Origin of the sequence: Rhodococcus sp. NPDC056960 (assembly GCF_042674125.1) — a bacterium.
Lineage (GTDB): Bacteria > Actinomycetota > Actinomycetes > Mycobacteriales > Mycobacteriaceae > Rhodococcus_F.
Genome location: NZ_JBHURF010000034.1, coordinates 1 through 55,229, shown reverse-complemented (window position 1 = coordinate 55,229; position 55,229 = coordinate 1). Strand labels below are relative to the sequence as shown.

The following is a 55,229-nucleotide window of genomic DNA, read 5'->3' as shown; positions in this document are numbered from 1 at the left end:
GATCTGTGCCCAGTCGGTGGTCGTGGCCGCGGGAGGGAACGGCGGCGGGACACTGGGGTCGGCCGGCAGCAGGTCCGACAGGGCGGTGACCGCGACGTGCCGCAACGCCGTCTGCTCGCGCACGGATTCGACCATGGCCGCGAAGGAGTCCTGGGTCAGCAGGATCTCTACGCCGGCGTCGCCGAGTTCGTACACGAGTTCGTGCTCCCGGAACAACGGGTTGATCGGGACGTGCACCGCGCCGATCTTGAGGATCCCCAGCATGGCGATGTGGAACTGCGGACAGTTGGCCAGGTGGACGCCGACGCGGTCGCCGGCCGACGCGCCCCGCTGACGGAGCCAGCCGGCGAAGCGATCCGACAACTCGTCGAGCTCGGCGTAGGTGATGTCGCGGCCGTAGAAGTCGATCGCGACGGTGCGGGGTCGTTCCGTCGCCCAGTGCCGCAGATAGTCGATGACGGTGCGGCCTTCGATCGGGTACTCGACGGTCCGAGGAACCTGCGGTGGCCATGCGGCGTCCTGCAGTCGTCGTATCTCGGCGAGGGCCGAGTCCAGTACGGTGGGGACGCTCGAAGGCGAAGTGGGCATACCGAACTCCCGATTCTGTGCGGATTGTTCCGGCTAGGCGAAGCCGATGAGTCTTTCGGAGATGGCCGTGAGGTCGGCGGTGTAGCGGCGCTGTTCCCGGGCGGTCGCGTCGACCAGCCGCGCCGCGCCCGCGAGCTGGGCGTCGGCCAGGGTCTGCGCGATCCGGGCCGGCGGCGCGCACGGCGTGACGTCGCAGGTGTCGTTGATGCGCTCGATGAACCGGGTGTAGCGGCGGATGAGCCGGGTCTGCACGGTGGTCCAGCTTCGGCCGACCTCGGGGTCGAGCCGGGCGCGATGCCTGATCAGTTCGAGGACGCGCCCGTTGGCGTACACCGCCTCGACGAAGGCTTTCGTGGTGGTGCGCAGCACCTCTCGCAGGTCTTCGGTTGCCGGTCCCTCCACGTGCTGGGACGCGAGGAACTCCTCGCAGACGTCGGCGGCGACGGCGTGGAACACCTCCTCCTTCGACGAGAAGTAGGCGTAGAACGTCGCCCGCGACACCTCGGCCTCGGTGGTGATCACCTCGACCGTGGTCCGGTCGTACCCGAGTTCGGCGAAGCAGGTATTCGCGGCGCGGAGCAGTTCGCGGCGGCGGGGGCCGTCGTTGTTCTTGCGCGCTGACCGCGCCCGTTCCTGCGCCTCGCTTGTGGTCACGGTCACAGTATGTGTTGATGTTGACGTTAATGTCAATGCACGGTGTTCGCCCGCCCGGGGTGGAGGGGGAGCGCACTGTGGCGGCGCACGAGAAGAACGGGGAGCCAGCGTGTCTCGGAGTCTTCGGCGAGAGAGAAGTGGTCGGTGCACGCGAGCGGTGCGGTGGTGGCAGCGAGCGCCTCCATGCGGGCGAGGGCCGATCCGACGCAGAAGTGGACGCCCTTGCCGAACGCTAGGTGGGAGCGGATGTGCGGCCGGTCGAGCACGATGTCGTCCGGATTCTCGAACGCGGCCGGATCCCGGTTGGCCGAGCCCCACAGCAGAAGCAGGTGGCTCGCCGCCGGCAGGTCGACGCCGCCGAGGGTGGTGTCGGTGACCACGTGACGGTGATGCCCCCGGAACGGGGATTCGAGACGCAGCGCCTCGTCGAGGAACGCGTCGACGATCCCGCCGAGCATCTCCGTGCTGTCGTAGGCCCAGCGGAGTAACCGCGGCACGTCCTGCCCGGGAAGGCCGATGAGATGCGCAACCACCGTCAGGGGCAGCCGGTCGGCCATCCGGACGCCCAGTCGATCGGCCCGTCGCGCACACCCTCTTCCCACCGGGCGTCGACGAGCGAATGCACGGTGGGGGTCAGCGCACGGACGCGGCGTCCGAGTGTGGGCAGGACGAGCCGGCGATGGTGCAGATGAGTCGGGTCGTCGGCGGTGGCCAGCACGTGCGCGGCCCGACCGCCACCGTCCGTGTCGAAGGTCGTGGGCGGTCCCGACTGCTGCTGCACCAGCACGCCGGTGAGGTGCGAGGAGAAGTCGTCGGTGCGGTTCGCGGCCTCGGTCACCAGGTCCCACGTGGACACCAGGAAGAAGTCGGTGCCGTCGACGCGATCGACGGGGGAGTGCTCGCGGAGAGTCCGGTAGAGCTCGTTCGGCTCGTCGAGGTGGGCTGGATCGAAGATGCCGATCCCCTGGATCGGCGAGTGGGTCATCGAGCGCTCCTTGTCACTCACCCGCATCGCGCCCGACGAGGAGGCCGCGGGATGGACCGTGCGGGTCGTCCTGGCGTCGTCGACCTGGCCGTTGCCCGACGCGGCCGCCGAGCGCCGCGCCGTCGAACGGTTCGTGGAGCCGGTGTTCAGGAGTCGCGGGTAGCCGATCGGACGGGCTCGAGGACGAAGAGCCGGAATTCGCGTCCGCCGGACCGCCGGTGCTCCATGACGTAACCGGGCCAGTAGTCGACGACGAACTTCCAGAGGTTGTCGCGCTCCTCGCCGGTGACCATCCGGACGCTCATCCGGGACTCGTGTGCCCCGGCCTTGACGGTGGCTTCGGCTGCGGCGCGAAGATTCGCCGACCAGGCCGGGTGCTCGCGGCGTCCCCAGTTGGAACCGGTGACGATGTACCCGTCGCCGTGCGGGATGCACAGCAGGGCCGTCGTCCGCGGGGTGCCGCTCTTGCGGCCCGGGACCGTCACCTGCACGGACTGGAGTCCGGCGATGCCGATGAGGCTGACCCGGTTCCCGGTCCACGCTCGCAGGTGCGATTCCAGCCAGATGATGACCGGCGCCATCCGCATCACCCACTCGCGGGTGCCGAGCCAGCGCGCGAGAAGGCGAAGGGGGTTGCGGAGCCGCCGCGATCGGGGAGGTGTCATGGGCGCAGCGTTCATGGTGGTCATCTTTCCTCAGGTCGCGGATCGGGGCCGACCGCGATGAGTTTTCCGCTCCCCTCGGGTCTACCTGTTCAGGTCTCGCCGAAAAGACCTCGATTTCACGCCTTGACCCGAATAATGGTTGAGGTTGCAGGATCGGTCAGTAGCACTGCGAAGTCCACTAGACAGGGAGCAACGAACATGTCCAGCACCGGAATCACGACCTCTGCAACCTCGACCTCCCGCTTCAATCCGGCGACACTCGAACTGAGCCGGCCGTGGGCGGTCGCCGCGACCGTCCTCGGCGCGCTCGTCCCGAACCTGGTCATCTGGCTGCTCGGGCTCGCCGCCGGCGGGTCGTTCGAGATGACGGATGCCGGCACGACCAGCAGTGTCGCCCCCGGAGGCGTCGTCATCCTGACGGTGGTTCCGACGTTGATCGGGATGACACTGGCCGCGCTCATCTCACTCAAATGGGTGGCCGTCATCCGGCCTGCCGAAGTGATCGGCGCGCTGTTGCCGCTGGCGACGATCGCGCTCACCGTGCGAGCGGACTTCGACACCGCCAGCACCATCGCCCTGGCCGCCATGCACGTGGTGATCGCCGTGGTGATCGTCATCGGCCTCGAAGCGATGCGGCGGCCGCTGGTCCGCGTCTAGGGCGTGCTGTTCACCGGCACGTGCGCCTCGATGGTGAGTGCGATGTGCTCGACGATCCGCTTCTGCGAGATCTTCGGGCTGCCGGTGAGCCAACGCTGATAGAGAAAGGCGATGGCCCCGAACAGGGCGATCGCATTGAGCTGGGTGTTGACGGCGTCGCGGGGTGCGTCGTCGGCACCCAGCATTTTCAATGCCGCGGAGATCGGGGTGGTGAACTCGGAAACCAGCTGTTCGCCGCGCTGAGCCAGTTCCGGCACGGACTGCGACTCGACGAACATGATGCGTCCACGCCGCCGGTCCTGCGCGATGTACCCGGTGAACGCTTTCACGACGTGGCGGACGAGTTCACCGGGATCTGACGGCGCCGCGTCGAGCGCGCCGAGCAGGGTGTCCCGCGCGCCCAGCACGACGTGGTCGAGGAGTGCGACGAGCAGCGCCTCCCGGTTGTCGAAACTCTCGTAGAAGTAGCGCTCCGTGAGGCCGGCCTGACGGCAGGTCGCCCGCATCGTCGTCGCTGCCGTTCCCTCGGTCCCCATGATCTGCAGGCCGGCCTCGATCAGTGCCGCACGCCTCGCCGCGCGGCGGTCGTCCGGTTGCCGGCCACGCCAGGTGCGGGGCGCACCACGAGTCTTCTCGCTGTCGGTCATCCGCCCATCGTCGCACTGAATCCGACACGGCTCGGGGAGCCGTCTCGGACCCACTGTTGACATCGTGTGATGTCAACAGTCATCCTGAATGCAACACGTTCCCGATCGAACCGCATCAGGAGATCGCCATGACCACCACCGAGATTCCGTCCCAACGCCATTCGGCTCTGCCGCCACTCGGGCCGGACTCGCTGACGTGGCACCGCTTCGGCGACTGGCGCACCGCGCTGCTCATCTCGTGGTCGGGCACGCTGCAGGTGATGCATCCCGTCATCGACACCGCCCTCGTGCAGCACTCGGCGGTCTTCGACAACGAGGTCGCCCGGCTGGCTCGTTCCGCGGGGCCCATCATCCGGGCGCTCTACGACCCGACCGGCGCCGAGGCCCGGATGATCCGGGACATGCACAGGGACATCAAGGGCACGACGGACGAGGGCCGCCGGTACCACGCGCTGAACCCGGGCCCGTACTTCTGGGCACACGCCACGTTCCTGGCCACCCAGTACGTGGTCGCCGAGTACTTCGGTGAACCGCTGAGCCAGGCCGAGAAGGAGCAGCTGTATCAGGAGTCGAAGCAGTGGTACGCGCTCTACGGGGTGTCGGCAGGCAACCTGCCCGAGACGTACGCCGATTTCGTCGACTACTGGAACGGCATGGTCGGCACCGTCCTCGAGAAGACCGAGACGGTGCGCCGGTCGCGGTTGCTGCGTGGGCTGCCGACGCCGCCACCCCACGACCGCATCCCCGCGGTGGTGTGGCGGGTCGTCGGCCCCGGGCTCGGGCGGTTGCTCGTGTGGATCGCCCGCGGAACACTGCCGCCCGTCGCCCGCGACACGCTCGGCTGGGAGTGGTCCGCGGCCGACGAGCGCAGGCTCCGCCGATTCGGTGCGGCCGTGCGGATCGGCTTCCGGCTCCTTCCCGAGCGGTGGCGACTCACGCCGATCGCCCGAAAAGCCTGCGAGGGAACGCTGTAGGGTTTCGCTGCGGTTACAGCGAGCGCCCGATGAGCACCTTCATGATCTCGTTGGTGCCGCCGTAGATCTTCTGCACCCGTGCCGCCGCGTACATCTGGGCGATGGGGTATTCCATCATGTAGCCGTAGCCACCGAAGATCTGCAGGCAGCGGTCGATGATCTCGACCTGCTTGTCGGTGCCCCACAGCTTCGCCATCGACGCGGTCGCCGCATCGAGTTTGCCGTCGAGATACTGCTGGATGCAGTGGTCCATCAGCGTCTTGCCGGCGAGCACGTCGGTCTTGCATTCGGCGAGAACGAACTGCGTGTTCTGGAAGTCGAGGACCGGCTTGCCGAACACCTGCCGCTGTTTGGCGAACTTGATCGTTTCGATGACCGCGGCCTCGGCCATCGCGACACCCCCGATGCCGATGATGAGGCGCTCGCGGGCCAGTTGGTCCATGAGCTGATAGAAGCCCTGACCTTCCACCCCGCCGAGAAGATTCTCGACCGGAACCCGCATGTCGGTGAAGGACAGTTCGCGGGTGTCCTGCCCGTGCTGGCCGATCTTGTGCAGCACCCGGCCACGCTCGAAGCCGTCGAGCCCGTCGGTTTCGGCGGCGAGCAGGGAGATGCCCTTGGCGCCGAGGGCGGGATCGGTCTTGGCGACGATCACGAGCAGGTCGCAGTGGGTTGCGTTGGAGATGAACGTCTTCGAGCCGTTGACGACGTAGTGGTCACCGTCGCGGACCGCGGTGGTGCGCACCGCCTGCAGATCGGAACCGGTGCCGGGTTCGGTCATGGCGATGCCGACGACCATCTCACCGCTCGCCATCTTCGGGACCCACCGCTTCTTCTGCTCGTCGGTGGCATAGGCCGAGATGTAGTGAGCGACGATCGTGGAGTGCACGTTGAAACCGAACGCGGTGTCGTGGGCGAGGGCGAGTTCCTGCTGAACGACGGCCTCGTGACCGAAATTGCCTCCGCCGCCGCCGTATTCTTCGGGCAGGCCGAGGCACAGCAGGCCCGCGCTGCCGGCCTTCGTCCAGAATTCGCGGTCGACGTGGTGTTGCTCGGCCCATCTCTCCTGGTGGGGTGTGGCCTCCCGGTGGAAGAACTCGGCGGCATGCTTGCGCAGCAGCGCCTGGTCGTCGGTCTCCCAGGGGGAGCGGTACTCGGGGAACAGTTCACTCATGATCTGGTCTACTTTCCGGTGAATTCGGGTGCACGCTTGGCGAGGAATGCGGCCTGGCCTTCGTGACTGTCGGCGGATCGGATGGACACGTCGAAGTTGCGTTTCTCGTGGTCGAGACCCTGCGACAGGGTCGTTTCGAACACACGCAGTGCGGCGTCCTTGGCCAGCGCCACGGCGAGCGGCGAATTGTTCGCGATGCGCCCGGCCATGGCGACCGCGTGGGCGAGGGCTTCGCCGTCGGGGACGACGTCGGCGACCATGCCGGCGACGGAGGCCCGCTGCGCGGACACGACATCGCCGGTCAGCAGCATCGCCAGGGCCGTGGACTTGCCGACTGCGCGGATGAGTCGCTGAGTGCCGCCACCGCCGGGGATCACCCCGAGTTTCACCTCGGGGACTCCGAATCTCGCGGATTCCCCGGCGATCACGATGTCGCATGCCAGCGCGAGTTCGCAACCGCCGCCGAGTGCCAGACCCTCCACGGCCGCGAGAACGGGCTTGGGGTAGGTGCCCAGATCGGCCCAGAGGGTGCCGCCCAGGGCCGGCCGGGCACCGAGTAGGGGCTGCGCGCGCAGCGCATCGAAGGCCGTGATGTCGGCGCCGGCGCAGAACACTCCCTCGGTGCCGGTGAGGACGACGGCGCGCACGGTGTCGTCGCCGCGCAGGTGTGCGAGTTCGGTGTTCAGTGCGGTGAGGAGTTCCTCGTTCAGGCTGTTCTTCGCGGCCGGCCGGCACAATTCGAGGATCGCCACTGCACCCTGGCGGGATGTCCGCAGGACCTGGTGATTCATCGCTTCTCCGTGTAGAGGTCGGCGTGCCGGGATCGCAGGACCTTCTTGTCGAGCTTGCCGACGCTCGTGCGCGGGAGGGCGTCGACGAAGAGCACCGTGTCGGGGAACTGCCACTTGGCGAACGTGCCGTCGAGCACGCCGTGGATTTCGGTGATGTCGACTTCGGTTCCGTCGACGGTGACGACGAGCGCAAGGGGACGTTCCTGCCATTTCGGGTGGGGGACCCCGACGACGGCGGCCTCCTTGATCTTCGGGTGCCCGACGAGCGCGTTTTCCATGTCGATCGAGGAGATCCATTCCCCGCCGCTCTTGACGACGTCCTTGAGTCGGTCGGTGAGCTTGAGGTAGCCGTTGGTATCGATCCGGCCGACGTCGCCGCTGCGCCAGTAGCCACCGGAGAACTTGTCGGCGTCGTCGTCGAGCTTGTGGTAGCGCTCGATGATCCACGGCCCCCGCAACAGGACTTCGCCCTGGCTGGTGCCGTCGTGCGGCAGGTCGTTGCCCTCGGCGTCGACGATGCGAATGTCGATGCCGTTGACCGGCATTCCCTGCGAGCGTTTGAGGTCCCACTTCTGCTCGTCGGTGATTCTGCCGCGCAGCGAGGGCTTGAGCGGTCCGTTGATCGCGACGAGCGGGGTGGTTTCGGTGGCGCCGTAGGCGTGGATGATGTCGGCGCCGGTGATCTCGTAGAAGTCGCGCATCAGCGACAGCGCCGGTTCGGTCGCGCCGGACAGCAGGCGGGTCCGGGAGAAGTCGGGGGCGACGTCCAGGGTCTTGATGTAGTCCATCATCGGCTGGAAGATCGCGGGCGCCCCGTTGGCGACGGTGACCTGCTCGGTGATCATCGCGTCCACCAGTACCGAGGTGTCCTCCGCGACGTAGCGGCCGGGCAGGACGACCTTCGCGGCGCTGTAGACCGCGGCCTGGGGCAGACCCCAGCTCTGTCCGTGGAACATGGGGGTGATGAGCATGACGGCGTCGTCGCTGCGCATCCCCAGCCCGGCGGCCTGGGCGAGCGTGTGCAGATAGATGCCGCGGTGCGAGTAGTAGATCCCCTTCGGGCGCCCGGTGGTGTAACACGCACTGTACGTCGAGGTTTCGTCGATGACGGGCCAGTCGATCTCCGAGTCGGCGGTTGCCAGGAGGTCCTCCCAGTGCACGACGCCGGGCAGGGAGGTGGCGATCTCCGACAGCGGTTTGTCGGTCATCACGATCCACGTCTTCACACCCGGCGCGTACGGTGCCAGGGCCTCGGCGACGGGCAGCAGCGATTCGTCGACCAGCACCACGGAGGCGTCGCTGTGGCCGGTGACGTAACCGAGGTCCTCGGGGGCCAGTCGCAGGTTCATCTGCAGCATCGCGGCGGCGAGACCGGGGATGGCCCAGTACAGCTCGAAGTGGCGCTTGCTGTTCCAGTCGAGGATGCCGACCACATCGGCCGGTCCGACGCCGATCGAACGCAAGGCGTTGGCGCTGCAAATGATCCGCGCGTACGCGTCGGCGTAGGTGTAGCGGTCCCAGCCGCCGTCGGCGGTGCGGTAGACGATCTCCTGCTCGGGGTAGGTGCGGGCGGAGTGCCTGATCAGGGTGGTGGTGTTGAGCTGGTAGTGATCGCCGTGCGTGGACGGCAGGCCCTGAACGATCTCGGTGGTCACGATGGCAGCCCTTTCAGAGTCGTTCGATGATGGTGGTGTTGGCGGTGCCGTGGGCCTCGCAGATGGTCTGCAACCCCACGCGGGTGTCGGAGCGTTCGAGCTCGCACAGCAGGTCGGTGAGCATCCGGGCCCCGGTGGACCCGAGCGGGTGCCCGATGGCGATGGATCCGCCGTTGACATTGAGCTTGCCGTCGGCGATGCCGAATTCCTGCGCGAACATCAGCGGCACGCCCGCGAACGCCTCATTGACCTCGAAGCGGTCTACGTCGTCGACGGACAAGCCGCTGCGCTGCAGTGCCTTACGGGTCGCGTCGAGCACCGCGGTGAACTGGATGATCGGGTCGGCCGCCGCGACGGACAGCGCCCGGAACCGGGCCCGCGGGATCAGACCGTGCCGCTCGGCGAAGTCGCTGTCGGCGATGAGCAGCGCCGCGGCGCCGTCGCTGAGCTGCGAAGAATTCGCGGCTGTGGTGCGACCGTCGGCTGCGAACGCCGCCTTCAGCGACCCGATCTTCGCCGGGTCGACATGCTCGCGGATGCCCTCGTCCGTCGTGATCGTCTCGCCCGACGGGGAGTGTGGATCGGCCGTGATCGGGACCAGTTGGTCGTGGAACCGGCCGTCGCGGGTGGCGGCGAGGGCGCGCTCGTGGCTGCGGATGCCGAACGCGTCGAGTGCTTCGCGGCCGATGCCGAACTTCTCGTTCATCAGCTCGGACGACGGGCCCTGGGCCATGAGTCCGCCGTCGTAGCGGGCGAGTTCGAGGGGCCCGTACTGGGGGCCCAGCGGCGCACCCGGCTGGAACGCCGACGGCATGCTGACCTGCGACATCGATTCGACACCGCACGCGATTGCCAGATCGTAGGTGCCGGCGACGACGCCCTGGGCCGCGAAGGTGACGGCCTGCTGACCGGAGCCGCACTGCCGGTCGACGGTGACCGCCGGTACGGACTCGGGTAGGCCGGCGGACAGCACGGCGTGGCGTCCGATGTTCGACGACTGCTGATCGTGCTGCAGCACGCATCCGGCGATGACGTCGTCGATCAGCATCGGGTCGATGCCGGTGCGGTCGACGAGGTGACGCAGCGTGTGGCCGAGCAGGTCGGCCGGGTGCCACGCGCTGAGGACACCGCCGCGTTTCCCGACGGGGGTGCGCACCGCACCGACGATGACTGCTTCACGACCGGTCATGATTGCCTTTCTCGAGCTGTGGTGGGGGCGGCCCCGACAAGGGGTTTCGGGGCCAGGACCGCGTTGAGGGGAATGTCGGCCTTCTGTGCGAGGGCTTCCCAGTGCGAGGTGGGGCGCTCGGCGAAGACGCGCGCGAGGTGCTCGTGCGTCGGCTCGACGCCGAGGCTTTCCTTCACGCGGGCGGCGAAGTGCGGTTCGAGTGCCCCGAGCGCGACGTGGCTGTCGGCGCAGGCGTAGATCCCGTAGGTGGCGACGGCGCCGCCGAGCGGGGCGCCCGGTCCCATGAGCCCGTGCCGCACGGCGGCGCCCGCGTCGGCGGCGGCCTCGTCGAGGACCACCCGGCGGTGCCCTGCGGAGCCGGTTCCTGCGCGGTCGAGCAGGGCCAGCGCCGCCGCGGTCACCACCCGTTCGGCGCCGATCATGTCGGCGACCGGGACGGTCGGCATCGCCGGGGGCGTCAGGGTTCCGTGCACGGCCTGGTAGTTCAGGTCGTGGCCGGGCGACTCCGCCTGCGCTCCGTCGTACCCGACGATCTCGATGTGCCCGAGCCGCGGGAACGTGGTGGTGACCTCGGCCAGACCCAGGCGATGCAGCGCGGACGGACGCATCGCGGTGATCAGCAGATCCGCCGTGGCCAACAGGACGTCGAGCCGGGACCGGCCGGCCGGATCCTTCAGATCCAGGACGGTGACCTCCTGGCCGGCGGTGAGGTGCGCATACCACCCGGGAGTCACCGCTTGCAGCGGGTCCCCGGTGGGGGATTCGACCTTGGTGACGCGCGCCCCCTGGTCGTGCAGGCGTGCGGCGGCCAGGGGGCCCGGGAGGTTGATGGCGAGGGAGACGACATGGATGCCGTCGAGGGGGCGAGTCATTCGATCCCTTTCGAAAAGGTGCTATACGACTGTATAGCGGATTGTATGGTCGTATAGCAAGGGTCGGATGGATATGATTCCGCGAGAAACGAGGAAACAGATGGAGCCAGGACACACACCGCCGATGAATCCGAACGATCTGACCGGTAAGGCGCGCATCCGCAACACCGCACTCGACCTCTACGCAGCCCACGGTGAAGACGGCACGTCGATGCGGGCAATCGCGAAGGCGGCGGGCGTCACCGTCGGCCTCCTGGTCCACCACTTCGGGACGAAGGACGGCATACGCGACGCCGTCGACGACCTCGTCGTCGACTACTTCGCGCAAGCGATCGCGCAGGTTCCCCACCAGGGCACGCCCCAGGCGATCGCGGTGGCCCGCAATGCGGCGGTGAGCGAGATGCTCGCGTCGCACCCCGAGGTCGTGAACTACATGCGCCGGGCACTGCTCGAACCCGGCGGCCACCGAAGCCCGCTGCTCGAGAAACTCACCACCCTCACCCACCAGGAGATCGCGGCGTTGCGCGACGCGGGTGTCGCGTCCAAGGGCCGGCAGGAATCCAGTCAGGTCATCGAGCTGATGGTCCGGCAGGTGGGGCAGCTGTTCCTGCAGCCGATGGTCGATGCCATGTGGGAACACTTCAACGGGCCGGATGCCGACGACAAAGACAAGCCCGTGCTCGCCGTCGGCATCCGGGAAGGCGACCGGCACCGGTCCTGATCGGCGATGGTGGGGCAGTTCCTCGTGCCGGCCCGGCCCGTACTGTGAGCCTCGATGAAATTCGGACTGACCCACCTGATCGACCCGCGTCTACTGCCTCTCGTCGACGAATCCCGCGCGTTCTACGCCCAGCGCGTGGCCGGCCGGGGTCCCGGCAGCTGGGAGGAATTGCGCGCAGTGCGAGCCGATGCCGTCGGCCCCGCCCAGTCGAACCCGCCGGCTGTCGAAGAGGTCGCCGTCATCGAGGGTCGTCGAGTCCCGCTGCGAATTCACACCCCCACGGGCGGAACGGCGACGGGTGTCGTCATGGAGATCCACGGCGGCGGCTTCTACATGGGATCGGCCGCCGGCAGCGACGTCCGCAACCGCCGACTCGCGAACGCACTCGGCGTTGCCGTCGTGAGCGTCGACTACCGGCTCGCGCCCGAACACCCGTGGCCGGCCGCACCCGATGACTGCGAAACCGCGGCGCTCTGGCTCGCCGAGCACGCCGAGGACCGCTTCGGAACGACGAAGATCTCCATCAGCGGCTTCTCGGCCGGCGCCACGCTCGCCATGACCACGCTTCTGCGCCTGCGCGATCGGGGGGTCGCCGCCGTCGATTCCGCTGTGCTGCAGTTCGGAACGTACGACCTCAGCACTCGGACACCGGCCGGACGCCTGATCGCCGCCGAGTACTTTCTCGACGCCTACGCGGGCACGGCGTCGGACCGCACTCATCCCGACTTTTCCCCGATCTATGCCGACCTCGCCGGCCTGCCTCCGGTCCTGATGGTGGTCGGAGACACCGACATCCTGCTGCAGGACAACCTCGCCATGGCCGCACGACTGTCGGCATCCGGTGTCGACGTCGATCTCCGCATCTACCCGGAGTCGCCCCACGGATTCACCGCCCACCCGACCCCGATGGCACGGGCGGCGCTCGACGACATCGAGTCGTGGCTCAACGGCCGGCCGAACCCCCTGCCCGCGAAAGGCCTCTCATGACCGTTCCCACCCTCAGCACAGGCGCCGGGAAGATCTCCGGTGCCCGCACCGACGGGGGTGCCCGCTTCCTCGGAGTGCCGTATGCCGCCGCTCCTGCGGGCGACCTACGCTTCGCACCCCCGCAACCCGCCGAGCGGTGGGAAGGCACCCGGGACGCCACCGAGTACGGTGCCACCGCACCGCAACCGGGATTGCACCCCGCCCATTCGCATCTGGCGCCCCTGACCGGGCCCGGATGGGTCGTCGGCGACGGCCACTACCTCAACCTCAACGTCTGGACGCCCGACCCCGGCACCAGTGGGCTGCCGGTGATGGTCTACCTCCACGGCGGTGGGTTCATGATCGGCTCGAGTAGTGCCCCCGCCTTCGACGGGGCCGCGTTCGCCCGCGACGGCGTCATCCTGGTCACCGTCAACTACCGACTCGGCGCGGAGGGCTTTCTCGCCCCGTCCGGTGGAAGCACGAACGTCGGGCTGCGCGACCAGATCGCAGCACTGCGGTGGGTCCAAGACAACATCGCGGGATTCGGCGGGAACCCCGACAACGTCACCGTCTTCGGAGAATCCGCCGGCGGCACCTCGGTCGCGTTCCTGCTGCACTCCCCGAAAGCCTCCGGCCTGTTCCGACGAGCCATCGTCCAGAGCGGGCACGACGAGATGGCGCGCCCGCTCGCGCTCACCGAGAAGCTCACGCAGGCACTCGCCCGGCGGCTCGCGATTCCCGCCACGGCAGAGGCGTTCCGGGCGATGCCGGAATCCGCGATGTTCCGGGCCCAGGCAGCCCTGCTCAGAACCGAGCCCCGCCCGGACCTGCGCGACGATAACGGTGTCGACCAGGGACACCGCCGCGCGCTGTTCCTCCCCACCACCGGCGACGACGTCCTGCCCGCCCCGATCGGAGTCCCGAGCACACACTCCCCGGACATCGCCCTGCTGATCGGCACCACACGCGAGGAAGCGAACCTCGGTCTCGGTGCCGAGGAGTTCGCCGGCTTCGACGCGCACCGTGCCGTCGCCGAGCTCGCTGCTACGTATCCCGGCGCCGAGGCGCTCCTCGACCGTCACGGTCTCCGCGACCCCGAGGTCACCGCCGCGGACGCCCTCACCTCCGCCTACACGGACCTGCTGTTCCGGTCGCCGAGCCGGCGCACCGCGCTGCGCCACCCGGGCACCAGCTACGTCTACGAATTCGCGTGGCAGGCACCCCACCACGGCGCCGCACACGGCCTCGACGTCCCCTTCGTCTTCGACACCACCGACGCCTGCCGCGGTCTCATCGGCGACGCCGCACCGGACACCCTCACCGACGCGATGCACAAGACCTGGATCGACTTCGCAACCCACGGCACTCCGGGCTGGCCCAGCTACGGCGACAGCAGGGAAGCCATGATGTTCGATGCCGATCCGCACCTTGGTGAGGACACCGCCCCCATCGACACCGGCGCCGAGAACCTCCCGAACACCGAACGTTCCACGGACGCCTAGCACCCGAATCCGTCTCTGGAGCTGTGACGAATGCGCGAGCACGGTTACGGTGACGGCGACACCGCGACACACACTGCTGGGAGGGTCATGGCTTCCGCCTCGACAGGAATAGCCGGCGCTTCGCCGCCGATGGCGCGACTCTGGGATCGCGGCGAGGTGATCGGCGCGGCGGTGCTGGCGCTTGCGGGGATCGCCTGGTTCGGCTGGGCCCAGGAGAACCCGCCGGCATCGTGGACCCCGTATCTGGTTGCCGGTCAGGTGATCTCGGCGGTCCTCCTGATCGCGCTGGTGATGGTGCTGGTGGTGCGCAGGCTGACGACTACCGGCTCGGCGATGGCGGACCCTCGGGTCCGCCGCCGCTACTGGGGCACGGTGGCGGTGGAGGTCGCGCTGATCGTGGGCGGCAACCTGCTCCTCGCCGCGGTCGGACATCAGGCCTACGACGCGGCCTGGACGCTGTTCGTCGTCGGTGTCCACTTCGTTCCGCTGGGCAAGGTATTTCACGCTCGGGCCCTTGCTCGTGCCGGTGTCGCGGTCGCGGTTGCGGCCGTTGCCGCCGCCGGTCTCGGGCTTGCCACCGACCTGGCGCCCAGCGCGGCGGCCGGTGCCTGTGGCGGGGTCGTGTTCATCGGTTACGCCGGCTGGGTGCTCGGCCGTGGACGCCGACCCGTTCGGAAAGCTGACGCTCGGACCACGGCGCCCGGAACCGCACACCGATAGGCCGTGCGCCATCGAGGCGATCGATGCCAGACCCGTCAGCTGGCGGGATCGTAGTGGAACGCACGCACCTCCTGCGCGCATCGGCAGGCAGCCGCGAACTTCGCGGCCCACGTCAACGCAGCCTCGCGGGAGGGCAACTCCAGCACCGCGTAACCACCCTCCAGTTGACTCGTCTGCGGGTACGTGCCCTCGGTCACGGCCCCGTCACCGTCGACCATGACAGGCGGAACGCTCTCGTCGATGCCGCCCCCGAACACCCACACGCCGGCGTCCTTCGCCTCTTGCACGACCGCGTGCGACGCATCCGATACCGCCTGCAAACCTTCTTCGGGAATGACCATGGCGCCACTCGGGAACGAAATCAGGTACTTCGTCATCGCGTCGACTCCTTCTCCGCGCCACAGCTTGTCCGCGCCGCAGCGATCGACCCATCCTCACCCATGCGCGCGCACCGCGCATCACCCACGACCGGTTGTGGTTGTCGCTACGCTCATGGGATGGAACGGATCGACCGCGTGAGCAGGACCGTCGCCGCCCCGCCCGCCGCTGTCTACGCCGCGCTCGTCGACGCCGAGGCGCTCGAGCAGTGGCTGCCACCGGAAGGCATGAGGGGGCGACTCGAACGCTTCGACCCGCGGCCGGGCGGCGGCTTCCGGATGGTGCTGACCTACCTCGATCCGACCGACTCACCAGGCAAGACCACCGATGCCGAGGATGTGGTCGAGGGCGAGTTCGCCGAGCTGACGCCCGGCGAGCGCGTGGTTCAACGAGCCGTGTTCGTGGCCGACGACGCCGCATTCGCCGGCACGATGACGATGACATGGGAGCTCACCCCGGTCCCTCGTGGCACCGAGGTCGTCGTGAGCGCGACCAACGTGCCGCCGGGCATCGAGCAATCCGCGCACGAGGCGGGGATCTCGTCCTCGCTGGCCAACCTGGCTGCATACGTCGAGCAATCGTCCTGATCTGATGGCAAGGGCAACCGCCGACCTCGGCCGTAACGCTGAGATCGGCGCCCCGGCGAGGGGACAATATGCGCATGCCGAAAGTGCGGTGGCGCGAGGCGCCCGAGGAACACGATTACCCGGCCGCTGCCGCGTACCTGGATCTACTCACGTCCCGGGAGACCGTCGAACGAATCGTCGCGGGACTGAGGACGGCTCCGGTCACGCTCCACAAGGCCAAGGACATCCTGCGCGCGTCGCGGCTGCGTCTGCTGCCTCCGGACAACGCGCATGTGGCCGCCGACCTGCGGAAGATCGAAGACGGCACACCCCTTTCGCCCATCCTGCTCGTGCGCGGCGATCTGGAGGCGGGCACGGCCCTCGAAGTGGCAGACGGCTATCACCGTGTGTGCGCGAGCTACCACACCGATGAGAACACACAGATCCCGTGTCGGCTGACGAGCTTGCCGCCGGCGAGCTGAGATCCACGGATGTCGTTCGAGACCCTCGCCCTGATCTCGGCAGCCGCCCTGGCCGGTCCCTTGCTGGCGCTTCGGCGGGAGTGGCACCTGCCGGTGATGCTCGGCGAGTTGCTCGTCGGGATTCTCGTGGGCACGACGGGTATCCGCTTGATCCACCCGGAAGATCCCACCTTCACCTTTCTTGCGGACATCGGATTCGCGTTGATCATGTTCGTCGCCGGCACCCATGTGCCCGTTCGCGACGCGACGATCCGGCCCGCTCTCGCGACGGGCGCCGCGCGGGCGGCAATCGTCGGGGTCCTCGCGGCGGCAGCCGGGTTCGGGATCGCCCGGGCATTCGGCACCGGCCATGCGGCCCTGTACGCGGTGCTCATCGCGTCGTCGTCGGCGGCGCTGGTGCTACCGCTGATCGACTCGTTGCGGCTGGAGGGCACACCGGTAGTCCAGACGATGGCGCAGGTCGCGGTCGCGGACACCGCGTGCATCATCGCTCTACCGCTCGTGATCAACCCTGCCCAGGCCCCACGCGCGGCGATCGGTGCTGTCGCGGTGGCGGCGTCGGCGGCACTGTTCTACGCGTTCCTGAAGTTTGCAGACGGCCGCGGCTGGCTGCTCAGTCTGCACCAGGAATCGAAGGACCGCCGCTTCGCGCTGGAACTGCGGATCAACCTCAGCGTGCTGTTCGCGCTCGCAGCGTTGGCCGTGCACACTCACGTCTCGATCATGCTTGCCGGCTTCGCGCTCGGGCTGGCCGTCGCGGGCGTGGGTGAGCCGCGGCGCCTGGCCAAACAGCTGTTCTCGATTACCGAAGGATTCCTCGGTCCACTGTTCTTCGTATGGCTGGGCGCCTCGCTGAACCTGCGTGACCTCCGTGCGCATCCTTCGCTGATCCTGCTCGGCATCGCGCTCGGACTCGCCGCCGTGGCCGTTCACTGCGCGATCCGGCTGCTCGGGCAGCCACTGGCCCTCGCTGCATTGGCGTCGGCTCAGCTGGGCGTCCCGATCGCGGCGGCGACCATCGGCGAGCAGTCGCACATCCTCCAGCCCGGTGAGCCCTCGGCGCTGATCCTCGGTGCCCTCGTCACCATCGGCAGCACCACATTCGCGGGCGCGATGGCGGCACGCCAAGGCTTCGCCGCGTCCTCCGCTGCAGGAGCGGTGGACGGACCGGAGCACCGGTGATCAGCGTGGCTGTGCGCTGGTCAGAAGCGAGGGGAGGCAGGCCGCCCCTCCGTCGGCGATGAGTCTTGGAGCGGTTCCCAGTCTGTACTCGTACCGATCGAAACTGCACTCGAGGAGAACGACATGACCGCGACCTACACCTTCGACGTCTTTTCCAGCCTCGACGGGTACGGCGCCGCCAGTGCCAACTGGACCGGCTACTGGGGTAAGCAGGGCCCCGAGTTGCTCGACCACCGCCTCGACTTGTACGGCCCGGACCAGCGGATGGTGTTCGGGGCCAAGACGTATCGGCTGTTTGCGGAGATGCTGGCCGCGAGCACCGAGGAATCCGAGGTGCGTGACCCATGGGTTACTCGGATGAGGAGTCTGCCGGCGACGGTCGTGTCGTCGACGCTGGAAGGACCCCTCGACTGGCCCGACGCGACCGTCGTGAGCGGTGACGCCGTCGACGTCGTCGCCCGGCTCAAGGAGGAGTCCGAGGTGCCGTTGCGCTCGCACGGCAGCCTGTCGATGAACCGGGCGCTGATGGCCGCCGGCCTCGTCGACCACGTGCAGGTGACGCTCTTCCCGGTCATCACCGGTCAGACCGGGCTGGACCCGATCTTCCGGGGTGCGGCCGACTTCGACCTGGAACTGGTCGATACCCGGACGCTCGACCACCACATCCAGGAGCTGATCTACCGGCCCACCCTCCATTGATCAGTTCGACGAGTGAACAAACCGTGACCACGTCTCCGAAAATTCTTCGGCGGCGATGTCGAGAACCCGTGTCCGGCTCCGTCCCCGAGGTGAATGCGACCACAATGGGTCGCACCAGCATCGAGGAGAACACGATGGCCAAGTACTTGCTGCTCAAGCACTACCGAGGCGCCCCGGCGGCGGTCAACGACGTGCCGATGGACCAGTGGACGCCGGAGGAGATCTCGGCGCACGTGCAGTACATGCAGGACTTCGCCACCCGGCTCGAGGGCACCGGCGAGTTCGTCGACGGGCAGGCGCTGTCCCCGGAGGGGACGTTCGTGCGGTCCGACGGCGAGGGACGCCCGCCGGTCACCGACGGCCCGTTCGCGGAGACCAAGGACCTGATCGCCGGCTGGATGGTGATCGACGTCGACAGCTACGAGCGGGCGCTCGAACTGGCCGGCGACCTCTCGGCCGCGCCGGGGGCGGGCGGCAAACCCATCCACGAGTGGCTCGAGGTGCGCCCGTTCCTGGCCGCAGACCGGTGCCACGACGACCACAGAAGCGATACCGCGACCGTCACGGAGTGACGGACATGGACGATGCCCTGCTGCGGTCCCTCACCCCGACCGTGATCGGGATCCTCGTCCGCCGCGGAGCCGATTTCGCGGCGGCCGAGGACGCCGTGCAGGACGCCCTGGTCGAGGCGGTGCGAGTGTGGCCGGACGACCCACCGAGGGACCCCAAGGGCTGGCTGGTCACGGTGGCCTGGCGCAGGTTCCTCGACGCCACCCGCGCCGATACCTCCCGCCGAAACCGCGAGGTGCTCGTCGACGCCGAGCCCCTGCCCGGCCAGGGCGAGGCGGCGGATGACACACTCCAGCTGTACTTCCTGTGTGCGCACCCGTCCCTGACCCCGGCCTCGGCGGTCGCGCTGACGCTGCGCGCCGTCGGCGGCCTGACCACGCGGCAGATCGCGCAGGCCTACCTCGTGCCGGAGGCGACGATGGCGCAGCGGATCAGCCGGGCCAAGCGGACCGTCTCGAGCGTCCGTTTCGACCAGCACGGCGACGTGGCCACCGTGCTGCGCGTGCTCTACCTCGTCTTCAATGAGGGCTACTCCGGTGATGTCGATCTGGCCGTCGAGGCGATCCGCCTCACCCGCCAATTGGCGGCCATGACCGAGCACGAGGAGGTGGCGGGTCTGCTCGCGCTGATGCTGCTCCACCACGCCCGGCGCCCGGCGCGAACCGGCTCCGACGGCAGGCTCGTGCCACTCGCCGAGCAGGACCGCGGCCTGTGGGATACCCGCCTGATCGCCGAGGGGGTCGACGTGCTCCAGGCAGCCCTCGCCCGGGACCGGCTGGGGGAATTCCAGGCCCAGGCGGCCATCGCCGCGCTCCACGCCGACGCCCAGAAGGCGGAGGAGACCGACTGGGTGCAGATCGTCGAGTGGTACGACGAGTTGGTGCGTCTCACCGACAGTCCGGTGGCCCGTCTCAACCGCGCCGTCGCGGTCGGCGAGGCCGACGGTCCTCGGGCCGGTCTCGCCGAACTCGCAGCGCTCGATTCCTCCCTGCCCCGCCACGCGGCCGTCGCGGCGTACCTCCATGAACGCGACGGCGACTTCGCAACGGCGGCAAGGCTGTACACCGAGGCGGCGCGTAAGGCACCCAACCTCCCCGAACGCGACCACCTCACCCGCCAAGCCGCCCGACTCAACACCCACCGGACGTAGTCGACCGTTACCCGTCTGCCCTCGTCTGAAGGCCGAGGCGTATGGGACGTCACCCCGAACTGGTCCGCCGATACTGACCCGGCAATGGCCGTACGATCGAGCTCAATGGTGAACTTCAGCGCGATTATCGTCCGTCGCTCCGGTGTGATGGGCTCGATGTCATGCTGATCTACTCGATGAGCGTCTCGGTGGACGGCTTCATCAACGACCGGGCGGGCGGGTTCGCGTGGACGGTCCCGGAAGACGAGCAGTTTCGTTTCCACGTCGCGCAGACCCGGGAGCTCGGCGGCTATCTGTGCGGCCGTAGGCTTTACGAGACCATGCTGCCGTGGGAGACGGATCCGTCGTTACGCGACAACGAGCTGGGGGACGCGTTCGCCGACGTCTGGTGCGCTATCCCGAAGGTCGTCTTCAGTCGCACGCTCGACCGCGTTCAGGGCAACGCCCGGCTCGCCGAGGCGTCGGTGGCAGAGGAGGTCGCGGCGGCGCTCGCCGCGACCGACAAGGACGTCTCGATCGGCGGCGCCGGCCTCGCCGCGGCAGCGATCGAGCTCGGCCTCGTCGATGAGCTGCGCATGTTTCGCAACCCGGTCGTCGTCGGCGGCGGCACGCCCTACCTGCCGCCGGTCACCGAGGACATTCGGCTTCACCTGCTCGAGACCAGGACCTTCGGCTCGCGCGTGATCTACGAGCGCTACCGGCGCGCCCGCCACCAGCCGGCCTGACCGGTCAGGTGCGGCGCAGTCCGTCGAATGTAAGCTCGACGACGGCGTCCGCGAGGTCGGCGACCGTCCCGCCGGTGCGGGGGCGGTACCACTCGATCAGCGAGTTGACGGTGCCGAACACGAGTCGGCTGGTGAGCGCGGGGTCGATTCCGGGCCGCAGGTCGCCCTCCTCCGCCGCCGCGACCACGAGGTCGCTGACGAAGGCGTCGAACTCGCGGCGGCGGGCGAGGGCGCGACGCTCCACGGCGGTGTTGCCGCGCACGCGCAGCAGCAGTGTGACGTAGGGGAGTTCGGCGGCCAGGACCTCGACACTCCGACGGACGAGGTATTCCAGACGGTCGATGTACCGGCCGCTGGTCGCCTTCTCCTCGGTGGTGACCGCGAACAGGGCGTTGAGTGCGCGCGACAGCGCCAGTTCCAGCAGTTCCGACTTCCCGGACACGTGGTGGTAGATCGACGACTTCGTGATCCCCAGTCGCTGGGCCAGCACCTCCATGCTGGTGCCGTCGTAACCCTTGTCGTTGAAGACCTTGACGGCGACCGCGAGCAGCGAGTCGAGGTCGTATCCGGGACGTCCGGGCGATCCGGTCTTCCGTGCGGGGCGTGCCGTAGTCATGCGCGCAATCCTTCCAGGTGCAGAACTTCACCCCATCGGTGCACCGTCTTCCACGGGAGCCGACCGAAGGTTCGGTTGAGGTGAGGATACCGCGACGAGGCTGTGACGACGGCGGCGTCGTCCGGATCAGCGGCCCAGGGCCTGGGCCCGGCCCTCTTTACGGGCCTTCGCCAACCCTCGCCGGGCCATGAACCCGTTGGCCAGCAGCATGATCGTCTTGTTCGGCGGCGCCGCGAAACCGGACTCGGTGTGTGGTGCGTACAGGGCCTCGGTGCCCGTCACCTCGATCCAGCCGGTGTTCTGACGCGACTCGAGTCCGATGAGCTTGGCGCGATAGGAGTGGGCCAGCAGGCCGGCGCGGCGGCCGCCCTGGGGCACCCCCACGGGAACGGTCAGACGCACGCCGTCGCTGCTCGCGGACTTCACCTCGACCGGCGCGATCGCCGGATAACCGTCCGCCTGGCGGTAGGCGACCAGCCGGTGCGGGAGCTTTCCGGCACGCTCACCGGCGTTCGTCGCATCCACCCGTGGGCCGGTGCCCTTCTTCGGGGGCTCCTGGGGAGGCGCCTCGACGCTCGGGAGCGGTGCGCCGAAGACCTCGGGCCTGCCTTTCATGCGCAGGTCGGGCCAGGCGACGATCCGTGTCACCGCGACCGTCACCGGTACCCGGTCGGTGTAGTAGGCGCTGAGCCAGCGGTCCCAGAACGGGCCCCGCCTCGGCTGTCCCATGTACGGGACCAGGCGCTCGCCGATGGCGTCGAGGACTTCCCGGTCGGGGGTCGGGTCGAACGTCGCGTCTCCCTGTACGAGCACGTAGTGCCGGTTGGTGCCGTCGCCGATGCCGTGCTCGCGCGCGTGATAGGCCAGCGCCACCCGGGGCTCGTCCTTGATGCGGTCGAGCTTGCGGCCGAAGCCGAGCGAGGTGGTGAAGCCGACCGTTCCCCGTTCGCGGTCGCGCAGCCCCAGCGGCGCGACCGCTGTCACCACGGCGCCGCCTGCGGGCGTGATGTACGCGAACCCGCAGGTCAGATCGTCGCGCAGGACCTCATCGACCTCGTCCGACCAGGTGACCGGCATGTGTCGAGCGTACTCAGGGACGGCGCACCGGGCGAGTGCCCGAGCGGATCGAGGGTTGACGCCTTCACCAGAGTGAATATAACTTCACTCTGAGTGAGGTATCGCTCACAAATGGTGATTGAACATTCATCGCGGCATCGAGGAGCAACCATGGACCTGGCACTGACCGAGGAGCAGAAGGAGTTCCGGCAGCTTGCCCGCGACTTCCTGAACAAGGAGGTCGTCCCGCACCGCGCCGCGTGGGACCGCGCCGAATCGGTGGACACGTCGATCGTCCCGAAACTCGCCGACATCGGGTTCTTCGGAATGACCATCCCGGAGGAGTACGGCGGACTCGGCGGCGACTACATCACGTACTGCCTCGGAATGGAGGAACTCGGCCGGGCCGACTCTGCCGTCCGGGGCATCGTGTCGGTGTCGATGGGTCTCGTGGGCAAGGTGATCCTTTCGCACGGCACCGAGGATCAGAAACACGAATGGCTTCCGCGCATCGCGTCCGGGGAGGCGCTCGCCTGCTTCGGGCTCACCGAGCCGGACAACGGGTCCGACCCCGGCAACCTGAAAACGAAGGCGGTGCGCAGCGGCGACGACTACGTCATCAACGGGTCCAAGATCTTCATCACCAACGGCACGTGGGCGAAGGTGTGCCTGGTGTTCGCGCGCACCGGAGGTCCGGGGCCCAAGGGGGTTTCGGCGTTCCTGGTGCCGACGGACACGCCCGGCTTCGAATCCCGGGAGATCCACGGGAAGCTGGGGCTCCGCGGGCAGGCGACCGCCGAGTTGTCGTTCACCGACGTGCGCGTGCCGGCGAGTTGCCTGCTCGGATCCGAGGGGCAGGGCTTCTCGATCGCGATGCACTCGCTGGACAAGGGGCGCGTCTCGGTGGGTGCCGGATGTGTGGGGATCATCCAGGGCTGCCTCGAGGCGGCCGTGGACTACGCCCGCGAACGCACGCAGTTCGACCGTCCGCTCGCATCGTTCCAGCTCGTGCAGGACATGATCGCCGACATGTCGGTCGACGCCGACGCCGGTCGGCTCCTCACCTGGCGGGCGGCCGACCTGATCGAGCGCGGTGAGCCCTTCGGCACGGCCGCGTCGAAGGCGAAGTACTTCTGCAGCGAGGCCGCGGTCCGCGCGGCAAACAATGCGATCCAGCTGTTCGGCGGGTACGGCTACGTGGACGAGTACCCCGTGGCCAAGTACATGCGCGACGCCCGTGTCATGACGCTGTACGAGGGCACGAGCCAGATCCAGAAGCTGCTGATCGGCCGCGCCGAGACCGGAATCAGCGCCTTCCTGTAGCCGCCGCGGGCGGGGTGACTCTTGACACACCCCGTCGGGTGAATGTACGTTCATTCGTACCGAATAGAAGTTCATAAGTTTTGAACTGACCCTCATTTCCGGCTTTCGAGAAAGGAATCACCGTGACCGTTTACGAAGACATCACCTACGAGGTCGACGGCCCGGCAGCGGTCGTCACGATCAACCGCCCGGCGCGCTACAACGCCTTCCGCGGCAAGACGGTCGAGGAGTTGATCAAAGCCTTCCGCTCGGCGTGGGCCGACGACGCGGTGCAGGCGATCATCCTCACCGGGGCGGGAGAGAAGGCCTTCTGCACCGGCGGCGACGTGAAGCAGCGCGCGGAGACCGGCGACTACGGGCCCACCGAGAGCGGAATGTTCGAGATCGGCAACCTGCACAAGCTGATCCGCGACGTCCCCAAGCCCGTCATCGCGGCGGTGAACGGTATCGCCGTCGGCGGCGGCCACGTCCTCCACGTTCTCTGCGACCTCACCATCGCGTCCGAGACGGCTAAGTTCGGCCAGGCCGGTCCCCGGGTGGGCTCCTTCGACGCCGGATTCGGCTCCGCGTTCCTGGCGCGCGTCGTCGGCGAGAAGCGCGCCCGCGAGATCTGGTACCTCTGCCGTCAGTACGACGCCGTCACCGCCGAACGCTGGGGCCTGGTCAACTGGGTGGTTCCCGCCGACCGCCTGCTCGACGAGGCGAAGGCCGTCGCCGCGGAGATCGCGGAGAAGAGCCCCACCGCGCTGCGCTTCCTGAAGCAGTCGTTCAACGCCGACACCGACCACCAGGCCGGACTGAGCAATCTCGCGATGTCGGCGCTGGACCTGTTCACGCACTCACCCGAGGGCCTCGAGGGTGCGGCCGCGTTCGCGGAGAAGCGCAAGCCCGAGTTCGGCAAGTACGTGAACGCCTGAGTCCGAACGCACGGGAAGAGGAAAACCATGAGCAACAACATCGCAGTGGTCACCGGCGCGGGATCCGGCATCGGCCGGGCCATCGCGCTCGCACTCGCGGAGCAGGGCGACCGGGTGGTCGTCGCCGACCTCGACCTCCAGGCCGCGGAGAAGACGGCCGCCGAACGGCCCGACCGGCTCTTCCCGATGACGGTCGACGTCGCGGATCGCGGTCAGGTCGACGCGTTACGCGATCGGGTGACGGCCGAGGTGGGGGTGCCGAACGTCCTCGTCAACGCGGCGGGGTGGGATCGCACCGACCAGTTCCTCAACGCCACCACCGAATTCGCGGAGAAGGTCGTCGCGATCAACTACCTCGGACCCGTGCACATGTGCAGCGCGTTCCTCCCCGGCATGGTGGAGGCGGGTACCGGCGGCCGCGTCGTCAACCTCGCGAGCGACGCCGGCCGGGTCGGCAGCGCGGGCGAGAGCATCTACGCCGGTGCGAAGGGCGGCGTGATCGCGCTGTCGAAGTCGCTGGCGCGTGAGATGGCCCGGTACCAGATCAACGTCAACTGTGTCTGCCCCGGGCCCACCGACACCCCGCTGTTCCAGGCGCAGGCAGAGAAGCTCAAAGAGGCTCTGGTCAAGGCCATTCCGTTCCGCAGGCTCGCCCGGCCGGAAGAGGTCGCGGCGCCGGTCGTGTTCTTCACGTCAGAATCCGCATCGTTCATCACGGGCCAGGTGATCAGCGTCAGCGGTGGCCTCACCATGGCCGGCTGACCGAGAACCGGGACGGGAGACTCATCATGACGTACGCATACGACGCCCACGCCTATCGTCAGTACTTCGAGCACGACTTCACCTATCTGAACGGCTTCCGGCGCAACACGCACCGGTACGCCGATCGACTCGCGATGCAGTCCCCGTCGACCGGCGAGAGCTGGACCTATGCCGCACTCGGCGATCGCGTGGACCGGCTCGCCACCGGGCTCGCCCGCGCCGGCGTCACGCCGGGCGCCGTCGTGGCCTACCAGTTGTTCAACGGCCCCGAGTTCGCCCAGCTCTATCTGGCCGGGCAGGCCTGCGGCGCAGTCGGATCCCCGATGAACTTCCGGCTCGCCTCCGGCGAGACGGCATTCATCCTCGACGCCAACCGTCCCACGGTGTTCGTCTACGACACCGAGATCGGGCCCATGGTGCAGGACGCGCTGGCGCGTGCGGCGCACAAGCCCGCCCTCGTCGTCGCCGTCGGTCCAGGAGAACCCGTGCAGGGAAACGGGTTCGAGGTGATCCGGTTCGACGAACTCGTGGCCGAGTCGGCGTCGCCGCCGGAGGTGACGCGCACCGTGTGGGACGAGACCACGCGGCTGTTCACGTCGGGAACCACCGGCATGCCCAAGGGGGTCCCGCTCAACAGCATGATCGAGATCTTCAGCGCACACGACGTGATCATGCACTTCCCGCTGTCGGCCGAAGACAAGACACTGAACATGACCCCGTGGTTCCACCGCGGCGGGCTGTACTGCGCCGGACCGAATCCGACGTTCTACCTCGGGGCGTCGCTCGTGCCGCTCCGGAGCTTCGACGCCCGGACCACCCTCGACTACGTCGAGGAGCACGAGCTGACGTTCCTGATCGGCGCGCCGACCAACCTGGCCATGCTCGCGCGCGCTCAGGAGGAGAAGCCCCGGGACCTGTCCAGTCTGAAGGGCATCGTCACCATGGGCGCTCCCCTCGAGCGGGAGGCCGCGCTGCACTATCAGAAGGTCCTCAATCCCCGCATCTTCAACGGCTACGGAAGCACCGAAGGATTCTGGAACACCTTCCTGCGGCCCACCGATCTGCCGGAGCACGCCGGAACAGCGGGGCGGGCCTGCATCGACGACGACGTCGCCGTGGTCAAACTGTTCGACGACCGCCTCGCCGACGCCCACGAGACCGTCGCCAAGGACGGCTCCGAGATCGGGGAGGTCATCGTGCGCTCCCCGAAGGGGGCCAACGCGTACTTCGATGCGCCGCACCAGGAGAAGCAGAAGTTCCGCGACGGCTGGCTGCACATCGGCGACCTCGCCACCTGGGACGAGAAGGAGTTCGTGACCATCGTCGGCCGCAAGGACGACATGCTGCTGTCCGGCGGCGAGAACGTGCACCCGGTGCAGATCGAGGAGGCGCTGGGCGGGCACCCGTCGGTCACCGATTCGCTGGTGGTCGGTGTTCCGGACGACAAGTGGGGTCAGGTCGTCGTCGCCTACGTCGTCACCACCGCGCCGGTGCCGTCCGCGGACGAACTGGACGACTTCTGCCGCAGCCACCCGATGCTGTCGCAGTTCAAGCGGCCCCGCGCCTACCGCTTCGTCGAATCGCTCCCGGTGTCGGCGACGGGAAAGAAGCTGCACTACAAGGCCACCGACACCGCACGCAGGGAATTCGAGAGCGGGGCCTTCGTGGTTCCGCGTGCCCGCGGATCCCAGACCATCGGCTCGTAAAGGACATCGTCATGACCACGCACGCACAACCCCGGCCGTTCAGTGCGGTCGATCCGCTCGACATCGATTCGCTGTACTCGGACGACGAACTCGCCGTGCGCGACACCGTCCGGAAGTTCTGCGCCGAACACGTCACCCCGCACATCGCCGACTGGTTCGAGGCCGGCGAACTGCCGGGGGCCCGGGAACTGGCGAAGGAATTCGGGAAGCTCGGGGTCCTCGGCATGCACCTCGAGGGCTACGGGTGCGGCGGATCCTCGGCCGTCCACTACGGATTGGCGTGCCTCGAACTCGAGGCCTGCGACTCCGGGATCCGTTCCCTGGTGTCCGTCCAGGGCTCCCTGGCGATGTTCTCGATCTGGAACAACGGATCCGAGGAACAGAAGAACCAATGGCTGCCCGGGATGGCGGCGGGTGAGATCATCGGCTGTTTCGGACTCACCGAACCGGACGCGGGCTCCGATCCCGCGTCGATGTCGACCCGCGCCAAGCGGGACGGCTCCGACTGGATCCTCAACGGACGCAAGATGTGGATCACCAACGGCAGCATCGCCGACGTCGCCGTGGTGTGGGCGGGCACCGACGACGGGATCCGCGGATTCGTCGTCCCGACCGACACCCCCGGATTCAGCGCCCCGCTGATCAAGCACAAGATGTCGCTGCGCGCCTCGGTCACCAGCGAACTGGTGCTCGACAACGTGCGGCTGCCCGAATCGGCGATGCTCCCCGGCGCCCGCGGTGTGCGGGCCCCGCTGAGCAGTCTGTCCGAGGCGCGGTACGGCATCGTGTGGGGCGCGATGGGGGCGGCGCGGTCCGCGTGGCAGGCGGCGCTGCAGTACTCGAAGGACCGGGCCCAGTTCGGGCGGCCCATCGGCGGATTCCAGCTCACGCAGGCCAAGTTGGCCGACATGGCGGTGGAACTCCACAAGGGGCAGTTGCTGTCGCTGCACCTGGGCCGGCTCAAGGACACGGTCGGGCTGCGGCCGGATCAGGTCAGCTTCGGCAAACTCAACAACACGCGTGAGGCCATCGAGATCTGCCGCACAGCACGCACGATCCTGGGCGGCAACGGAATCTCACTGGAATTCCCCGTCATTCGCCACATGGTCAATCTCGAATCGGTCCTCACCTACGAGGGGACACCCGAGATGCATCAGCTGGTGCTCGGCCAGGCCTTCACCGGTGAGAACGCGTTCCGCGGATAGGAGACGAACACCATGACCATCGACTACGAGTCCGAGCACCATCAGTTCCGGGACAGTGTCCGCAGCTTCGTGCGCGAGCGGATCGTTCCGCACCACGAGCAGTGGGAGAACGACAGCTGCCTCGACGCGGCGATGTTCACCGAAGCGGGGAAGCAGGGGCTGCTCGGCTTCTCGGTTCCCGAAGAGTACGGCGGCCCCGGAGTGGAGGACTTCCGGTACAACGCGATCGTCGTCGACGAGGTCAACCGGGCGGGCGCCGCCGCCGCGGGCATCGCGTTCTCACTCCAGAACGACGTGGTGCTGCCGTACCTGACGGACATGACGACGCCGGAGCAGAAAGCGCGGTGGCTACCCGGGACCGTCACCGGGGAGACGATCCTCGGCATCGCGATGACGGAGCCGGGCACCGGCAGCGACCTCACCGGCATCCGCACCACCGCGGTGCGCGACGGCGAGCACTACGTGGTGAACGGTAGCAAGACGTTCATCTCCAACGGTCAGAACGGCACGCTCTTCGTCGTCGCCGTCCGCACGTCGGCCGACAAGCACAAGGGATTGTCGCTGCTGGTCGTCGAATCGGACACGCCCGGATTCTCCCGCGGGCGCAACCTGGAGAAGATCGGACTGCACGCCCAGGACACGAGCGAACTGACGTTCACCGACATGCGGGTGCCGGTGGCGAACCTGCTCGGTGAGGAGGGCCGGGGCTTCTATCAGCTCGTCCACAATCTGCCGCAGGAACGCCTCTCGCTGTCCGTCGGCGCCGTCTCGGCCGCCGAGGGTGTGCTCGAGACGACCCTGGAGTACGTGAAGGAGCGCAGCGCCTTCGGGCAGCCGATCGCCGGTTTCCAGAACACCCAGTTCGTTCTCGCGGAACTCGCCACGGAACTCGACCTGGCCAGGACGTACCTCGACGACTGCATTCGGCAGCACGTCCGCGGCGAGCTGACCCCGGCCCGGGCCGCGCGGCTCAAGTGGTGGACCACCGAACTGCAGGTCCGCGTCGCCGACCGGTGCCTGCAACTGCACGGCGGGTACGGGTACATGCGTGAGTACGCTGTGGCACGCGCGTTCGTCGACGCGCGGATCCAGACCATCTACGGCGGCACCACCGAGATCATGAAGACGATCGTCGCGAAGGATCTCGGTATCTGATCCGGGCCGGACTGCGGTTCCGGTCCCGGGCGAGCTACTGTGAATACCCATTCACCGCAGATTTGCCGGCAAGGAAAGGTCATCTGTCATGGCGAAGGACACGTCCGCCCTCCCTCTCGACGAAGCGGTCCGCGCCGTCCGCGTCAGTTCGCGGCGGCGTCAGGTGCTCGACGCCGCCGTCACCGTGATGCAGCGGACGGGTTTTCACCAGATGTCCATGCAGGCTCTCGCTGACGAGGCCGAGGTGAGTGTCGGGCTGATCTACAAGTACTTCGGTGGCAAGGAGGAGATCCTCCTCGCCACGATCGTCGACATTCTCGACGCCTTCCGCGACCAGCTCGAGCCGGCGATGGACGCGGCGGGAACCGACCCCATCGAACGACTGGTGGCCGGGTTCCGGCGGTACGTCGAGATCGTCGACGAGAATCTCGACGCCGTCGTCCTGACCTACCGGGAGAGCCGGACACTCGACCCGGAGGGGCGCGAGAAGATCAAGGAACTCGAGGTGGCGACGTCCAAGCCGCTCCACGACGCTCTCGAGGCGGCGATCGCGTCGGGCGTCGCGAGCGACCTCGACGTCGACCTCACCACGTTCGACCTGATGATGCTCGCGCACGGGTGGGCGCTCAAGCACTGGCACTTCGCGTCCCGCTACACCGTCGACCAATACGCCACGGCGCAAACACGATTCGTTCTCCGCACCGTGCTGGCCGACCCGGGCGCCGCCGCGTACCGGCACCTGACCGGATGACCCGCCGGCGCTTCGAGGGGGAGATCACGGGCGTCGGCACCGGGTCCGGGGTCCGCATCGTCGTCGGGCACTGGTCGCGGTCGCCGCTCGGTGAGTTCAGCGACGTGATGGTCGAATTCGCCGACGGTCACCGCGTCCTCCTCGCCCCGTCGGACGCCGTCCGCGATTTCGTCACCTCGACGTACACCTTCGACCGGGCGGTGATCACGCCCGTCCACTACACGCGGTCCGGCGACGGTCGGACGGTCGACGCCGGCGATCTGCATGTCCGGTTCGACGTCGGCGCCCGCACGACGCTCGGGCGTCTGCTGAATCTGTTGCCGCGGGCCGTCGCGGGCGCACCGTGGTTCTGTGTGGTCAGCGACCCCATCGCCCGCGTCGCGCTCCGGGGTGTGCGCACCCGCGGCACCGCAGGCAACGGTCGCCGCGAGTTCTACGGCGCCGTCGATCAGCGGCGACTGTCCGGTATGTCCGCCTCCTGGCGGGGTGACGACCTCGGAGCGCTGCGGCCGGTGGATCCGCCCGTTCGATTCGGGTTCGGTTCGACCCCGCGGACACCCGCCACCACGGCCGTGGTCACCACGATCCTCGACTAGTCGAAGAGGGTGGGCGCGTCTCCCGGCTGTTCGTCGGGATGGGGCTGGACCTCACCCGCCGGGCTCGTCGCCTTGTGCACCACGGAGAGCGTCGTCGTCCGGACCGAGAGTCGATGTCCGTCGGGATGCTGCAGCGACGCCATGCCCTTGCTGATCTCGACCACCAGCCAGGGGCCGGCGTGACCGGACGCCTGCACCAGATCACCCACCTGTATCTGTACGGCTACCACCGGGTCCTCCCAAGGTCTACTGCATCGGCCTGTGTCCAGCGTAGCGACATCGGCCGGTGTCAGCCGACCGACGGGAGCAAGCCGTCGAGACGGGGAGGGTCACTCGATATGATGCACATCGAGGTCTGTCCGAGAACTCCACGACTGATCCGAGCAAGCACGATGACACGAAAGTGGTCAGGGCGGTCAATCGGAGCGCTGTCGCGGCGCGACGCGGCGTCCCGGTTCGGGGCTTTCGATGCGGACGCGCGAGAGATGCCTGCGCGTCTGATCGCTCTCCTGGTGCGCCCGACCACTCCTCCGCTGTGGTTGGGCGTGGTGGTCGCCGCCACCGTGATCACCGTGGAAACCGTTGTGGTGCATCAGCTCGACACGATCGCGCCGCAGAACGCCTTCGGTGCGGTGTTCCTGCTCGGAGTCCTGGTGGTCTCGGCTCGCTGGGGATTCGTGCTGTCGGTGATGACGACGTTGGTGAGCGCAGTCGTCTATGTCTACTTCCACCTCCAGGTGGCGGGGTCCCTGCTTCCGACCAAACCCGGCGACTGGGTGGCCATCCTGGTCTTCCTACCCGTCGCCCTGGTGGCCAACCTGATGGCCGGTCAGGCCAGATTGCGGACCGCCGAGGCGGTCCTGCGCCGGCGCGAGGCCGAGGCGAGCCGCGACGAACTCGGTATCCTCGCCGCGCACCAGGCCGCACTGCGCCGAGTGGCGACACTGGCGGCGCGTGGGGTGAGCCCACCGGAGGTGTTCACAGCGGTGGCGGAGGAACTCGCGCTCTGGCTGCACGTGGTCAACGCGGTGCTCCTTCGCAACGACGGGGACGGAACGGGGACGTTGGTCGCCGTTCGATACGAGCCGGGGGTCACCGGGATGTCCGTCATCGGCGAGAGAATCCCGATGGAGGGCGACGACGTCGGGGCGATCGTTCTCCGCACCGGCCGCGCCGCCAGGATCGACGACCACGAACATGTCGGTGGGGAAGTCGCGACCCGCATTCGCGAGGGGGGCTTCGGATCGATCGTGGGAGTCCCGATCGTCGTGGACTCCCGGGTGTGGGGTGCGGCGATCGTCGGTTCGCGCCGCGCCGAGCCGCTGCCACCGGACACCGAGGCGCGACTCGGTGACTTCGCCGATCTCGTTGCGACCGCGATCGCGAATGCGGTGACCCGTGCCGAACTGCTCGCCTCGCGCGCGAGGATCGTCGCGGCCTCCGACGAGGCCCGGCGTCGCCTGGAACGCGATCTGCACGACGGGGCTCAGCAGCGACTGGTGTCGTTGGGGCTCGAGGTGCGGATGACGCAAGCATCTGTGCCTGCCGAGTGGGTGGACGTGAAGGAGCAGCTGTCGGCCGTCGCCTCGGGGTTGAAGGGGGTGTCGGAGGATCTGCGCGAACTCTCCCACGGCATCCATCCGGCGATCCTGTCGAAGGGCGGGCTCGGATCGGCGGTGCGGACGCTGGCACGTCGCTCGGCAGTCCCCGTTTCCCTCGACATGGCTGTCGAGGACCGCTTCGTGGAATCGGTCGAGGTGGCCGCCTACTATGTGGTCGCCGAGGCGCTCACCAATGCCGCCAAGCACGCGCGAGCCTCCGAGGTGTCCGTGTCGCTGGGGACGGAGGATGGCACCCTGTTGCACCTCGTGATCCGGGACGACGGCGTCGGCGGTGCCTCGTCTGCCGCGGGCTCCGGGCTCCTCGGATTGCAGGACCGCGTCGAGGCCCTCGGCGGCCACCTGCAGATCACGAGTCCGCCGGGCCACGGCACCACGCTGGACATCACCATCCCGGTCGCCGGCGACTGAACGACGGGCACTCGCGGTGTTTTCCTGCTAGCGGGAATGCGTAGCAGGGAGGATCGGGTCGACCATGAAGGGCATGGTGTTGCAGCTCGGTCGTCCACGATGCGTGATCGTCGATGACAGCCCTTGTTTTCTGGACGCTGCTCGACGACTGCTCGAGCAGCAGGGCATCCCGGTGGTCGGCACGGTGTCGAACACTGCCGACGCGGTGCGGACGGCTGCGGAACTGCAGCCCGACGTCATCCTGGTCGACGTCGAACTCGGCGCGGAGAGCGGATTCGACCTCGCGCAGAGACTCGACGAGTCATTCGCAGCCGCGGTGATCCTGATTTCCACGCATGCCGAGCAAGACCTGGCCGACCTGATCTCCGGTAGCCCCGCGGTGGGATTCGTGTCGAAGCCCGAGCTGTCGTCCGATGCGATCCGGGATCTGCTCCGCGCTGAACGAGATTGTGCGGCCCCGGTCAGCGAGCCTCGAGAAAGGTGACGACCGCGAGAACCCGTCGGTGGTCGTCGCCGGTTTCCGGGAGGTTCAATTTGGTCAGGATGCTGCGCACATGCTTCTCGACGGTTCCCTCCGTGACCCACAGTCGGCGGGCGATGCCGGCGTTGGACCGTCCTTCCGCCATGAGGGCCAGAACTTCCCGCTCCCGCGCACTGAGCGCCGCGAGCGGGTCGTTGCGCCGACGGGCGGAGACCAACTCCTGCACCAGCGCCGGGTCGACGACGGATGCCCCCGCAGCAATGCGTTGCAGGGTGTCGATGAAATCGTCCACGTCGGTGATGCGGCTCTTGAGCAGGTAGCCGATTCCCCGGCCGCTGGCCAGTAGTTCCATCGCGTGCTCGACATCGGCGTGCGCCGAGAGCACCAGGATGCCGACTTCGGGGAACTCGTCGCGTATCACCCGGGCCGCGTCGAGGCCTTCGGTGGTGTGGGTCGGTGGCATCCGGATGTCGACCACCACCAGGTCGGGCGTTTGCGTGCGGACCAGTTCGAGGAGGGTGGTTGCGTCGCCGGTCTGTTCTAGGACATCGAAGCCGGAGCGGGTGAGCAGACTCGCCACGCCCTCCCGGAGCAGGACGTCGTCTTCGGCCAGCATCACCCGCACTCGTGTCGTCACCGGGTTGCTCCGTCGTCCGTGAGTAAGCGCGCCCGATCACCGTCGAAGTGATCGACTTCGAGAGTACGTCATCGGCACTCGCCGACACGCCGTAATGCCGTCTTGCACAAGCCGGCCAGAGGTGGAATTGCAGCTACCTGGAAGACCGGAATTACGGCTGGTAGCACCCGTAACCACCTGCTGGCGGTGGCGACTCCGGGCCGTGTTCGGACCAAAATTTACATCAATGGTCGTTCGATCATCTACCCGATCACAGCTCCAGAAAACGAAAGGCGAGAACAATGTACAAGTTCGCAATCCGCGCGGCGGTCGCCGCAGCCGCAATCGCACCTCTGGTCGTCCTCGGCGCCGGAACTGCCGCCGCAGCAACAGCACCCGACAGCGTTGCTACGCCTGTCGCCCGGGTCGTGCCGGATGCGGGGCCCGTGACTGACGTGCCACAGTCGGGCTTCCCGTGGGGCTGGCCGGGGACGTACGGGCCCCAGCGACCGGAGGCCGGGCCGTTCCTCGGTGGTTTCGGCGGTTTCGGTCACTTCGGTGGGCACGGCTTCTTCTAGCTCGCGGACGTATTCGACTCGGCCGCATCCACGTTCGAGAACCTCGCGTCGAGGGCGCCGAAGTGACGTCAGGCCATCAGCGGCGCCAGCCGCTCCGCGTGCTCGCGAAGCGACGGCACATGCCGCAGCATGAGGTGTTCGTGATCGACGTGTCCCGACAGGGCCAGGGTGCCGATGAGGGCCCCGGTCCCGGATCGGACGGGGACGGCGACGCAGGCCGACCCGTCCCGGAGTTCCGCGAGTTGGGTCGCGTAACCCTGGGTCCGGATCTGGTCCAGGTGCGCGAGAAGTTCGGTCCGGGCGACGATCGTGCGGGCCGTCACTGCCCGCGGTTCCCAACGCGGTATCACGGATTCGAGTTCCGACTTCTCAGCGAGCAGAAGCTTGCCGACGGCGCACGCGTACAGGTGCTGATTGAGGAAGGCCTCGTCCTCCGGCGGCGGGTATTCGGGGTCGGCGTCGGCGGTGCGGACCGCGACGTTCGTGTAGTAGAAGAGATGGACCCCGAACCGCACCGACAGTCGCAGTTCGGCGAGAACGTCGCGCGCGGCGGCGCACACGGTGGGAACGACCGCGGCGTCGACGAGGATCCCGATCTTCTGGCCCAGCGCGAACCCGGACAGGTCGGGGAGCCGCACCACGTAGCCCTCGCCCACCAGGATGTTGAGCAGCCGGTACGTGGTCGCGGACGGCATCGACAGGCGGGCCGCGATGTCCTTCGCGGTGACGCCCGTGCCGGCGCGGGCCACCTCCTCCAGGACCCGCAGGGCGCTGGTGACGGCCTTCGGTTGCCGCCCCGAGAGTGCTCTGTCGTCGGGGCTCACCGGCGCACCTCCCACGGCCGGTACCGGCCCAGTACGTCCTCGGCCACCGCCTCGTCGTACACACCCATCCGTTCTCCGATTCCGGGGGATCGCCGGGCGCGGATCGCGAAGACCGCGGCGCCCAGCAACATCAGCAGCACATAGATCGCGGTCGCCGCGCCCGCGACGTACGTGCGGGAGAGCGCCGCCCACCCGACCAGCGCGACCATCGCCGTCGCCGTCAGCACGCCGACGACCATCGGAAGCCGGGTCAGTTCGCCGATCCGCCGGAGAAACGCCGGCGTCGCGACGCACAGCAGGACGTACGCGAGAACGTAGCCGTGCGCGGAGACGGCGAGCAGTCCGATGAGGACGTCGCGGCTCGAACCGCGGGCGATCAGGTAGAGGACGGGCACGGCGACGATCACCGGCATCGCGGCCACCAGTGCCACGTGCGGGGTGTGGAACCTGTGGTGCGTCCGGCCGAACACGCTCGGCACCACCCCTTCGCGGCCCATCGCGAACAGGGTGCGCGACAGCGCGGTCGTCGAACCCAGGACGCACGCGAACCAGGAGGCGGTGATGCCGAGTTCCATCACGATCGACAGCGTCGACGATCCCGCGCCGGTCGTGTCGGGCAGGGTGAGGACGATCGGCAGCGAATCGACTCCCTGCCGCACCGGTTCCGGCAATTGCAGGGCGGCCGCGAACACGTACAGCACCCCCAGGGCGATGGGGGTCCACCGGATGGCGCGCGGGACCGCGACGAACGGGTTGCGGGCCTCGCGTGCCACTGTGCCCGCACTCTCGAAACCGACGAACGACGTGATCGCGAGCAGCACCGCGAACCCGACCGCGGAACCCGATTTCGCGCCGCCCGCCGACGGCGTCGCGCCCTCACGCACCGATTGGACGAATGCGACCACCAGCGCGACGGACGCGGCCACGATCGCGAACACCTCGATGGCGAGCATGATCCGCGCCGACAACTTCACCCCGCGCACCATCAGCAGCAGCGCCAGCAGGCCGACGATCGCCGCGAGGACCGCGATGAGCGGCGTCCCGGTCGGGAGGCCGACCCGGCCGAGCAGCGCGGCGAGATAACTCGCGGCGCCGAGCGTGCTCGCCATGGCCGCGGCGGCGTAGCCGATGAGCAACGACCATCCGCCGCCGAAGCCGGGCATCGGCCCGAGGCCCTTCACGATGTAGCTGTAGAGGCCGCTGACCGCCACCATCCGGGTGGCGAACTGTCCGACGCAGTAGCCGACCGCCGTCATCAGAATCGCCGCGGCGACGAACACCGCGATGGTGGCCCGGCCCGCGTCGGGGATGACGAGGGCAGGCAGCGTCACCATCACGGCCGACGGTGCAACCGCCGAGACGGACTGCCCGAGCACCTGGACGAAACTCAGGCGCGCCCGCTCCAGACCGGCGACCGGTGATCTGCTTCTGATTCTCGGTGTACCGGACACCACGCACCTGCTCTCCACACTTTCCGGGCGGCCTCGCGCGCTCGATCACCGCGGGGTCCCATGAGTTGCACGCTAGCGCAGGAGACGAGTGCGATGCGCCGATCGGAATTAATTTTCGATCACCTCGAATGAGAATGGCCGGAGAATGCGTTCCCCATTCCGCACCCGGGTTCGGCGCGTAGGGCAGATCAACTGGGCCGACCCGGAAAAGTCGAATGAGAATCGACGCCGCCGCGGCCGGAAATGTCGAATGAGAATGCCGCAACCGCGGATTCCCATCCGGATTTAGTAGTGACCGGCGACACATCCGGGGTTTATCGTGGGTTCAGGCCGCAGCACGACGAGGCGAAAATTACCGCCAAAAGTGTTCTGCAGAAGCCGGATTCAATCACAGATTCATTCACTCCCATCGAAGAGGACATGATGACTGCAGTCGTTCACTCCCCAGCAGCCCTCGACCCCCGAGTCGTCGACTTCGTGTCGTCGCCGAAGCGCATGTTCGTCGACGGTCAATGGGTGGACTCGGCGTCGGGCCGCACGTTCGAGACGGTCGATCCCGCCACCGGACAGGTGATCACGACGGTCCCGCACGCCGGCGTCGAGGACGTGGACCGCACGGTGGCAGTGGCCCGGCGGGCCTTCGAGTCCGGGCCGTGGCGCTCGATCACGCCCGCCGAACGCCAGCGGATCCTCTGGAAGATCGGCGAGGGAATCCTCGCCCGGGCCGATCAGTTCGCGCAGCTCGAATCCATCGACAACGGCAAGTCCGTGGCGGTCGCGAAGGCCGTCGACGTGACGTGGGCGGCGGAGATCTTCTTCTACTACGCCGGCTGGGCCACCAAGATCGAGGGCCGCACCATCCCCGTGTCCGTGCCGTGGGCGCCCGGGGCGCGATTCCACGCGTTCACCACCCGCGAACCGATCGGCGTCTGCGCGCAGATCATCCCCTGGAACTTCCCGCTGGTGATGGCCGCGTTCAAGGTGGCCCCGGCGCTGACCTGCGCGAACACCATGATCCTCAAGCCTGCGGAGCAGACCCCGCTCACTGCGCTGCTCCTCGCCGAGGTGATCGCCGAGGCCGGCGTCCCCGACGGCGTGTTCAACGTGCTCACCGGTTTCGGGGACATCGGCGCGGCACTGTCGAGTCACGACGACGTCGACAAGGTCGCGTTCACCGGATCCACCGAAGTGGGAAAGAAGATCGTGAACGCCGCGTCGGGAAACCTGAAGAAGGTATCCCTCGAACTCGGCGGCAAGAGCCCACAGGTGATCTTCTCCGACGCCGACCTCGAGGCCGCGATCCCGGGCGTCGCCAGCGGGTTCCTGTTCAACCACGGTCAGGCCTGCACGGCCGGTACGCGTCTGCTCGTCGAGGATCGGATCTTCGACGAATTCACATCCGGGGTAGCCGATTTCGCGAAGTCGCAGAAGATCGGACCGGGCCTCGACCCCACCAACGACATCGGCCCGCTGGTCTCGCAGGAGCAGTTGGGCAAGGTCACCGGCTACATCGACGCCGGACTCGCCGCCGGTGCCCGCGCGCTCTCCGGCGGCGGGCGGCACGGCGACACCGGCTTCTACGTCGAGCCGACCCTGCTGGTCGACGTGAACCGCGACTTCAGCGTGTATCAGGAGGAGATCTTCGGGCCCGTTGCCGTCGCGGTGCCGTTCAACCGTGACGAAGGAGTCCGCGCCGCCGCCAACGACACCCCCTACGGTCTCGCCGCCAGCGTCTGGACCCGGGACGTCTCCCGCGCCCACGAGGTCGCGTCCGAGATCAAGGCGGGCACGGTGTGGGTGAACTGCCACAACGCATTCGACACCGCACTTCCGTTCGGCGGCTACAAGCAGTCCGGGTGGGGCCGTGAACTCGGTGAAGGCGCCATCGGCGAGTACACCCAGAGCAAGTCCGTCAACATCGCACTCTAGATCCCCCGGCCGCCCGCAGATCCTCTCCTCGTGAAAGTCGAAGGAAGCCATGACAACCAATGCCCCCACGCACAGCAGTGCAGTCGGTGACGGCGCACCGCGCAGACTGGCGGGCACCCTCGGTCCGGGTGCCATCGTGTTCATGGTCGTCGCAGCGGCGGCCCCGTTGACGGTGATCGCCGGAACGGTCCCCCTGGGGATCTCGGCCGGCAACGGCGCCGCCTATCCCGCGTCGTACCTGGTCTGCACGGTGGTGCTGCTGTTCTTCGCCGTCGGATTCACCGCGATGGCCAAGCACCTTCCGGGGGCGGGCGCGTTCTACACGTACATCACCCGGGGGCTGGGCAGACACACGGGATTGGGCTCCGCCTTCCTCGCGCTGCTGTCCTACACCGCCGTCCAGGGCGCCGTGTACGGGTACATCGGGGCCGCCGTCAACGATTTCGTCACCGCTCACGGCGGCCCCGCACTTCCCTGGTACGTGTGGGCCCTGGCCGTGACGGCCGTGGTCGCGATCCTCGGATACCGGCACATCGACCTGTCCGGCAAGGTGCTCGGCGTCCTCCTCGTCTGCGAGGTCGGGATCGTCCTCGTCATCGACGCCGCCGTCATCGTCCGCGGCGGCGGTGACGAGGGATTCTCGACGGCGGCGTTCCACCCGGGCGAGTTCTTCTCGGGAGCACCCGGCATCGCCCTGATCTTCGCCATCGCCGGTTACATCGGATTCGAGGCCACCGCCGTCTTCCGTGACGAGGCCCGCGACCCGGGCCGCACCATCCCGAGGGCCACGTACCTGGCATTGCTCGTCATCGGCGGCTTCTACGCGCTGTCGAGCTGGGCCATGGTCAGCGCGTGGGGCGACGAGGGCGCCGTCGCCATCGCGACGGAGAACCCGGAAGGCATGATCACCGAGACCGCCACCCGCTACGTCGGCGCGATCGCCGGCGACCTCGTCCAGGTCTTCCTGATCACCAGCCTGTTCGCCGCCCTGCTGTCGTTCCACAACGTGCTCTCCCGGTACATCTTCTCCCTCGGGAACAGTGCGGCCCTGCCCGCCGGCTGCGGCCGCTCGCACACCAAGCACGCGTCGCCGTACATCGCGTCGGTCGTCCAGACGGCGTCCGCTCTCGTCCTGATCGTCGCGTCCGCCGTCGCCGGACTGGACCCGGTGACCGAGGTGTTCGCCTGGTTCGCCGGAGTGTCCTCGGTCGGCATCGTCGCACTGATGACCCTGACGTCCGTGGCCGTCCTCGTCTACTTCGGCCGGACCCGGGTGGACCGGCGGCTGTGGAACACGGTGATCGCACCACTGCTCGGACTCGTCGGCCTGGCCGGGCTCCTGATCATGACCGTCGCCAACCTTCCCCTTCTCGTCGGCGGGTCGAGCACACTCGCCGCCGTCATCGGGGTCCTGCTCGTCGGGACCTTCGCCGGAGGTGCGGCCGTCGCCGTCCTCCGACCCCACGCCGCACGACACGACACCGCCCTACCGCAACACGACCCGAACCACACCGTCCTCGACAAGGAGATCGCACGATGAGCACCGCCACCACCGAGACCCCGGCCCGCGTCGGTTCCGCCACTCCGGATCATCCGCTCGCGCCGTTGTCGGCCGACGAAATCCGTTCGGCGAAGGCGCTCCTCACCGACGAGGGACTGATCGGCGAGAACGTGCGCTTCGTCTTCGTCGCACTCGCCGAGCCGCACAAGTCGACGGTCCTCGCGTTCACACCGGGTGACCCGATCGAGCGCCGCGCCCGGATCCTGCTGCTGGACCGCTCCACCGGCATCGGCACCGACCTCGTCGTGTCGGTGACCGAGAACCGTGTGATCAGCTCCACCACCGTCGATTCCGCCACCGACGGGCACGTGCCGATCCTCGACGAGGAATTCGAGGACATCGAGGCGTTCCTGCTCGGCAGCTCCGACTGGCTGGCCGCGATGGCGAAGCGCGACATCGAACCGTCGAAGGTCCGTGCGGTTCCGCTGTCGGCCGGTGTGTTCGGTCACGAGGACGAGGTCGGGCACCGCATCGTCCGGGTTCTCGCGTTCCATCAGGAGGACAAGGCGGATCTGCCGTGGGCGCACCCCATCGACGGAGTCGTGGCCTACGTCGACCTCACCGAGCGTCGCGTCGTCAAGGTGGTCGACGAGATCGAACTGCCGGTGCCGGCCGAGCGCGGCGAGTGGGACGCCGAACCGCACGCGACGCCCACCCGCACCGACCTCAAGCCGATCGAGATCACCCAGCCCGAGGGTGCCAGCTTCACCGTCGACGGCAACGAGATCACCTGGGCCGACTGGAAGTTCCGCTTCGGGTTCGATGTGCGCGAAGGTCTGACTCTGCACCAGCTCTCGTTCGACGACGGGGGAGTGGAACGCCCCGTGATCTACCGGGCGTCGATCGCCGAGATGGTGGTCCCGTACGCCGACCCGTCCCCGGTTCGATACTGGCAGAACTACTTCGATCAGGGCGAGTACCTGTTCGGCCGGTACACCAACTCCCTCGAACTCGGCTGCGACTGCCTCGGTGAGATCCAGTACTTCGACGTCACCATCGCCGACGAGTCCGGCGACCCGCGGGTGATGAAGAACGCGATCTGCCTCCACGAGGAGGATTACGGCGTGCTGTGGAAGCACACGGACATGTTCAACGGCATGACCGAGACCCGCCGCTCGCGTCGCCTCGTCATCTCGTTCTTCCTCACCATCGGCAACTACGACTACGGGTTCTACTGGTACCTGTACCTCGACGGCACCATCGAACTCGAGGCGAAGGCCACCGGAATCGTCTTCACGTCCGCCTACCGCGGTCCGGAGGGATTCTCCACCCAGATGGCGCCCGGGCTCGGCGCCCCCTTCCATCAGCACCTCTTCTCGGCCCGGCTCGACATGGCCGTCGACGGGAACGTGAACACCGTCGAGGAAGTGGATGCCGTGCCCGTTCCGATGGGCCCGGAGAACCCGTGGGGCAACGCGTTCCGCTGCCAGAAAACCACGCTGACCACCGAATCCGAGGGGCAACGCACCGCCGACAACCTCAAGGCCCGCGTCTGGCACATCACCAATCCCACCAAGCAGAACCGCCTGGGGCAGGACGTCGGGTACGCGCTGCACCCGGAGGGCCAACCGGTGCTGCTGGCCGACCCGTCCAGTTCGATCGCCGCCCGCGCCGCGTTCGCCACCAAGCACCTGTGGGTCACACAGTACGACGAGTCCGAGCGTTACCCCGCGGGCGACTTCGTCAACCAGCATCCGGGCCAGGCCGGTCTGCCGACGTTCGTGGCGGGCAACCGCGACATCGAGGGCGAAGACCTGGTGCTGTGGCACACGTTCGGGCTGACGCACTTCCCGCGGCCCGAGGACTGGCCGGTCATGCCCGTCGACTACGCCGGTTTCAAGCTCAAGCCGGTCGGCTTCTTCGACCGCAACCCGGCGCTCAACCTGCCGGCGAGCACCGCGAAGCACTGCTGCGAAGGCTAGAAGTCGTGTCTGCCGTCTTCTTTCCGGCCGCCCGCCACACCAGCACTTGGTGGCGGCGGGCGGCCGCGGGCCTCGCAGTCGCCGCGGCCGGGCTCCACGCCGCATCGCTCGGGGAACATGCGCCGTCGCCGATGGTCGCGGTGGTGACGGTCGCGATGATCCTCGGGTGCCTCTACTGCGCGCGGCACCTGTGGATGCGCGGCTCCCGCCGGGACTGGGGGCTCGTCGCGACGATGAACGTCGGGATGATCGCCCTGCATCTCTCGGTGACGACCCCCGGCTCGGGGGGCGGCCACCACGGGCACGCGATGCACGCGGCGGCGGCATCGGCTCCGATGACCCATGCGATGTCACCCGCCATGTCGGCGGCACTCGCCACCGCCGCGATCGAAGCGGTGATCGCCGTGACGGTGCTGTTCTACACCACTCGGTCCGACCCACCCCCCACGTGAGTGGCAAAGTGTGCTGGCGCACGCTTTGCCACTCACGTGCGGGGGAGTTCCGGGACACACCGACAGCTTGAGTTGGGCTAGCGTCCAGAGCGTTTAGGCTCTTCGGTGGTGCTCGGGGTGGTGCGGCCGAACGGTGGGTGGACTGTGAAACGCAGGGCAGGCGAATCGATACTGGCGGCGATGGTGACGGCCGCGGCGGCGGTTCTCACACCGATCGCAGTGGCCGCGCCGGCGGCGGCCGACCCGGCGGGCTTCTCCAAGACCACGCTCCACTTCCAGGTTCTCGTCGGCGCGAACCGCGACGAACCGTGCGACGTGATCGGCGACGTCTACAAACCCGACTCGGCGTCCCCGTCGAATCGGGTACCCGCGGTCCTCACGACCAACGGCTTCGGCGGGTCCAAGAACGACCAGGCCGGGATCGCATCGTTCCTCGCGTCCCGCGGCTACGCGGTACTCGCCTACTCCGGTCTCGGCTTCGGCGGCTCGGGCTGCAAGATCCACCTGGACAACCCCGATTACGACGGACGCGCGGCGAGCGAACTGGTGAGCTTTCTCGGCGGCCGCGACGGGATGGCGTTCGTCGATCCCGCGCACACCGTTCCCGTCCCGGGTCTCGACTACGTCGTGCAGGACGCGACCGCCCACCACGGCAGCCCCGAGGCGAACGATCCGCGGGTCGGGATGGTCGGCGGCTCCTATGGCGGCGCCGTGCAGTTCGCCGCGGCCTCGGTGGACCCACGGATCGACACGATCATCCCGATGATCACCTGGAACGACCTCAGCTACTCGCTCGCACCGAACGGCACCGCCCAGACGACCGGGGTCAGTACGTCGGTGCCCGGTGCGTCGAAGGTGCTGTGGACACTGACGTTCGGGGCCGTCGGCGTCACCAACCCCCGGACCGAGGGTTACGTGTCGGATCCCGCACGGGCGCTGGGATGCCCCAACTTCGCCAACGCCGCGTGCCCGGCGCTGACCCAGGCCGCGGTGCTGGGCTACCCGGACCCGGCATCCGTCGAGTTCCTGCGCCAATCGTCCGTGGTGTCGTACGCGGACCGGGTGAAGATTCCGACGCTGCTCTTGCAGGGGCAGCAGGACACCCTGTTCGACCTCAACGAATCGGCGGCCACGTTCGAGACCCTGCGGGCGCAGGGCAACGACGTGAAGATGATCTGGCACAGCTGGGGGCATTCGCATCTCACTCCCGCCGAGGGGGAGATCGACATGAAGGCCCCGAACCCCGACACGCAGTACGAGACGGGCCGGATGGTCGACTGGTTCGATCACTACCTGAAGGACAGCGGGGTCGGCACCGGGCCGGTGTTCAGCTACTTCCGCAACTGGGTCGACTACACCGGCAACGCCGCACCCGCCTACGCCGAGTCCTCCGATGTCGCGGTGGGGCAGGACTATTCGCTCTACCTCTCCGGTGACGGCGCGCTGACCGATCGCCGCGACGGCATCGTTCCCGGCGCCCGGACGCTGAACACACTGCCGGGCGGGCTCCCGGCCGACCGGGACGTGCCGAACATGGGTCCGGAAGTCCCCGGAACCCAGATCGAGTGGTCGTCCGGATCCCTCGATGCGCCGCTGGACGTGGTGGGTGCACCGACGCTCGACGTCCGCGTCGACGCCGTACCCGCGGTCACCGGCGTCGACGACGCGGTCGTGATCTTCGCCAAGCTGTACGACGTGGCTCCCGACGGCAGCGCCACGCTGATCAACGGTCAGGTCGCTCCGGCACGCATCGTGACGCCCGGTGCGCCCGTGCAGGTCACGATGCCGGCCATCGTCCATCGCTTCGACGAGGGACACCGCGTTCGGCTCGTGGTGTCCGGCGGCGATCCGGGTTTCCGGGGCGGGCTGGTGGCGCACCAGGTCACCGTCGCCGCTGGGGACGCGGGTCAGGTGCTGGTGCTGCCGGTCACCGGCTGAGGCCGCGTCTACTCACGCATGAGCATCAGGGCGGCCTCCCGCTCGAGGTCGAGATACGGTTCGCCGCTGACGTCGACCGCGACCCGGTTGATCGTGCCGCCGGTGAAGCGGTGCGGCGATTCGCCGGGATAGTCCTCGGTGATTGGCTCGCCCGGGTGCCGGCCGACGTACAGCCCGGCGCCCGCGATCGCGAACGCCCCCATCTGGGTCTTGATCCGGCCCTCGCCGACCTTGTGGTCGCCGTGGAACAGGGACAGGATCCCCTCCGTGGCCGTGGGCTTCTGCCCGTCCTTGTCGAACGAGGCGGACAGAATCAGGTCGGTGCCGGTGGGGATGTCCTCGGAGCCGACGATCATCTGTTCCTCGCTGCCCACGAAATTGTTGACGTAGTGCAGGCGATTGTCCTTCACGTACAGCGCGTGACCCCCGAAGCGGGAACCGATCGCGAAGAGCACGCCCTCGGCTCCCGGCTCCGGGATGTCGACGAGCGCACCGATCACGAACGAGCGTCCGCGGGTGTTGACCGACTGCCATTCGGACACGGCGGCGACGTCCGGGTAGTACACGTACCGGTTCCGGGCGGCAGTCAGCTGCGGGCGGGATGTGCCCAAGATCTCGACGGCCGATCGATCGTCCAGCGGAAACGCGCCGTTCGCACCGGCTTCCGCGAACCAGATGTTCACCATCTCCCGCAGCTTGTCGGGATGCTCCGCTGCCAGGTTGTTCACTTCGGCGCGGTCGACGTCGGTGTGGTACAGCTCCCATTCGTCGTCGTTGAAGTGGCCCCAGCCCGCAATGGTCGGATGCGTCGTGACGGCCTTCCAGCCCTCGTGCCAGATCGACCGCGAGCCGAGCATCGAATAGAACTGCGACTTCCGCTCCGACGGCGCGGACTTGTCGTCGATGCTGCTGCGCATGCTGACGCCGTCGAACGGGGTCTGGACGTGACCCTTGATGGTCTCGGGGGCATCGATCCCGACAATGTCCAGGATCGTCGGCACGAGGTCGATCGCGTGATGGTACTGATCCCGGATCTCGTTCCGGGCCGTTGTTCCCGCCGGCCACGAGATGATGCACGGGTCGGCGGTTCCGCCGTTGAACTCGTAGCGTTTCCACATCTTGAACGGGGTGTTGAACGCCATCGCCCAGCCGTTGGGGTAGTGGTTGTACGTTTTGGGTCCGCCGAGATCGTCGAGTTTCGCGAGGTTCTCCGCGAGGTCGTCCGGGACGCCGTTCGCGAACTTCATCTCGTTGACGGACCCGTTCGGGCCACCCTCCCCGCTCGCGCCGTTGTCGGAGACGACCACGATGACCGTGTTCTCCATCTGTTCGTTCTGCTCGAGATAGTCGAGCAGGCGCCCGATCTGATGGTCGGCGTGTGCCAGGAACCCCGCGTACACCTCGGCCATCCGTGCGAAGAGACGCTTCTCGTCGTCGCCGAGCGTGTCCCACGGGCGGGTGTAGTCGAGTTCGGGGAACGGTGCGCCGTCGGGTCCCGACCGGGTGTCGGGGGTGCCGATCGGGTTGATCGGTGGAAGTTCGGTGTCGGCGGCGACGATGCCCAGTTCCTTCTGGCGGGCGAGGGTCTCCTCGCGCATCGCGTCGTAGCCTATGTCGAACTTGCCCGCGAACTTCTCGATCCATTCCTTCGGGGCATGGTGCGGCGCATGGCAGGCGCCGGGCGCGTAGTAGAGGAAGAACGGCTTGTCCGGTGCGATCACCCGGGCGTCCTTGATGAACTCCAGTGCCTTGTCGGTGATGTCCTCGCTGAGGTGGTAGCCCGCCTCCGGCGACCGGGGCTGGTCGACCGGATGGTTGTCGTAGACCAGATCCGGATACCACTGGTTGGTCTCCGCGCCGAGGAATCCGTACCACCGCTCGAAGCCGCGCCCGCTGGGCCAGTTCCGGCGGGTGGCGGCCAGGTTCATCTCGTCGGTGGGGCACAGGTGCCATTTGCCCACCATGTAGGTGTTCCAGCCTTGCTCGGCGAGGATTTCCGACAGCATGCCGTTCTCCGGCGGGATGGTGCCGCTCGCGTTGGGGAATCCGATCGCGGCCTCGGTGATGCAGGCCATGCTGTTGCGCGTGTGGTTCCGTCCGGTCAGCAGGCACGAGCGCGTGGGCGAGCACAGCGCGGTGGTGTGCCACTGGGTGTACCGGACACCGTTGGCGGCGATCCGATCGATGTTGGGCGTTTCGATCGGTCCGCCGTAACAGCGCATCGCGGAGAATCCGACGTCGTCTAGGACGACATAGACGACGTTGGGCGCCTCGGCGGGAGCCTTCGGTGGCTCGAAGGGCGACCAGTCCGGACTCGAGTCACGAATGTCGACGTTGACGACACCCCGAAATGGCTTTCCCATGGTTTCGGCTCCTCACCTGTGGTCCTGGGTTTCAGCGTCGGCCACCGTGCCGCCGGGAACCTCACCCGACACGGGTGAAGCCGAGCAGCGCCGGGCCGAGGAGGGAAGTGATTGACACCACATCGGCGCAGGCTCACACTGATACCTAAACTGAATCCGATGTCAAGATCAATTGCGTCGGCTGGTGGAGAGGAACCGCAGGTGACCCAGCTCGGAGGAGTGTGCGATCCGCGCTTCGCGGCGTTGCAGGACGCACTGAAGGACAATCTCGACTCCGGTGAGGAGCTCGGCGCATCGATCGTCGTGACCCTCGACGGAAAACCCGTGGTGGACGTGTGGGGCGGATGGTCCGATCCCGAACACACCACCGCGTGGGAGCGCGACACCATCACCAACGTGTGGTCGTGTACCAAGACGGTGACCGCGCTCGCCGCGCTGATGCTCGTCGACCGCGGCCAGCTGGACGTGTCGGCGCCCGTCGCGAAGTACTGGCCCGAATTCGCCGCGGCCGGCAAGGAGCGCGTCGAGGTCCGGCATCTCCTCTCGCACACGTCGGGCGTCTCGGGGTGGGATCAGCCGATCACAGTCGAGGACACGTTCGACCTCGCCGAGTCGACGAAGCGCCTCGCCGCGCAGGCGCCGTGGTGGGAACCGGGGACGGCGTCGGGATATCACGCCCTGAACTACGGTCACCTGATCGGCGAGGTCGTCCGCCGGGTCGACGGACGCACGCTCGGACGCTTCGTGGCCGAGGAGATCGCCGGACCGCTGGGCGCCGACTTCCACATCGGGCTGGACCGGTCGCACTTCGGCCGGGTGTCGAACGTGGTCCCGCCGCCTCCGCTGCCGATCGACCTGGCATCCCTCGACCCCGCCAGCGTCATCGTCAAGACGTTCACCGGGCCCGGACCGGACGCCACCGCGTCGTGGTCCGACGAGTGGCGCACGGCGGAGAACGGCGCGGCCGGCGGTCAGGGCAACGCCCGGTCACTCGCCCGGATCCAGTCCGTGGTGGCCTGCGGCGGCGAACTCGACGGTATCCGGCTGCTGTCTCCGGACACCATCGCGCTGATCTTCGAGGAGCAGTCGAACGGCGTGGATCTCGCACTGGGCCAGCCGATCCGGTTCGGCATCGGGTACGGACTGCCGACCCCCGTGTCGGTGCCGTTCGTCCCCGAAGGGCGCGTCTGCTTCTGGGGTGGCTGGGGCGGTTCGCAGGTGGTCGTCGACACCGAGCGCCGGATGACGATGACCTACGTGATGAACAAGATGGGACCGGGACTGCTCGGCTCCGACCGCACCGCCCAGTACGCGACGGCGACGTTCGATGCACTGAACTGATGCGGGGGGACAGTCAGGACGCGAGGCCCTTGTCCTGCAGCCATTCCCGGGCGATGTCACTCATGTCCTCGAGGTCTGCCACCCGCTTGTTCATCTCGATGAGATCGTCGGTCGTCAGGGCCGCCGACACGTCCGCGAGCACGGCGCGGACGTCGTCGCGGGCCTTGTTCTCGTTGATGATCGGCGTGATGTTCTCGGCCAGGAACAGGTGCTTGGTGTCCTCGAGGGCCACGAGGTTCTCCGAGCGCATCGCCGGGTCGGTGCTGAACACGTCGGCGACCTCGATCTGACCGCTGAGCAGAGCGTTGAGTGTGAGGGGACCGCCGGCGTCCAGTGCCAGGAATTCCTTGAACGTCAGGCCGTACCGGTCCTTCAGGCCCGCGACACCGTTCTCGCGGGTCTTCCATTCGGGCGGGCCGCCGAGGGTGAGGTCGCCGGCGTGCGGGACGAGGTCCTCGATCGTCTTCAGTGAGTACTCGTCCGCGGTTTCCTGCCGCACCGCGAGAACGTCCTTGTCCTCGGCGGGGGAGGGTTCGAGTGCGATGAGTCCGGCGGGGAGCTTGGCCTTGATCTCCTCGGTCACCTCGTTCGACGCGGTTGCGGTGGTGGCGCTGTCGAGATACTGCAGCAGCGCACCCGAATATTCGGGCAGCAGGTCGATGGAGCCGTCCCGGATGGCCGGAACGTACACTTCGCGGCTTCCGATGTTCAGCTTCTCCGTCACGTCGATGTCGTTGGCACGCAACGCCTCGGCGTAGATGGTGGCGATCAGCTGGCTCTCGGGGAAGTCCGCGGAGCCGACGACGATGGCGCCGTCGCTGCTTCCGCCGCCGTCGGCGGCGAGGGGGTCCTTCCCGATCCCGCAAGCCGTCAACGACACCAGGGTGGCGCCTGCCAGCGCGACGATCAATGCCTTCTTCATGGTGATGTCCTTCAGGTCAGCGAGGGTTCGGGTACGGACGACGCGCGGGCCGCGACCGGGGTCTTCGCGGAAGCGGATCGCGTGCCGCTGCTGCGCACGCGCCGGGTGAGTCCGGGTGAGACCACCCGCACGGTGAGGAACCCGATCGCGAGATCGAATGCGAGCGCGAGGAGAGACACGAGGACGGCCCCCGCCGCCATCTGCGCGTAGTCGCTCTGTGCCTTGCCGTCGATGAGGAGTCGTCCCAGGCCTCCCAGCGAGATGTACGCGGCAACGGTCGCCGTCGACACGATCTGCAGCACCGCGCTCCGGATGCCGGACAGCATCAACGGCAGTGCGCACGGCATCTCCACCTCGGTGAGGATGCGCATCGACCGGAACCCCATCCCGCGTGCGGCATCCACGGCCGCCGGATCGACCGCGCGGATGCCCGCGTACGTGTTGGTGAGGATCGGCGGAATGGCCAACAGCACCAGCACGATCAGGCTCGGAACGAGGTAGGCCAGCTTCGTCGAGAACGACGGCGCGATGACGAGCACGAGCAGGATCAGCAGGCCGATGGTGGGCAGGGCGCGCAACGAGTTGGCCAGGCCGGCCACGACCACGGCGCCGCGCCCGGTGTACAGGCCGAGCGGAACGGCGATCAGGGCCGCGGCGAACAGGGCGAGGAACGTGTACAGCAGGTGCTGGAGCAGGAGGGCCGGAATGCCTTCGGGCCCTGTCCAATGAGCACCGTCCAGAAGAAAGTCGATCATGATGCGACCACCTTGGGGGTCCACGGTGTGAGTAACCGGTTGGCGAGCACGATGAGCAGGTCGAGAACCAGGGCCAGCAGCAGGCAGAGCGCGATACCGGCGATGATGGGTGTGTAGAAGCGCAACTGGAAGCCCTGGGTGAACAGGGAACCGATCTGCGGGATGCCGAGCAGAGCGGCGAGCGAGACCAGGCTGACGTTCGACACGACAGCCACCCGCAGTCCGGCACAGATGACGGGAACACCCACGGGGAGCTGCACTTTCAGCAGGGTCTGATACGGCCGGTAGCCCATCGCCGTCGCGGCGAGCACGGTTTCCTGGGGCACCGAATCGAGGGCGTCGGCGACGACGCGGACCAGCAGTGCGACGGTGTAGATCGTCAGGGCCACGATGATGTTCATCGGATCGAGGATCTTCGTTCCGAGGACCTGCGGTAGCAGGACGAACAGGGCGAGCGACGGGATCGTGTAGAGGAGACCCGCCGTGCCCACCACATAGGGGTTGATCCGGCGACTGCGATGCGCGAGCCAGCCGATGGGCAACGCGACGATCACGCCGACGACGAGCGGCACGAGCGAGAGCAGAATGTGCCAGCCGACGAGTTCGGCGATGCGGTCGGACTGGCGGCCCAGCCATTCGACATTCATCGGGCCATCGCCTCCGAACCGACTCGATGGTCGAGATCCGCCGACTCGATCGCCGCCACGGCCGCGTGCGCCGTCACGGTGCCGACGAGCGCACCGTCGCCGTCGACGACCACACCCCGTTTGCTGGGCGCGGACAGTGCGGCGTCGAGCAACGCCCGCATCGTGCCGTGCGCATCGGCGACGGTGCCGCTGAGATTCAGGTCGTCCGGGCGAATGCTGCCGACGACCCTCGCCGGCTGCACCCAGCCGATCGGCTTGTTCGCCGGGTCGACGACGAGCAGCCAGTCGTCGGACGTCCGCGCGAGGGCATCGGCCGCCGAATCACCCAGATGGGCAACGGGTTCGGTGACTGTCTCCACGCGGCCGTCGAGGGTTGCGAAACCGAGCGAACGGTAGCCGCGATCGCGTCCGACGAAGTCGGCGACGAACTCGTCGGCGGGCTCGGTCAGCAACTGCAGCGGGGTCGCCGCCTGCGCCAGGACTCCGCCGGTCCGCAACACGACCACCTGGTCGCCGAGCTTGAGGGCTTCGTCGATGTCGTGTGTGACGATGATGATCGTCTTGCCGATCTCCTTCTGCAGCCGGAGGAACTCGTCCTGCAGTTGGCTGCGGACCACCGGGTCGACGGCGCTGAACGGCTCGTCCATCAACATGAACGCCGGATCGGCGGCCAGGGCGCGTGCGACGCCCACTCGCTGCTGCTGCCCGCCCGAGAGCTGCCACGGATATCGGTCCGCGAAATGCGCGGCGAGACCGACTGTTTCGAGCAGCTCCATGGCCCTGCTCCGAGCCTCCTTCTTCGTCTTCCCCAGCAGTTTCGGCATCGTCGCGACGTTGTCCACGATGGTGCGGTGCGGGAACAGTCCGGCGTGCTGGATGACGTACCCGATCCGCCGCCGCAACAGCGCCGGGTCCATATCCGCGGTGGATTCGCCGTCGAGGGAGATGGTGCCGGAGGTGGGTTCGATCAACCTGTTGATCATGCGAAGCGACGTCGTCTTGCCGCACCCCGACGGGCCGACGAGGGCCGTGATCTTGCCGCTCGGGCACTCGAGGTCCAGCTCGTTGACCGCTGTCGTGCCGTCCGGGTACGCCTTGGTGACTTTGTCGAATGTGATCATCCGCGTGCTACTTTCGTGTGGTCCGGGTGGTGGCAACCCGGAAGTTCGGTGTCGTGGGACTGCTCTACCGAGCTGTGTCTTTCTCCGGGTTCGGCATCGTTTCCAGAAACTTCACCGCTGCTTTCAGGTCGTCGCTCAGGGGACGGTCGGTCGTCCGGGGGTCCAGGCACGTGCGCGCGCGGTGCAGGTAGGCGCCGAGTTCGGTGTCGGTGTCGAGATCGCGGTGCTGCTGGCCGAGGGCCCGCACCGCCGAGATCAGTTCGCACGCGAGGACGATCCGCGCCTGGGCGAGGATGTCGGTGAGCTGGGTGGCGGCCTGGGACGCGAAGCTCGCGTGGTCCTCGGTGCCGCGGGAGATGACCGTGTGCCCGAGGGAGCCCGGCGCGGCGGCCATCCGGATCTCCGCGATCGCCGCGGACGTCGTGTATTCCAGCAGCATGGTCCCGCTGCTGCCGGCCGGACCGTCGGCCAGGAACGGCCGCAGACCGGTGACCGCCGGATCCGACAGGTTGGCCAGCCTGCACTGCGACAGCAGTGCCGCGCTCGACAACGCGAGTTTCGCCTCGTCCACGGCGAGGGCGATCGGCATTCCGTGGAAGTTCCCGTTGTGGAACACTGCATCGTCCTCGGCGGAGATGAGGGGGTTCTCGGAGGACGAGTTCATCTCGATCGCGAGGGTGCCCCGCAGCCGTTGCAGCGCCTGCCAGGTGGCCCCGAGGATCTGGGGGAGGGCGCGGAACCCGTAGGAATCTTGCACCCGGGCGGCCGTCACGGGATGGTCGGCGAGAAGCTCCCGGACCCGGCCGGCCACTTCCTCCTGGCCGAGGTGCCTGCGCGCCGCCTGCACCCGCGCCGCGAACGGCTCGACGGAACTACGCGTCGCCAGCAGCGACAACACGCCCACGATCAGCGAGTGCTCCAGCCAGTTCGCCACGCTGTCGGTGGCCGTGGCCGCGAGCGCGACGGTCATCGCGTTGGTCGAGATCAGGGGGAGAGCGTCACCCTGGTGTGGCGTCCACCGGCTCACCGACCGGCCGTCCCGCAGCGGTGTCTCACCCATCAGCCCGAGCGCGATCTCCGAGAACGCGCTGAGGTCTCCGGTGCCGATCGCGCCGCGGGCGTGCACGATGGGCAGGTCGTCGGCCGCGACGGCGTCGATCAGCGCCGTCACGATGTCGGGGTGCAGACCGGAACCACCGTTGAGGATCTGGTTGACGCGAATGATCATGGCGGCCCGGACGACGTGATCCGGCAGTGAGGGACCCGAGCCCGTGGCGTGGCTGCGGAGAAGTCGGAGGTCCTGTTCGACGCCGTCGGAGACGGACGTGTCCCGATTTCCCCCGACCCCGGTGGTGCGTCCGTAGATGGGCTGTCGTGCGGCGATCCGCACCGCGGTCTCCCAGGAACGGCGTGCGTGTTCGAGCGCTGCGGAGGCGGGTTCGACCGCGATGGGCTCGCGGGAGAGGGTCGTGAGCTGATCGACGGTGAGCTGGGCGCCGTCGAGCAGCACCGGTACGGGCGGCTGCGGTTCCTCGGTCGAGCGGGGATCTTTCCGGGTCATCGGAACTCCGTGATCGATGCGGTGTACGGGGACTCACGAGGTGTGTCGTGCCTCACTCGTTCGAAATGTATAGTCCTGTATATACCGCTCTCTGTCAACCGTCGGTTCGCCCTGGATGGCCGGGCTCCCGGCCTGTCGGTGGCACGTCGGTTCGGGCTGGCATTCCGGCTAGGTCGGCCTCTCACTTCGATCAGTCCCCCGGTGCCTGTTCGGAACGTAGGGTCTCGGGAGAGGTGCATACATAGCCATGCATCGATCCCGCTCCGACTGATCGACCGTAAGGAATGAATCCCATGCCGCAGCAGGTACGAGGCGTCATCGCCCGATCCAAGGGTGCCCCCGTCGAGATCGCGACGATCACCGTTCCGGATCCCGGTCCGGGTGAGGTGGTCGTCGATATCGCGGCGTGCGGTGTGTGCCATACCGATCTCACCTACCGGGACGGCGGGATCAACGACGAATTCCCGTTCCTGCTGGGCCACGAGGCGTCCGGGGTGGTCGAGAGCATCGGTGAGGGTGTCACTTCCGTCGCGGTCGGTGATTTCGTGGTGCTGAACTGGCGGGCGGTCTGTGGGCAGTGCCGGGCGTGTAAGCGTGGTCGCCCGCAGTACTGTTTCGACACGTTCAACGCGGCGCAGAAGATGACGCTCGAGGACGGCACCGAGCTGAGTCCGGCGCTGGGGATCGGTGCCTTCGCCGACAAGACCCTCGTCCACGCCGGGCAGTGCACGAAGGTGGACCGGTCGGCGGATCCGGCGGTGGTCGGGTTGCTCGGTTGCGGTGTGATGGCCGGTCTCGGTGCCGCCGTGAACACCGGTAACGTCGGTCGCGGTGACACGGTCGCCGTCATCGGCTGCGGTGGTGTCGGTGACGCCGCGATCATGGGTGCCCGTCTGGCCGGCGCCGTGAAGGTCATCGCGGTCGATCGGGACGAGAAGAAGCTCGAGTGGGCGAAGGACCTGGGTGCGACGCACACCGTGAACGGTGCCGACGTCGATGCGGTCGAGGCCGTGCAGGAGCTGACCGGCGGATTCGGTGCGGACGTGGTGATCGACGCGGTCGGGCGGCCGGAGACGTGGAAGCAGGCGTTCTACGCCCGCGATCTCGCCGGCACCGTGGTGCTGGTCGGTGTCCCGACCCCGGACATGACGCTGGAGATGCCGCTGATCGACTTCTTCTCCCGCGGGGGATCGTTGAAGTCGTCGTGGTACGGCGACTGCCTGCCCGAGCGGGACTTCCCGATGCTGGTGGACCTGTATCAGCAGGGCCGGTTGCCGTTGGAGAAGTTCGTGTCCGAGCGCATCAAGATCGACGAGGTCGAAGAGGCGTTCCACAAGATGCACGCCGGTGAGGTGCTGCGTTCGGTGGTGGTCCTGTGAGCGGGCAGTTGCGGATCGAGCGGGTCGTCACCGAGGGCACGTTCGCGCTCGATGGTGGCGAGTGGACTGTCGACAACAACATCTGGTTGATCGGTGACGACACCGACGTCGTCATCGTGGACGCTGCCCACGATGCGGAGCCGATCATCGACGCGGTCGCCGGCCGGCACGTGAACGCGGTGATCTGCACCCACGGTCACAACGATCACGTCACCGTCGCACCCGAACTCGCCGGGCGGCTGCACGCGCCGGTGCTGCTGCACCCGGGCGACGACGTGCTGTGGAAGATGACGCATCCGGAGGCGAAGTACTGGAACCTCGAGGACGGGCAGCGGATCGCGATTGCCGGCACCGAGATCGAGGTGATCTCCACCCCGGGTCACTCGCCGGGGTCGGTGTGCCTGTACCTGCCCGAGGCCGGGGCGTTGTTCTCCGGAGACACGCTGTTCTCCGGCGGTCCCGGGGCCACCGGTCGGTCGTACTCGGATTTCCCGACCATCATCGGGTCGATCCGGGATCGGTTGTTCGCTCTTCCCGAGGAGACGCTCGTCCACACCGGTCACGGTGACGGAACCACGATCGGCACCGAGGTCCCGCACCTCGCCGAATGGATTGCACGAGGAAACTGATTCCATGACCGACACCACCGACAGGTACACCTTCGACGAGGACGAGGTCGTTGTCACGCACGAGAAGTCCTATGCGGCAGGTGTTCCTGCGGTGTTGGTGTCGCTCAAGCGTGGGCTCGAGCAGATG

55 protein-coding genes and 1 pseudogene (1 of these 56 running past the window's edge) are annotated in these 55,229 nt (G+C 67.9%); 33 read left to right on the top strand and 23 right to left on the bottom strand.

Features of this window, described 5'->3' with window-relative positions:
• From ACFTWF_RS38050 to ACFTWF_RS38040, 3 genes and pseudogenes are all read right to left on the bottom strand, one after another.
• Positions 1 to 588: the 5' portion of an AMP-binding protein gene (locus ACFTWF_RS38050; RefSeq protein WP_378466236.1), read on the bottom strand. It extends 1,122 nt beyond the left edge of the window; 588 of the gene's 1,710 nt are visible here — the first part of the coding sequence; its start codon is at positions 586 to 588; its stop codon lies beyond the left edge, outside the window.
• A 33-nt stretch (positions 589 to 621) separates the two neighbouring features.
• Positions 622 to 1,248 carry a TetR/AcrR family transcriptional regulator gene (locus ACFTWF_RS38045; RefSeq protein ID WP_378466235.1) on the bottom strand — a complete coding sequence of 209 codons (627 nt, stop codon included), beginning with the start codon at positions 1,246 to 1,248 and terminating at the stop codon, positions 622 to 624.
• Between the two features lie 26 nt (positions 1,249 to 1,274).
• Positions 1,275 to 2,227, bottom strand: a pseudogene (locus ACFTWF_RS38040) (cytochrome P450).
• Between the two features lie 10 nt (positions 2,228 to 2,237).
• On the opposite strand from ACFTWF_RS38040, the gene ACFTWF_RS38035 reads away from it, so the two are divergent.
• Entirely contained in the window at positions 2,238 to 2,390 is a 153-nt protein-coding gene (locus ACFTWF_RS38035; RefSeq protein WP_378466234.1) for a hypothetical protein, read from the top strand.
• Here ACFTWF_RS38035 and ACFTWF_RS38030 read toward each other — a convergent pair.
• The gene (locus tag ACFTWF_RS38030; protein ID WP_378466282.1) at positions 2,374 to 2,907 is read right to left on the bottom strand and encodes a nitroreductase family deazaflavin-dependent oxidoreductase; all 534 of its coding nucleotides are present in this window, start codon (positions 2,905 to 2,907) and stop codon (positions 2,374 to 2,376) included. The two genes, ACFTWF_RS38035 and ACFTWF_RS38030, sit on opposite strands and share 17 nt — an antisense overlap.
• Positions 2,908 to 3,090: 183 nt before the next feature.
• On the opposite strand from ACFTWF_RS38030, the gene ACFTWF_RS38025 reads away from it, so the two are divergent.
• Complete coding sequence (locus ACFTWF_RS38025; protein ID WP_378466233.1) at positions 3,091 to 3,549, top strand: DUF6069 family protein; 459 nt, start codon at positions 3,091 to 3,093, stop codon at positions 3,547 to 3,549.
• Here the strand turns inward: ACFTWF_RS38025 and ACFTWF_RS38020 are convergent.
• A complete protein-coding gene (locus tag ACFTWF_RS38020; protein ID WP_378466232.1) occupies positions 3,546 to 4,196 on the bottom strand; it encodes a TetR/AcrR family transcriptional regulator in 651 nt (216 codons plus the stop codon). The two genes, ACFTWF_RS38025 and ACFTWF_RS38020, sit on opposite strands and share 4 nt — an antisense overlap.
• Positions 4,197 to 4,324: 128 nt before the next feature.
• Here ACFTWF_RS38020 and ACFTWF_RS38015 point away from each other — a divergent pair, with 128 nt between their 5' ends.
• The gene (locus ACFTWF_RS38015) at positions 4,325 to 5,170 is read left to right on the top strand and encodes an oxygenase MpaB family protein (RefSeq protein ID WP_378466231.1); all 846 of its coding nucleotides are present in this window, start codon (positions 4,325 to 4,327) and stop codon (positions 5,168 to 5,170) included.
• A gap of 13 nt (positions 5,171 to 5,183) precedes the next feature.
• On the opposite strand, the gene ACFTWF_RS38010 is transcribed toward ACFTWF_RS38015, so the two are convergent.
• Genes ACFTWF_RS38010 through ACFTWF_RS37990 form a run of 5 tightly spaced genes read right to left on the bottom strand, consistent with a single transcriptional unit; the run spans position 5,184 to position 10,851 of the window.
• On the bottom strand, positions 5,184 to 6,344 hold the full coding sequence (locus ACFTWF_RS38010; protein WP_378466230.1) for an acyl-CoA dehydrogenase family protein: 1,161 nt from the start codon (positions 6,342 to 6,344) through the stop codon (positions 5,184 to 5,186).
• An 8-nt stretch (positions 6,345 to 6,352) separates the two neighbouring features.
• Positions 6,353 to 7,135, bottom strand: coding sequence for an enoyl-CoA hydratase/isomerase family protein (locus ACFTWF_RS38005; RefSeq protein ID WP_378466229.1), 783 nt, complete (start codon positions 7,133 to 7,135; stop codon positions 6,353 to 6,355).
• A complete protein-coding gene (locus ACFTWF_RS38000; RefSeq protein ID WP_378466228.1) occupies positions 7,132 to 8,790 on the bottom strand; it encodes a long-chain-fatty-acid--CoA ligase in 1,659 nt (552 codons plus the stop codon). The genes ACFTWF_RS38005 and ACFTWF_RS38000 overlap by 4 nt, the downstream gene beginning before the upstream one ends.
• Positions 8,791 to 8,803: 13 nt before the next feature.
• A complete protein-coding gene (locus ACFTWF_RS37995) occupies positions 8,804 to 9,979 on the bottom strand; it encodes a thiolase family protein (RefSeq protein WP_378466227.1) in 1,176 nt (391 codons plus the stop codon).
• The gene (locus tag ACFTWF_RS37990) at positions 9,976 to 10,851 is read right to left on the bottom strand and encodes a CoA transferase (RefSeq protein WP_378466226.1); all 876 of its coding nucleotides are present in this window, start codon (positions 10,849 to 10,851) and stop codon (positions 9,976 to 9,978) included. Before ACFTWF_RS37990 ends, ACFTWF_RS37995 begins: the two co-directional genes overlap by 4 nt.
• 124 nt (positions 10,852 to 10,975) lie before the next feature.
• On the opposite strand from ACFTWF_RS37990, the gene ACFTWF_RS37985 reads away from it, so the two are divergent.
• From ACFTWF_RS37985 to ACFTWF_RS37970, 4 genes are all read left to right on the top strand, one after another.
• Entirely contained in the window at positions 10,976 to 11,572 is a 597-nt protein-coding gene (locus ACFTWF_RS37985) for a TetR/AcrR family transcriptional regulator (protein WP_378466225.1), read from the top strand.
• A gap of 54 nt (positions 11,573 to 11,626) precedes the next feature.
• Positions 11,627 to 12,559, top strand: coding sequence for an alpha/beta hydrolase (locus ACFTWF_RS37980; RefSeq protein WP_378466224.1), 933 nt, complete (start codon positions 11,627 to 11,629; stop codon positions 12,557 to 12,559).
• The gene (locus tag ACFTWF_RS37975; protein WP_378466223.1) at positions 12,556 to 14,043 is read left to right on the top strand and encodes a carboxylesterase/lipase family protein; all 1,488 of its coding nucleotides are present in this window, start codon (positions 12,556 to 12,558) and stop codon (positions 14,041 to 14,043) included. The genes ACFTWF_RS37980 and ACFTWF_RS37975 overlap by 4 nt, the downstream gene beginning before the upstream one ends.
• 87 nt (positions 14,044 to 14,130) lie before the next feature.
• A complete protein-coding gene (locus ACFTWF_RS37970) occupies positions 14,131 to 14,763 on the top strand; it encodes a hypothetical protein (protein ID WP_378466222.1) in 633 nt (210 codons plus the stop codon).
• A gap of 35 nt (positions 14,764 to 14,798) precedes the next feature.
• On the opposite strand, the gene ACFTWF_RS37965 is transcribed toward ACFTWF_RS37970, so the two are convergent.
• Positions 14,799 to 15,140 carry a YciI family protein gene (locus ACFTWF_RS37965; RefSeq protein WP_378466221.1) on the bottom strand — a complete coding sequence of 114 codons (342 nt, stop codon included), beginning with the start codon at positions 15,138 to 15,140 and terminating at the stop codon, positions 14,799 to 14,801.
• A 138-nt stretch (positions 15,141 to 15,278) separates the two neighbouring features.
• Here ACFTWF_RS37965 and ACFTWF_RS37960 point away from each other — a divergent pair, with 138 nt between their 5' ends.
• From ACFTWF_RS37960 to ACFTWF_RS37930, 7 genes are all read left to right on the top strand, one after another.
• Positions 15,279 to 15,728 carry an SRPBCC domain-containing protein gene (locus ACFTWF_RS37960; protein WP_378466220.1) on the top strand — a complete coding sequence of 150 codons (450 nt, stop codon included), beginning with the start codon at positions 15,279 to 15,281 and terminating at the stop codon, positions 15,726 to 15,728.
• A gap of 74 nt (positions 15,729 to 15,802) precedes the next feature.
• Positions 15,803 to 16,189 carry a hypothetical protein gene (locus ACFTWF_RS37955; RefSeq protein ID WP_378466281.1) on the top strand — a complete coding sequence of 129 codons (387 nt, stop codon included), beginning with the start codon at positions 15,803 to 15,805 and terminating at the stop codon, positions 16,187 to 16,189.
• A 9-nt stretch (positions 16,190 to 16,198) separates the two neighbouring features.
• On the top strand, positions 16,199 to 17,371 hold the full coding sequence (locus ACFTWF_RS37950) for a cation:proton antiporter (RefSeq protein ID WP_378466219.1): 1,173 nt from the start codon (positions 16,199 to 16,201) through the stop codon (positions 17,369 to 17,371).
• A 123-nt stretch (positions 17,372 to 17,494) separates the two neighbouring features.
• Positions 17,495 to 18,070 (top strand): dihydrofolate reductase family protein, encoded by a 576-nt coding sequence (locus ACFTWF_RS37945; protein WP_378466218.1) that lies wholly within the window; start codon positions 17,495 to 17,497, stop codon positions 18,068 to 18,070.
• Between the two features lie 134 nt (positions 18,071 to 18,204).
• Complete coding sequence (locus ACFTWF_RS37940; protein WP_185729833.1) at positions 18,205 to 18,642, top strand: YciI family protein; 438 nt, start codon at positions 18,205 to 18,207, stop codon at positions 18,640 to 18,642.
• A gap of 5 nt (positions 18,643 to 18,647) precedes the next feature.
• A complete protein-coding gene (locus tag ACFTWF_RS37935; RefSeq protein WP_378466217.1) occupies positions 18,648 to 19,790 on the top strand; it encodes an RNA polymerase sigma factor in 1,143 nt (380 codons plus the stop codon).
• 161 nt (positions 19,791 to 19,951) lie between these two features.
• Positions 19,952 to 20,515 carry a dihydrofolate reductase family protein gene (locus tag ACFTWF_RS37930; protein WP_378466216.1) on the top strand — a complete coding sequence of 188 codons (564 nt, stop codon included), beginning with the start codon at positions 19,952 to 19,954 and terminating at the stop codon, positions 20,513 to 20,515.
• Between the two features lie 4 nt (positions 20,516 to 20,519).
• Here the strand turns inward: ACFTWF_RS37930 and ACFTWF_RS37925 are convergent, their stop codons facing one another.
• Positions 20,520 to 21,131 (bottom strand): TetR/AcrR family transcriptional regulator, encoded by a 612-nt coding sequence (locus ACFTWF_RS37925; protein WP_005250938.1) that lies wholly within the window; start codon positions 21,129 to 21,131, stop codon positions 20,520 to 20,522.
• Between the two features lie 126 nt (positions 21,132 to 21,257).
• Positions 21,258 to 22,208, bottom strand: coding sequence for a hypothetical protein (locus ACFTWF_RS37920; protein WP_378466215.1), 951 nt, complete (start codon positions 22,206 to 22,208; stop codon positions 21,258 to 21,260).
• A gap of 150 nt (positions 22,209 to 22,358) precedes the next feature.
• Here ACFTWF_RS37920 and ACFTWF_RS37915 point away from each other — a divergent pair, with 150 nt between their 5' ends.
• The 8 genes from ACFTWF_RS37915 to ACFTWF_RS37880 all read left to right on the top strand — a co-directional run bounded on the left by ACFTWF_RS37915 (position 22,359) and on the right by ACFTWF_RS37880 (position 30,602).
• Positions 22,359 to 23,510 carry an acyl-CoA dehydrogenase family protein gene (locus ACFTWF_RS37915; RefSeq protein WP_378466214.1) on the top strand — a complete coding sequence of 384 codons (1,152 nt, stop codon included), beginning with the start codon at positions 22,359 to 22,361 and terminating at the stop codon, positions 23,508 to 23,510.
• Between the two features lie 122 nt (positions 23,511 to 23,632).
• On the top strand, positions 23,633 to 24,427 hold the full coding sequence (locus ACFTWF_RS37910; RefSeq protein WP_378466213.1) for an enoyl-CoA hydratase-related protein: 795 nt from the start codon (positions 23,633 to 23,635) through the stop codon (positions 24,425 to 24,427).
• Positions 24,428 to 24,454: 27 nt separating this feature from the next.
• Entirely contained in the window at positions 24,455 to 25,189 is a 735-nt protein-coding gene (locus tag ACFTWF_RS37905) for an SDR family NAD(P)-dependent oxidoreductase (RefSeq protein ID WP_378466212.1), read from the top strand.
• Positions 25,190 to 25,215: 26 nt separating this feature from the next.
• Positions 25,216 to 26,895, top strand: a complete 1,680-nt coding sequence (locus ACFTWF_RS37900) for a class I adenylate-forming enzyme family protein (RefSeq protein ID WP_378466211.1) — start codon at positions 25,216 to 25,218, stop codon at positions 26,893 to 26,895.
• A gap of 11 nt (positions 26,896 to 26,906) precedes the next feature.
• The gene (locus tag ACFTWF_RS37895; RefSeq protein WP_378466210.1) at positions 26,907 to 28,100 is read left to right on the top strand and encodes an acyl-CoA dehydrogenase; all 1,194 of its coding nucleotides are present in this window, start codon (positions 26,907 to 26,909) and stop codon (positions 28,098 to 28,100) included.
• Between the two features lie 12 nt (positions 28,101 to 28,112).
• Complete coding sequence (locus ACFTWF_RS37890; protein ID WP_378466209.1) at positions 28,113 to 29,255, top strand: acyl-CoA dehydrogenase family protein; 1,143 nt, start codon at positions 28,113 to 28,115, stop codon at positions 29,253 to 29,255.
• An 88-nt stretch (positions 29,256 to 29,343) separates the two neighbouring features.
• Entirely contained in the window at positions 29,344 to 30,006 is a 663-nt protein-coding gene (locus tag ACFTWF_RS37885; protein WP_378466208.1) for a TetR/AcrR family transcriptional regulator, read from the top strand.
• A complete protein-coding gene (locus ACFTWF_RS37880) occupies positions 30,003 to 30,602 on the top strand; it encodes a hypothetical protein (RefSeq protein WP_378466207.1) in 600 nt (199 codons plus the stop codon). Before ACFTWF_RS37885 ends, ACFTWF_RS37880 begins: the two co-directional genes overlap by 4 nt.
• On the opposite strand, the gene ACFTWF_RS37875 is transcribed toward ACFTWF_RS37880, so the two are convergent.
• On the bottom strand, positions 30,599 to 30,832 hold the full coding sequence (locus ACFTWF_RS37875) for a hypothetical protein (protein ID WP_185725890.1): 234 nt from the start codon (positions 30,830 to 30,832) through the stop codon (positions 30,599 to 30,601). The genes ACFTWF_RS37880 and ACFTWF_RS37875 overlap by 4 nt on opposite strands.
• 255 nt (positions 30,833 to 31,087) lie before the next feature.
• Between ACFTWF_RS37875 and ACFTWF_RS37870 the strand changes: the two genes are divergently transcribed.
• Positions 31,088 to 32,632, top strand: a complete 1,545-nt coding sequence (locus ACFTWF_RS37870) for a DUF4118 domain-containing protein (protein WP_378466206.1) — start codon at positions 31,088 to 31,090, stop codon at positions 32,630 to 32,632.
• A 64-nt stretch (positions 32,633 to 32,696) separates the two neighbouring features.
• Entirely contained in the window at positions 32,697 to 33,116 is a 420-nt protein-coding gene (locus tag ACFTWF_RS37865) for a response regulator transcription factor (protein WP_378466205.1), read from the top strand.
• Here ACFTWF_RS37865 and ACFTWF_RS37860 read toward each other — a convergent pair.
• A complete protein-coding gene (locus tag ACFTWF_RS37860) occupies positions 33,094 to 33,729 on the bottom strand; it encodes a response regulator (RefSeq protein ID WP_378466280.1) in 636 nt (211 codons plus the stop codon). The two genes, ACFTWF_RS37865 and ACFTWF_RS37860, sit on opposite strands and share 23 nt — an antisense overlap.
• A gap of 302 nt (positions 33,730 to 34,031) precedes the next feature.
• Here ACFTWF_RS37860 and ACFTWF_RS37855 point away from each other — a divergent pair, with 302 nt between their 5' ends.
• Complete coding sequence (locus tag ACFTWF_RS37855; protein ID WP_378466204.1) at positions 34,032 to 34,307, top strand: hypothetical protein; 276 nt, start codon at positions 34,032 to 34,034, stop codon at positions 34,305 to 34,307.
• Positions 34,308 to 34,375: 68 nt separating this feature from the next.
• Here the strand turns inward: ACFTWF_RS37855 and ACFTWF_RS37850 are convergent, their stop codons facing one another.
• Together ACFTWF_RS37850 and ACFTWF_RS37845 are read right to left on the bottom strand one after the other, a co-directional pair.
• Positions 34,376 to 35,131 carry an IclR family transcriptional regulator gene (locus tag ACFTWF_RS37850; protein ID WP_378466203.1) on the bottom strand — a complete coding sequence of 252 codons (756 nt, stop codon included), beginning with the start codon at positions 35,129 to 35,131 and terminating at the stop codon, positions 34,376 to 34,378.
• Entirely contained in the window at positions 35,128 to 36,582 is a 1,455-nt protein-coding gene (locus ACFTWF_RS37845; RefSeq protein WP_378466279.1) for an APC family permease, read from the bottom strand. Before ACFTWF_RS37845 ends, ACFTWF_RS37850 begins: the two co-directional genes overlap by 4 nt.
• A gap of 423 nt (positions 36,583 to 37,005) precedes the next feature.
• Here ACFTWF_RS37845 and ACFTWF_RS37840 point away from each other — a divergent pair, with 423 nt between their 5' ends.
• The 5 genes from ACFTWF_RS37840 to ACFTWF_RS37820 all read left to right on the top strand — a co-directional run bounded on the left by ACFTWF_RS37840 (position 37,006) and on the right by ACFTWF_RS37820 (position 44,384).
• Positions 37,006 to 38,511, top strand: a complete 1,506-nt coding sequence (locus ACFTWF_RS37840; RefSeq protein ID WP_378466278.1) for an aldehyde dehydrogenase family protein — start codon at positions 37,006 to 37,008, stop codon at positions 38,509 to 38,511.
• Positions 38,512 to 38,560: 49 nt separating this feature from the next.
• The gene (locus ACFTWF_RS37835; RefSeq protein ID WP_378466202.1) at positions 38,561 to 40,051 is read left to right on the top strand and encodes an APC family permease; all 1,491 of its coding nucleotides are present in this window, start codon (positions 38,561 to 38,563) and stop codon (positions 40,049 to 40,051) included.
• Positions 40,048 to 41,994 carry a primary-amine oxidase gene (locus ACFTWF_RS37830; RefSeq protein WP_378466201.1) on the top strand — a complete coding sequence of 649 codons (1,947 nt, stop codon included), beginning with the start codon at positions 40,048 to 40,050 and terminating at the stop codon, positions 41,992 to 41,994. The genes ACFTWF_RS37835 and ACFTWF_RS37830 overlap by 4 nt, the downstream gene beginning before the upstream one ends.
• Before the next feature lie 5 nt (positions 41,995 to 41,999).
• Entirely contained in the window at positions 42,000 to 42,446 is a 447-nt protein-coding gene (locus tag ACFTWF_RS37825; protein ID WP_378466200.1) for a hypothetical protein, read from the top strand.
• A 180-nt stretch (positions 42,447 to 42,626) separates the two neighbouring features.
• Positions 42,627 to 44,384, top strand: coding sequence for a CocE/NonD family hydrolase (locus ACFTWF_RS37820; RefSeq protein WP_378466277.1), 1,758 nt, complete (start codon positions 42,627 to 42,629; stop codon positions 44,382 to 44,384).
• A gap of 8 nt (positions 44,385 to 44,392) precedes the next feature.
• Here ACFTWF_RS37820 and ACFTWF_RS37815 read toward each other — a convergent pair whose 3' ends face one another.
• A complete protein-coding gene (locus ACFTWF_RS37815) occupies positions 44,393 to 46,747 on the bottom strand; it encodes an arylsulfatase (RefSeq protein ID WP_378466199.1) in 2,355 nt (784 codons plus the stop codon).
• Between the two features lie 201 nt (positions 46,748 to 46,948).
• Here ACFTWF_RS37815 and ACFTWF_RS37810 point away from each other — a divergent pair, with 201 nt between their 5' ends.
• Positions 46,949 to 48,088, top strand: a complete 1,140-nt coding sequence (locus ACFTWF_RS37810; protein ID WP_378466198.1) for a serine hydrolase domain-containing protein — start codon at positions 46,949 to 46,951, stop codon at positions 48,086 to 48,088.
• 13 nt (positions 48,089 to 48,101) lie between these two features.
• Here the strand turns inward: ACFTWF_RS37810 and ACFTWF_RS37805 are convergent, their stop codons facing one another.
• The 5 genes from ACFTWF_RS37805 to ACFTWF_RS37785 form a co-directional block, all read right to left on the bottom strand.
• A complete protein-coding gene (locus tag ACFTWF_RS37805) occupies positions 48,102 to 49,010 on the bottom strand; it encodes an ABC transporter substrate-binding protein (protein ID WP_378466197.1) in 909 nt (302 codons plus the stop codon).
• 11 nt (positions 49,011 to 49,021) lie between these two features.
• Positions 49,022 to 49,765, bottom strand: coding sequence for an ABC transporter permease (locus ACFTWF_RS37800; RefSeq protein ID WP_378466196.1), 744 nt, complete (start codon positions 49,763 to 49,765; stop codon positions 49,022 to 49,024).
• Positions 49,762 to 50,412 (bottom strand): ABC transporter permease, encoded by a 651-nt coding sequence (locus ACFTWF_RS37795; RefSeq protein WP_378466195.1) that lies wholly within the window; start codon positions 50,410 to 50,412, stop codon positions 49,762 to 49,764. Before ACFTWF_RS37795 ends, ACFTWF_RS37800 begins: the two co-directional genes overlap by 4 nt.
• Positions 50,409 to 51,533, bottom strand: a complete 1,125-nt coding sequence (locus ACFTWF_RS37790) for an ABC transporter ATP-binding protein (RefSeq protein ID WP_378466194.1) — start codon at positions 51,531 to 51,533, stop codon at positions 50,409 to 50,411. Before ACFTWF_RS37790 ends, ACFTWF_RS37795 begins: the two co-directional genes overlap by 4 nt.
• Before the next feature lie 64 nt (positions 51,534 to 51,597).
• Positions 51,598 to 53,094, bottom strand: coding sequence for an aromatic amino acid ammonia-lyase (locus ACFTWF_RS37785; protein WP_378466193.1), 1,497 nt, complete (start codon positions 53,092 to 53,094; stop codon positions 51,598 to 51,600).
• Between the two features lie 293 nt (positions 53,095 to 53,387).
• On the opposite strand from ACFTWF_RS37785, the gene ACFTWF_RS37780 reads away from it, so the two are divergent.
• Together ACFTWF_RS37780 and ACFTWF_RS37775 are read left to right on the top strand one after the other, a co-directional pair.
• Positions 53,388 to 54,473, top strand: a complete 1,086-nt coding sequence (locus ACFTWF_RS37780) for an S-(hydroxymethyl)mycothiol dehydrogenase (protein ID WP_378466192.1) — start codon at positions 53,388 to 53,390, stop codon at positions 54,471 to 54,473.
• The gene (locus tag ACFTWF_RS37775; protein ID WP_378466191.1) at positions 54,470 to 55,102 is read left to right on the top strand and encodes an MBL fold metallo-hydrolase; all 633 of its coding nucleotides are present in this window, start codon (positions 54,470 to 54,472) and stop codon (positions 55,100 to 55,102) included. The genes ACFTWF_RS37780 and ACFTWF_RS37775 overlap by 4 nt, the downstream gene beginning before the upstream one ends.
• Positions 55,103 to 55,229: the final 127 nt, after the last annotated feature.

Excerpts from the sequence above, each read along its gene's own strand:
- ACFTWF_RS38020 (WP_378466232.1), bottom strand. The coding sequence starts at position 4,196 with ATGACCGACAGCGAGAAGACTCGTGGTGCGCCCCGCACCTGGCGTGGC.
- ACFTWF_RS37895 (WP_378466210.1), top strand. The coding sequence starts at position 26,907 with ATGACCACGCACGCACAACCCCGGCCGTTCAGTGCGGTCGATCCGCTC.
- ACFTWF_RS37950 (WP_378466219.1), top strand. The coding sequence starts at position 16,199 with ATGTCGTTCGAGACCCTCGCCCTGATCTCGGCAGCCGCCCTGGCCGGT.
- ACFTWF_RS37780 (WP_378466192.1), top strand. The coding sequence starts at position 53,388 with ATGCCGCAGCAGGTACGAGGCGTCATCGCCCGATCCAAGGGTGCCCCC.
- ACFTWF_RS38030 (WP_378466282.1), bottom strand. The coding sequence starts at position 2,907 with ATGAACGCTGCGCCCATGACACCTCCCCGATCGCGGCGGCTCCGCAAC.
- ACFTWF_RS37995 (WP_378466227.1), bottom strand. The coding sequence starts at position 9,979 with ATGACCGGTCGTGAAGCAGTCATCGTCGGTGCGGTGCGCACCCCCGTC.
- ACFTWF_RS37925 (WP_005250938.1), bottom strand. The coding sequence starts at position 21,131 with ATGACTACGGCACGCCCCGCACGGAAGACCGGATCGCCCGGACGTCCC.
- ACFTWF_RS37800 (WP_378466196.1), bottom strand. The coding sequence starts at position 49,765 with ATGATCGACTTTCTTCTGGACGGTGCTCATTGGACAGGGCCCGAAGGC.
- ACFTWF_RS37915 (WP_378466214.1), top strand. The coding sequence starts at position 22,359 with ATGGACCTGGCACTGACCGAGGAGCAGAAGGAGTTCCGGCAGCTTGCC.
- ACFTWF_RS38005 (WP_378466229.1), bottom strand. The coding sequence starts at position 7,135 with ATGAATCACCAGGTCCTGCGGACATCCCGCCAGGGTGCAGTGGCGATC.
- ACFTWF_RS37835 (WP_378466202.1), top strand. The coding sequence starts at position 38,561 with ATGACAACCAATGCCCCCACGCACAGCAGTGCAGTCGGTGACGGCGCA.
- ACFTWF_RS37840 (WP_378466278.1), top strand. The coding sequence starts at position 37,006 with ATGACTGCAGTCGTTCACTCCCCAGCAGCCCTCGACCCCCGAGTCGTC.
- ACFTWF_RS37855 (WP_378466204.1), top strand. The coding sequence starts at position 34,032 with ATGTACAAGTTCGCAATCCGCGCGGCGGTCGCCGCAGCCGCAATCGCA.
- ACFTWF_RS37890 (WP_378466209.1), top strand. The coding sequence starts at position 28,113 with ATGACCATCGACTACGAGTCCGAGCACCATCAGTTCCGGGACAGTGTC.
- ACFTWF_RS37830 (WP_378466201.1), top strand. The coding sequence starts at position 40,048 with ATGAGCACCGCCACCACCGAGACCCCGGCCCGCGTCGGTTCCGCCACT.
- ACFTWF_RS37785 (WP_378466193.1), bottom strand. The coding sequence starts at position 53,094 with ATGACCCGGAAAGATCCCCGCTCGACCGAGGAACCGCAGCCGCCCGTA.
- ACFTWF_RS37940 (WP_185729833.1), top strand. The coding sequence starts at position 18,205 with ATGGCCAAGTACTTGCTGCTCAAGCACTACCGAGGCGCCCCGGCGGCG.
- ACFTWF_RS37900 (WP_378466211.1), top strand. The coding sequence starts at position 25,216 with ATGACGTACGCATACGACGCCCACGCCTATCGTCAGTACTTCGAGCAC.
- ACFTWF_RS37935 (WP_378466217.1), top strand. The coding sequence starts at position 18,648 with ATGGACGATGCCCTGCTGCGGTCCCTCACCCCGACCGTGATCGGGATC.
- ACFTWF_RS37885 (WP_378466208.1), top strand. The coding sequence starts at position 29,344 with ATGGCGAAGGACACGTCCGCCCTCCCTCTCGACGAAGCGGTCCGCGCC.
- ACFTWF_RS37990 (WP_378466226.1), bottom strand. The coding sequence starts at position 10,851 with ATGACTCGCCCCCTCGACGGCATCCATGTCGTCTCCCTCGCCATCAAC.
- ACFTWF_RS38010 (WP_378466230.1), bottom strand. The coding sequence starts at position 6,344 with ATGAGTGAACTGTTCCCCGAGTACCGCTCCCCCTGGGAGACCGACGAC.
- ACFTWF_RS37945 (WP_378466218.1), top strand. The coding sequence starts at position 17,495 with ATGACCGCGACCTACACCTTCGACGTCTTTTCCAGCCTCGACGGGTAC.
- ACFTWF_RS37980 (WP_378466224.1), top strand. The coding sequence starts at position 11,627 with ATGAAATTCGGACTGACCCACCTGATCGACCCGCGTCTACTGCCTCTC.
- ACFTWF_RS37790 (WP_378466194.1), bottom strand. The coding sequence starts at position 51,533 with ATGATCACATTCGACAAAGTCACCAAGGCGTACCCGGACGGCACGACA.
- ACFTWF_RS37860 (WP_378466280.1), bottom strand. The coding sequence starts at position 33,729 with ATGCTGGCCGAAGACGACGTCCTGCTCCGGGAGGGCGTGGCGAGTCTG.
- ACFTWF_RS37865 (WP_378466205.1), top strand. The coding sequence starts at position 32,697 with ATGAAGGGCATGGTGTTGCAGCTCGGTCGTCCACGATGCGTGATCGTC.
- ACFTWF_RS37870 (WP_378466206.1), top strand. The coding sequence starts at position 31,088 with ATGCCTGCGCGTCTGATCGCTCTCCTGGTGCGCCCGACCACTCCTCCG.
- ACFTWF_RS37880 (WP_378466207.1), top strand. The coding sequence starts at position 30,003 with ATGACCCGCCGGCGCTTCGAGGGGGAGATCACGGGCGTCGGCACCGGG.
- ACFTWF_RS37905 (WP_378466212.1), top strand. The coding sequence starts at position 24,455 with ATGAGCAACAACATCGCAGTGGTCACCGGCGCGGGATCCGGCATCGGC.
- ACFTWF_RS37930 (WP_378466216.1), top strand. The coding sequence starts at position 19,952 with ATGCTGATCTACTCGATGAGCGTCTCGGTGGACGGCTTCATCAACGAC.
- ACFTWF_RS38025 (WP_378466233.1), top strand. The coding sequence starts at position 3,091 with ATGTCCAGCACCGGAATCACGACCTCTGCAACCTCGACCTCCCGCTTC.
- ACFTWF_RS37970 (WP_378466222.1), top strand. The coding sequence starts at position 14,131 with ATGGCTTCCGCCTCGACAGGAATAGCCGGCGCTTCGCCGCCGATGGCG.
- ACFTWF_RS37975 (WP_378466223.1), top strand. The coding sequence starts at position 12,556 with ATGACCGTTCCCACCCTCAGCACAGGCGCCGGGAAGATCTCCGGTGCC.
- ACFTWF_RS37920 (WP_378466215.1), bottom strand. The coding sequence starts at position 22,208 with ATGCCGGTCACCTGGTCGGACGAGGTCGATGAGGTCCTGCGCGACGAT.
- ACFTWF_RS37955 (WP_378466281.1), top strand. The coding sequence starts at position 15,803 with ATGCCGAAAGTGCGGTGGCGCGAGGCGCCCGAGGAACACGATTACCCG.
- ACFTWF_RS37815 (WP_378466199.1), bottom strand. The coding sequence starts at position 46,747 with ATGGGAAAGCCATTTCGGGGTGTCGTCAACGTCGACATTCGTGACTCG.
- ACFTWF_RS38015 (WP_378466231.1), top strand. The coding sequence starts at position 4,325 with ATGACCACCACCGAGATTCCGTCCCAACGCCATTCGGCTCTGCCGCCA.
- ACFTWF_RS37795 (WP_378466195.1), bottom strand. The coding sequence starts at position 50,412 with ATGAATGTCGAATGGCTGGGCCGCCAGTCCGACCGCATCGCCGAACTC.
- ACFTWF_RS37805 (WP_378466197.1), bottom strand. The coding sequence starts at position 49,010 with ATGAAGAAGGCATTGATCGTCGCGCTGGCAGGCGCCACCCTGGTGTCG.
- ACFTWF_RS37820 (WP_378466277.1), top strand. The coding sequence starts at position 42,627 with ATGGTGACGGCCGCGGCGGCGGTTCTCACACCGATCGCAGTGGCCGCG.
- ACFTWF_RS37985 (WP_378466225.1), top strand. The coding sequence starts at position 10,976 with ATGAATCCGAACGATCTGACCGGTAAGGCGCGCATCCGCAACACCGCA.
- ACFTWF_RS37965 (WP_378466221.1), bottom strand. The coding sequence starts at position 15,140 with ATGACGAAGTACCTGATTTCGTTCCCGAGTGGCGCCATGGTCATTCCC.